The organism is Companilactobacillus zhongbaensis, assembly GCF_003946515.1.
GTDB classification, from domain to species: domain Bacteria; phylum Bacillota; class Bacilli; order Lactobacillales; family Lactobacillaceae; genus Companilactobacillus; species Companilactobacillus zhongbaensis.
The window spans coordinates 1-54,068 of the sequence record NZ_RHOM01000017.1; the positions used below are offsets into that span (position 1 = coordinate 1).

The window sequence follows — 54,068 nt, forward strand, 5'->3', positions numbered from 1 at the left end:
GGCCATCGGTTTTTTGTACGGGTTTTAGAACGCCAATAAAGCAACGATGAACACTGGACCGCCTTCAATGAGAGTATAACTGGATTAGAGAAGTATTTCACTTATGGTTACGAGGGAGGAGCGAAGCGACCCCTCAGAGAGTTTTTTGTTGCTTTGCATTTTCCTTGAGGTGAGAAAGTTTTTGGCAGACGAGAAGCGTTTTGTTTGTTTGGTGTTTTGATGTTTGTTTGGTGGGATAGGTGTATTAGTTTGGTTTGAGGTTCACTGCCGACTCCGGGCCCCGGGGATACAGCCGCTGGAACGCAGCTGACACAATTTTGAGCTATCCGAGAAGATCGCTCGGACATCTCAAAACTTGGTCTTTTACTAGGCAATAAATTGCCAAGTAAAATTTAGCTGCTGAGGGCTGTATCCCCGGGGCCCTCCGTCTAGATAGTGCAACAATCCCCTTTTTTTAGGTGGGGACCGAGTTTTTTTGATCAAGTTGGCACTGTTTAAGCGTCCTAGATTTTGCGGTCTATCTCAGTTTCTATCCTTGTCGGTAAAATCTAATTCAAAACCTCAAACCCCAAATCTCAAACCCCAAGACCAAAAACTCTTGGACCCAATCTCTAACTTTCTGATTTATATCTTTGAGGATGTCTAGATAAAATGTTGTTACTAGATTGCTTAATTTACTTGTCCTTATTTTGAATTAAAAGTTGATTGTGGAATAGGGGATTGATCAATCTGGTACGATTTGTTTTGGTATTTGCTTCTTCATTTATTGAAAATTATCTCTCGGATTGTTTCTGTGGCAGGCTCTTGTTTTATTCTTGTATTATATTGTGATAAAATGAAAATCAGGTATAGCTCAAGTAGTCCGTGGAGGACTTAAAATAACGCAATTTACATTGTGATCTATGCTATTTTTATGAAATGAGAGATGAAAATATGAGCCAGAAAATTAAAATAATGATTCTTAGTGGTGTTCGTGAAACCGGTAAGAATATGTATGCCGTTGAAGTTAATGATGAGATCTTTATCTTGGATATTGGTTTGCAATATCCTGACAATGACTTGTATGGTATCGATGTTGTTGTTCCTGATATGACTTATCTTAAAGATAATATCGACAAAGTTGTTGGTATTTTCTTATCACATGGACATGCTGATGCCATCGGTGCTTTGCCTTATTTGGTCGGAGATTTTGACATTCCGGTTTTCGGAGCTAAGATGACTATCGAATTAGCTAAGATCGTTTGCTCAAACGATAAGCGCAGTAAGAAATTCAATAACTTCCACGTGATCGATGAAAAAACAGCTATTGACTTTAACGAAGCTACTGTTTCGTTTTTCAAGACTACGCATTCAGTGCCAGATTCACTAGGTACAGTTATTAAGACTCAAGAAGGAACAATTGTTTATACAGGTGACTTTAAGTTTGACCAAGCTGCTTTGCCTTTGTATAAGACAGATTTGGGTCGCATTGCTGAAGTCGGTAACGACAATGTTATCGCCTTGTTAAGTGACTCAGCCAATGCTGAATCTCCTTACGAAAACTCAAACGAAACTGACATTTATGACTATATTTTAGATACTTTTATGTATCATGATGGTCGGATCATTGTTGCTCAAGTTGCTTCTAATATTCAAAGAATGCAACAAATCTTGGACGCTGCTGACAGAACTAACCGTCGAGTTTACTTGTCTGGTATGGATGCTGAAAAGATTTTAAAGACAGCGATGAAGTTAGGTTATTTGGAGATTGAAAATAAAGAATTGATCGTAACTAACAAAGAGTTAGATAAAGTCGACCAAAAGGATCTCGTTATCATTGAAACAGGTAAGATGGGTGAACCTATCAAATTGCTTCAAAAGATGGCTAATCCTGCTGTTAAGACTAAATTCAACGTCGAAAAGGGCGACTTAGTCTTTATTGCTACGACACCATCACATTCTTTGGATACTACTTTTGCCAAGACACGTGACATGATCTACCGGACTGATGCTGAAGTCAAAGCACTAGGTGATGACATGCATCCATCAGGTAATGCTAATAAACGTGACTTGCAATTGATGATCAATTTGTTGAAACCTAAGAATTTGATCCCTGTTCAAGGGGAATATCGTCTTTTGGATTCACATGCACGAATTGCACATGAAACTGGTATCCCATATCAAAACATCTTCTTAACGAAAAAAGGAGATGTCTTGAATTATGAAAATGGTCAATTCTACATCGGTAAGGGTATCGATGCAGGTGACACTATGATCGACGGTATCGGTATTGGCGATATCGGTAGTATTGTTCTTCGTGACCGTGAATTATTGGCTGAAGATGGCGTCTTTATCGCCGTTGCTACGATCGATCGTAAGAAGAAAAAAGTCGTTGCTAAGCCTAAGATCACAGCACGTGGATTCGTCTACATGAGAACTAGTCGTGATTTATTAAGCGAAAGCTCAGACTTGATCGTAAATGAAATTACTGACTACTTACAAAATAGTAAAGACTTCGATTGGTCTGATTTGAAACAAGGTGTTCGTGATAAGTTGAACCATTTCTTATATGAACAAACTAATCGCCATCCAGTTATTTTGCCAGTGATCATGGAAGTTAATCAAAACAGACATCGTAAAGCAAAGAAATAGGCCGTCATTGAGCGGCCTTTTATTATAACGAGGTAGAACATGGATGATTCAAATAACTTAAAAAGGATTTTGGAACAAGCAGATGATGCTTATGACAAGGGCAACTGGGATGATGCCATTGACTTGTATTCACAAGCATATAGTATTAAACAGACCTTTGCGATAAACCAAGGTTTAGCTTCAGCATTACTAAACCAGAAGAACGCAGATCAAGCTGAAGCGGTCATCTTAGACTATTTCAATTATTATTTGAGTGATCCACAGGCTGCAAGATTAGCGGTCGATATTGTGGTCGAGAATAATGATTATTTGTTGGCCAATCAGATGCTTCATTTTTACGATGAAAACAAATTGTCAACTATCAAACAAGATTTTATCGATGATTTTAAAACTCGGGTGCAATTATCTGAGGAAAGACACAATCGTTCTTTTAAGCCCAAGATGGCTAAAATCATTAAACAATTAAATTCTATCGTCACGATGAGTGTCGTTGATCAAATTCAATTGATCCGCAGTTTAAGGGAATTTGATCGAGAGCATTATTTGCAGTGCGTCAAAATTTTATTAGAAAATCCACTATTACATCCACTGTTAAAAAGTGAAGTTTTGGAAAATGTATTTAAGTTAGGCACCACTGAAAAACTCAATATTTCATTTTACGGTGAAAATAAAGTGGTCGATCCAACCAAGTTAAAGCCCATCATGTCAACAGATGTCTACTTAAAAATGTGCGATGAGCTTGAAAATCTTTTAGCCGATACTGAAAATCAAATGCAGCTGGAAAACCTACGCAGTGAGCTTTCTTTGTATGCTGCTATGGTTTATCCGTTTGGATCAGAAATAATAAAAACACCAATACTATGGACAAAAGTATTCTTGTTGCGGTATGGTTTATTGGACGAATCGCAAGTAGGAGATAGTTTAGAACGTAAAGAAGTCGAGAACTGGATCGAACGATTTGATTCGTTGATAAACTCTTTTCAACAATAATTAAGAGTTTTTGCAAAATGGGTGTTTACAATTCAAAACTCGCCCAGTATAATCCAAAGAGTATATTTTTAGTTGGTGATTTGAGCTGAATACCTTTGCTTTCACCTCTGAAAGTAGTATAATTTTTCAGTAAAGAGCCGTCTAGAGAACATTTTCTTTGGATAATCTTATGAAATGAAATTTTAGGAGGATTCTTTGTAATGGCAGAAAAAGAACATTATGAGAGAACTAAGCCCCATGTAAATATTGGGACAATTGGTCACGTTGACCACGGTAAGACAACACTTACAGCCGCAATTACAAAGGTTTTAGCTGACAAAGGTTTAGCTAAAGCTGAAGATTACGCTGATATTGATAAGGCCCCAGAAGAAAAGGAACGTGGGATCACAATCAATACTGCTCACGTTGAGTATGAAACTGAAAAGCGTCACTATGCACATATTGATGCTCCAGGACATGCTGACTACGTTAAGAATATGATCACTGGTGCTGCTCAAATGGATGGTGCTATCCTTGTTGTTGCTGCTACTGATGGTCCTATGCCACAAACACGTGAACATATCTTGCTTGCTCACCAAGTTGGTGTTGAATACATCGTTGTCTTCTTAAACAAGACTGACCTTGTTGATGACCCTGAATTGGTTGACTTAGTTGAGATGGAAGTTCGTGAATTACTTTCAGAATACGATTACCCAGGGGATGACATTCCTGTAGTCCGTGGTTCAGCTTTGAAAGCTCTTGAAGGTGATGCAGAACAAATCAAGAATATCGAAGAATTACTTGATATCATTGATGAATACATCCCAACACCAAAACGTGAAAACGACAAGCCATTCTTGATGCCTGTTGAAGACGTATTTACAATCACTGGACGTGGTACTGTTGCTTCTGGTCGTATCGACCGTGGTGAAGTTAAAGTCGGTGACGAAGTTGAAATCGTTGGTTTGAAAGAAGCTATCGAAAAGACAACTGTTACAGGTCTTGAAATGTTCCGTAAGACATTGGATCTTGGTGAAGCCGGAGACAACGTTGGTGCACTTCTACGTGGTGTTAACCGTGACCAAATCGAACGTGGACAAGTTCTTGCTAAACCAGGTTCAATCCAAACACATACAAAATTCAAGGGTGAAGTTTATATCTTGACAAAAGAAGAAGGTGGACGTCATACTCCATTCTTCTCAAACTATCGTCCTCAATTCTACTTCCATACAACTGATGTTACAGGTGTTATCGAATTGCCAGATGGCGTTGAAATGGTTATGCCTGGTGACCAAGTTACATTTGAAGTTGACTTGATTGCTCCAGTTGCTATTGAAGAAGGAACAAGATTTACTGTTCGTGAAGGTGGCCGTACTGTTGGTGCCGGAGTTGTTACAGAAATCTTGGACTAATCTGAGATTAAACTTGTATTTAAAAAGTCGAGACTTTAGTCTCGTCTTTTTTTTATGATTAAATTTCAAAAAATGACCCAAAACTCACGAATATACCCGAAAATATTTACAAGACTGGCTTTTTAGGGTAACATTACAAAGTATGAGATCGTGAAATACCGGAGGGATAAAATGTCTGCTAAGGCTAAATTTACAAAAAAAGAAAAAAATACAGGTGAATTAAAATTTGAAATTGACCAAGACACAATCAAGCAAGGACTAGACACAGCTTTTAACCGTGTTAAGAAGAGCTTGAACGTTCCTGGTTTCAGAAAAGGAAAAGTTCCTCGTCAAATTTTTAACCGTATGTATGGTGAAGAAGCACTTTATGAAGATGCTCTTAATGCCGTATTGCCAACAGCTTACGAAAAAGCTGTTAACGAAACAAAAGTTGATCCTGTTGATCAACCACAAATTTCTGTTGAATCAATGGAAAAAGGTCAACCATGGGCAATTTCAGCTACAATTACTGTTAAGCCAGAAGTTGAACTAGGTGACTACACAGGAATCGCTGTTAAGAAACAAAAACGTAACGTTCTAAAAGCTGACACTGAAAAGAGACTCGAAGAACTTCAAAAGCAACAAGCTGAATTAGTTCTTAAAGATGGTAAAGCTGAAGAAGGCGACACTGTTGTTATCGATTATGTAGGTACTGTTGACGGAGAAGAATTCGAAGGCGGCAGCGCACAAAACTACTCACTTGAATTGGGTTCAAAGACATTTATTCCTGGCTTTGAAGACGGTTTAATCGGTGCAAGCAAGGGTGACGTTGTTGACGTTAAAGTTACATTCCCTGAAGACTACCAAGCTAAAGAATTAGCTGGTAAGGATGCTATCTTCAAGACAACTGTACATGAAATCAAGTCAAAAGAACTTCCAGAGTTAGATGATGACTTTGCTAAAGACGTTGACGAAAACGTTGATACACTTGATGACTTGAAGAAGAAGATCCACGACGAAATCAAGGAACAAAAGAAAGAAACTGCTGAAGAAAACATTCAAGAAGAAGCTATTTCTGGTGCAGTTAAGAATGCTAAGATCGATGAGATTCCTCAAGCAATGATCGACACAGAAGTTAACAACCAAATGAACCAATACTTGGCTAACTTACGTCGTCAAGGAATCGATCCTAAGTTGTACTATCAAATGACAGGTACAAACGAAGAAGATCTTAAGAAACAATTTGCTAAAGATGCTGAAGAACGTGTTAAGACTGACTTAGTTATCGAAGCAATCGTTGCTAAAGAAAACATCAAGCCAACAGAAGATGAAATCAAAGACGAAATCAAGTCATTAGCTGATGAATACAACATGGATGAAAAAGCAGTTCGCGGTGCATTAACTGATGAAATGCTTGCTCATGATATTGCTGCTAAGAAGGCTATTGAATTGATCGTAGACTCAGCTGTTGAAAAATAATTATTAAAAAATAAGAAGCGATTTTGCTTCTTATTTTTTTGTGGAGATTAGTTTTGGAGGCGGTTTTTGGGTTATTACTTAGGATGCTGGGATGAGTTTTCGGGAGTATGGTTGTTGGGTTGATTATTGTCAGCCAGTTAGCTATGTAGGAAACAAATGGAGCAATTGCTTTCTTGCCGACTAAACTTGCAGCAATTGGATAGTGCTATCCAGTTTTTCTTGTTAAACTTGCAGCAATTGGAAAGTGTTTTGTAGCTTTATCCTCAAGGATGCGAAAACGAGCTCCGCGAGGTAGCGGCCTCCGGTTAACACATGTAGTCGCGGTATGGCTTCGCCGCACCTTGTGCGACTACACGCGTTAATCCTCAGCAGCTGACCAACCTCGTTGCGCTCTCTGTGCTTTTTGCTTTACTCTTATCGCTGTCAATGCTAAGCTTTTCAGAGTATTGGAACTACTTAAGGAGAAATGAATAAATGTTTGATAGTACAGAAACTACAGGTACAATAAGTTGTTCTTTCTGCGGAAAGACACAAGATCAAGTTAAGAAGATCGTGGCTGGACCTGGTGTGTACATCTGCAACGAATGTATCGATTTATGTAAGGAAATTATCGATGAAGAACTTGGAGAAGATACTCCATTAGATCTTGAAAACATTCCCACACCTATTGAGATCAAAAAGATTCTTGATGAATATGTTATCGGTCAATACAATGCGAAGAGATCATTGTCTGTGGCCGTTTATAACCACTATAAGCGAATTAATAAGATGGAACACTCTAAAGATGGCGAGACTGAGCTTCAAAAGAGTAATATTGCTTTGATCGGTCCTACTGGTTCAGGTAAGACTTTCTTGGCTCAAACTTTGGCTCGTATTTTGAAGGTGCCATTTGCTATTGCTGATGCAACTACTTTGACTGAAGCAGGTTACGTTGGTGAAGACGTTGAGAACATCTTGCTGAAATTATTGCAAAATGCTGACTTTGACGTGGAAAAAGCCGAACACGGTATCGTCTATATCGATGAGATCGATAAGATCGCTAAGAAGAGTGAAAATGTTTCGATCACACGTGACGTTTCTGGTGAAGGTGTTCAACAAGCCTTGTTGAAGATCCTTGAAGGAACAGTTGCTAGTGTCCCACCACAGGGTGGAAGAAAACATCCTCAACAAGAATTGATCCAGATTGACACAACTAATATTCTCTTTATTGTTGGTGGTGCTTTTGATGGTATTGAAACAATCGTGAAGAATCGTTTAGGCGACAAGACGATCGGTTTCGGTGCTGAACAACAAGAAACTGCTGACGAGCAAAAGAGCTTGATGCAACAGATCATTCCAGAAGACTTGATGAAGTTTGGTATCATTCCAGAATTTATCGGTCGTATTCCGATCGTGACAGCCTTAGACAAGTTAACTGAAGATGACCTAGTCAACATCTTAACTAAGCCTAAGAACGCCTTGATCAAGCAATATAAGGAATTGATGAACATCGATGACGTTGATCTTGAATTCACTGCAGGTGCACTTCAAGAAATCGCTAAGATGTCGATCGAACGAAATACTGGTGCTCGTGGATTGCGTTCCATCGTTGAAGAGACAATGTTGGATACGATGTATGAAGTTCCAGGTCGTGATGACGTGAAAGGTGTCAAAGTTACTAAAGACGCGGTTCGTAAGGTCAAAAAACCAGATTTGATTTTGAAAGACGGAAAGGTTGCCTAATGGCAGCCTTTTTTTATTGCTCTAGTGATGATAAAATGATTGCACTGAGGTGAATTATGCAAGTAAATAACGTATCGATGAATTTAAGCGCAGTTAGCTCCAAACAATATCCAGATGAGGGCTACCCAGAGATCGCCTTATTAGGTCGTTCTAATGTTGGGAAGTCATCTTTGATCAACGCTTTGATCAATCGTAAGAGTTTCGCTAGAACGTCCAGTACGCCTGGAAAGACACAAACTCTTAATTTTTATAATATTGAAGACTTGTTGTACTTAGTCGATGTTCCGGGTTACGGCTTTGCAAAAGTTTCGAAGAAACAACGTGAAGAATTCGGTGTGATGATCGAAGAGTATCTTACTACTCGTAAACCTTTGAAGGGTGTAATCATTTTAGTTGATGGCCGTCATGCACCTAGTGACGATGACATTTCGATGTATCAATTCGTCAGCTACTATCATTTACCAACCTTGATCGTTGCTACTAAGATGGACAAGGTCAAGAAGAATCAATGGAACAAAACGACTAGTCAAGTCAACAAAGCAATGAACATTAACCAAACTGATCAATTGCAGTTATTTAGTGCTGAGACTAAGGCTGGTAAGGAACAAGTTTGGGATTGGATCGAAGAACATATGAAATAAAAAAGTCAGAACGCTTAATGTTCTGGCTTTTTTGTTATAAAATGTAAGTAATTTCATTTTTACAATAGATATAATTTTTGAATATAGGATATTTAATGAAAGAATATAAAATATATTCAATTGTTATTTTTACAAATGAAAGCGCATAATGAAACCATAACTATTTATTTATTAGTAACGGAGGGAAAATGATGTCAACATTAGAAGTGAAAGATTTACATGTTTCAGTCGTTGAAGAGGATGAAACAAAAGGACAAGAAATTCTCAAAGGTGTCAATTTGAAGATGAGCACTGGTGAGATTCATGCGATCATGGGTCCCAATGGTACTGGTAAATCAACTTTGTCACAAGCAATCATGGGAAATTCAGCTTATAAAGTCACTCAAGGGGATGTATTGTTAGATGGTAAGAGCATCTTGGATATGCCTGTTGATGAAAGAGCTCGTGCTGGTTTATTTTTAGCCATGCAATATCCTGCTGAAATTGCCGGTGTAACTAATATTGAATTCATGCGCGCTGCCATTAATGCACGTCGCGATGAAAATGATCAGATTCCAGTAATGGAATTCATGAAGAAACTCGATGAAAAACAAGGAATTTTGGATATGACTGACGAAATGTCAGAAAGATATTTGAATGAAGGTTTTTCTGGTGGTGAAAAGAAACGTAACGAGATTTTACAACTATTGATGATCGAACCTAAATTTGCCATTTTGGATGAAATCGACTCTGGTCTTGATATCGATGCTTTGAAGGTTGTTTCTCGTGGTGTCAACTCCATGCGTGGAGATAATTTTGGCTCACTTATCATTACTCACTATCAAAGACTATTGAACTACATCATTCCTGATCAAGTTCACGTCATGATGGACGGAAGAATCGTTAAGAGTGGTGGTCCTGAACTAGCTAAGAAGCTAGAAGATGAAGGATATGCCGGCTTACGTGATGATTTAGGCTTAGATGTTAAATTAACGGACGAAATTTAAGGGGGATTATTATGCGATCAAGTATAAAAGATGATTTTATGGATGATACGATTGCTTTTTCAAAAAATCATGAAGAACCCTTATGGTTTCAAAAAATGCGTGAAGAAGCATTAAATCATGCCACAGAATTACAATTACCTATATTCGAAAAGATCAGCTATCGAGGTTGGAGATTGGATCATCCCAAGGCTCCATTTGCTGAAGCAAATACCGACAATAGTTTTGATCTACCAGAAACAAATAACTTATTAGTTCAAAATGGTGACCAAACTTTAGTTAACAAGCTTGATCCAAAATTGAGCGAGCAAGGTGTCATTTTTACGGATATTTGGACGGCTCTAAAAGACTATCCAGAATTAGTCCAAAAATACTTTTTAGCAACGGCCTTGAAGCCTGCCGAAAATAAATTAGTCGCCTTGAACTTAGCGTTGATGAATGGTGGTGCCTTTTTATACGTACCAAAGAACGTCAAAGTTGACCAGTCAATTCAGTCGATCTACTTACAAGACAATAGTCAGCAAAAGGACTACGTCCATCACGTGTTAGTCGTAGCCGATCAAGGTAGCGAGGTCACTTACTTGGAAAACTTTTTGAGTCAAGGAGACCAAGCCGATAATATTGCTAATATCGTTGTTGAAGTTGTCGCTGCAGCCAATAGTCGGGTCCACTTCTCAGCCCTGGATCAATTTGGCCAACACGTTTCAACTTATATTAATCGCCACGGTTACGTTGGTGACAATGCTCGGCTAGACTGGGCTATCGGATTGATGAACGACAGCCAAGTAGTTGGCGATTTTGGAACGGACTTGCGTGGCGAAGGTGGTCACTCTGAAGCTAAAGTTGTTGCCATCACTACCGGTGAACAAGTGAGCGGAATCGACACTAAGATCACCAATTACGGTCAACATACCATTGGTCATATTTTGCAACACGGTGTTATTTTACAATCTTCATCGTTGACCTTTAATGGTGTTGGTCACATTGTCAAGGGCGCACGTGGTTCAGATGCACAACAAGAGAGTCGTGTTTTGATGCTTTCGAGAACTGCACGTGGTGATGCCAATCCGATCTTATTGATCGATGAGAATGACGTTACTGCCGGTCACGCTGCCAGTGTTGGCCGAGTAAATGAAGAACAAATGTATTACTTAATGAGTCGTGGTATTGATCAAGAAACCGCTCAACGTTTGGTCATTCGTGGTTTCTTAAGTTCAGTGATCACCGAGATCCCTGAAAAAGAAGTTCGTGTCAGATTAACCGATATGATCGAGAGGAAATTGATCAATGGACAACAAAAGTAATCCTTGGAAAAAAGATTTTCCGATCCTTGATCAAGTTGTCAACGATGAACAATTAGTTTATCTCGACAATGCTGCCACGACCCAAAAACCACAACAGATTATTGATGATATTACGGCTTTTTATCAGCAGGACAATGCTAACGTTCACCGTGGAGTTCATACTTTGGCGGAACGTTCGACCGAAAAATTTGAAGCCGCTCGTGAGAAGATCCAAAAATTTATTAAAGCTAAACATAGCGATGAGATTATTTACACTAAAGGCACGACTGATGCATTAAATATTATTGCAAGAAGTTATGGTGAAGCAAATATTCAAGCAGGGGATGAAATCGTCATTTCTTACTTAGAACATCACAGTAACTTGATCCCTTGGCAACAACTAGCTTTGAAGAAACATGCGACATTGAAATATATTGAATTAGATGATGATGGCTTTGTTGATCTAGAAGATGCTAAGAAAAAAATCACTGATAAGACTAAAATCGTTTCAATAGCTCACGTTTCTAACGTGCTTGGTGTTGTGAATCCAGTTAAGAAATTAGCTGCCTTAGCTCATCAACACGGAGCAGTCATGGTAGTTGATGGGGCTCAATCAGTTCCACATATGCCTGTTGACGTGCAAGACTTAGATTGTGACTTTTTAGCTTTTTCAGGTCATAAGATGTTAGGCCCCACCGGTATTGGCGTTTTGTATGGAAAAGAAGACTTGCTTAATGCTATGCCACCAGTTGACTTCGGTGGTGAAATGATCAGTTTCGTTCACTTATACGACACTAGTTGGAATGACTTGCCTTGGAAGTTTGAAGCGGGAACGCCTAATATTGCTGGTGCGATTGCCTTAGGACATGCAGTCGATTATTTAACTAACATCGGTATGGACAATATCTTAAATTATGAAAATCAATTAGTAGATTACGTCTTACCTAAGTTATTAGATATTGAAGATCTGACTGTTTACGGGCCACACGATCCTAAAAAGCACAGCAGTGTGATCTCATTTAATTTAAAGGATCTACATCCACACGATCTCGCTACCGGATTAGACATGGAAGGTGTCGCTGTTAGAGCTGGGCACCACTGTGCGCAACCACTCATGGAATATTTGGGAGTTTCAGCCACAGCTAGAGCTAGTTTTTATTTTTATAATACTAAAGAAGATGCTGATACTTTAGTTAATTCAATTGTCGCAACAAAGGAGTTCTTTCAAAATGGCACTATCTAAAATGGACAATTTATATCGGCAAGTAATTTTGGATCACTCGGCTCATCCGCATCATCATGGGGAATTGAGCGATTCAACTAATCAAATCGAATTAAAAAATCCAACTTGTGGGGATGTTCTCCAATTGGATGTTAAAGTACAAGACAACAAGATAGTCGATATTGCTTTTAGTGGCTACGGATGTACTATTAGTCAAGCCTCGGCCAGCATGATGACTGATGCCGTGATGAATAAAGACATTTCCGTCGCAGAAGACATGGTCGAAGATTTTTCCGACATGATCTTAGGTGAAAAGTCAGATACCGACATTTTACAAGATGCTGCTATTTTAAAAGGCGTTTCGCAATTTCCTGCCCGGATCAAATGCGCAACACTTGCTTGGAAAGCACTACACAAAGCTTTAAATAATAAACAATAGTGGGAGGGTTAATTATGCCAGAAACAGAAAACACGAAAAATAATGAAGAAGCTGCTTCATCTGTTCAAGCACTTGACTTGGATAAAGATTATGATTTCGGCTTTCATGATGATGTCAAACCGGTTTTTTCAACCGGTAGAGGTTTAACCGAAGATGTTGTTCGTTCAATTTCTAAAGAAAAAGGCGAGCCACAATGGATGCTTGACTTCCGTTTGAAGTGTTACGAAACATACAAACGAATGCCTATGCCTGATTTTGGACCTGACCTTTCCGGATTAGACTTAAAGAACATGCTTTACTATCAAAAACCAACCGATAAGAAATATCGTGATTGGGAAGATGTTCCTGAAGATATCAAGAATACCTTTGATCGTTTAGGCGTCCCGGAAGCTGAAAGAAAATATTTGGCTGGATCATCAGCTCAATATGAATCAGAAGTGGTTTACCACAATATGAAAAATGAGTTTGATAAATTAGGGATTATTTTTACCGATACCGATTCAGCATTGAAGGAATATCCTGAATTGTTCAAGAAATGGTTCGGAAAATTAGTTCATCCTAATGACAATAAATTTGCAGCCTTGAACGGTGCGGTTTGGTCCGGTGGATCATTCATTTATGTTCCTAAGGGTGTTAAGTTGGATATCCCAATTCAGTCATACTTCAGACTTAATGCGGAAAACACTGGTCAATTCGAAAGAACTTTGATCATCGTTGATGAAGGGGCAAGTATCCAATACGTTGAGGGATGTACTGCTCCAAATTATTCATCAGACAGTTTGCACGCCGCAGTTGTTGAAGTATATGCTCAAAAAGACGCATACGTGCGCTACACGACGATTCAAAACTGGTCGAACAATGTTTATAGTCTTGAGACAAAACGTGCTCAGGCAATGGAAAATGCCACAATGGAGTGGGTCGATGGAAACTTAGGTTCCAAGATCACGATGAAGTACCCTAGTGTTTACCTTGATGGTGAAGGTGCACGAGGAACAATGCTTTCGATTGCTGTTGCTGGACATAACGTTGATCAAGACGCCGGTGCCAGAATGATCCACAATGCTAAAAACACTTCTTCGTCGATCGTTTCTAAATCAATCTCCAAAGATGGGGGAGCCGTTGACTACCGTGGAACAGTGCGTTTCGAAAGAAATTCTGACGGATCTAAAGCTCACGTTGAGTGCGATACGATCATTATGGATGAGGAATCTAGTTCCGATACGATTCCTTACAACCAAATTTTGAATGGTAATGTTTCGATGGAACACGAAGCAAAAGTTTCGAAAGTTTCTGAAGAACAGCTTTATTACTTGATGAGTCGTGGCTTGAGTGAAGCAAAAGCTACAGAAATGATCATCATGGGATTTGTTGAACCATTCACGAAGGAACTTCCAATGGAATACGCTGTCGAACTTAACCGTTTGATCAGTTACGAAATGGAAGGTACAGTTGGATAAAATTTTTAAAAACGATCTAGCCTTAATCGACTGGATCGTTTTTTTACTGGTTTATTAAGTTTATGTAACACGCCTTAATTGACTTGTGCTATGAGTGATTTACCTCTAGAATTGTTGATGAATTGAGAATGTATGAGGGAATATTTATGAATAAAAAATTGATCGCTTTAATTTCAGTTAGTGCAGGAGCTTTGACATCACTAGCTTTTAATCAAGTTGCTGATGCTGCTAATGTCACTAATATTAAAAGTGTTATTACGACTAAAGACTTGTCAAAATTATACGATGACAATGGAAAATTAGTTTCCAATCGTGCTTTAGCTAAGAATTCTGACTGGTATACTGATCAATACGTTCAAATGGACAACGTTGGCCCAGTTTATCGTGTTTCGACACATGAATTCGTTAAGGCTAGTGACGTTACTGTTAAACAAGATAAGGTTTATGACGGCGTGACTGTTGCTAATACTGGAGTGGCTCACATTACTTATGCTTCTAGCTATGGTGCAGATGTTTTTGATGCTCCAAACGGTAATGCAACTGGTGATAAGTTGTCCAATGGTACTAGTTGGAAATTTACTCAAAAAGTAGTCGATCCTAATGGTGATGCTTGGTATCAAGTAGGCCAAGATCAATGGCTCAATGGCGCTACATCGAAGATCTCAAATGAATCATTTGATGAAAATGCTGCTTCAGTTTGGGATCCTAATTATGCTGCTGTTCGTGTGAATAGTAGTACACCGGTTTATTCGGATAGTAATTTTAATACCGCTACTAGCCAGAGCTTGCCTTCAGGTAAGTTAGTGCAAGTGGTTTCTACTGTTTTGACTGGCAATACTATTTGGTATGAGATCAGTGATGGTGGTTGGTTGCCTTCGACTGATGTTAGTGAGGTTTCTGTTAAACGGAATCAAGTTAGTTTGAATGGTAAATCGAAGGATCAAGTTGTTAATGAACTGATTTTGGTGGCTAAGGAACAGCTTGGTAAGCCTTATGTTTGGAATGGTAAGGGTCCTGATAATTTTGATTGCTCTGGTTTGATGCAGTATGTGTTTAGACAGGTTACTGGTCAAAATATTGGTGGCTGGACTGTTCCTCAGGAATCTATTGGTTCTCATGTTGCTATTAGTGATTTGCAGCCTGGTGATCTTGTGTTCTGGGGTGATCCTGGTGCTACTTATCATGTTGGTTTGTATATTGGAGATAATCAGTATTTGAATGCTTTGCGTCCTGGGACTAATGTTAAGATCGATGGTATTTCTTCGTCGTTTGCTCCTTCGTTTGGTGTTCGGGTTTTTGGATAGTATTTTTGATTGCGGTGTTCCTTTTGGGACATCGCTTTTTTTCTTGAGGTGAGAGAGTTTTTGGCTGACGAGAAGCGTTTTGCTTGGCTGGACGTTGGTGATTTTTGGTGGTTGGGGATAGAGGTGGTTGTTTGGTGTGGTGGTTCACTGCCGGCTCCGGGGCCCGGGGATACAGCCACTGGAACGCTGCCGACTCGATTTGAGCTCCTCGAAGAAGTACACTTCGACGATCTCAAATACGAGTCTTTTACTAGGCAATAAATTGCCAAGTAAAATTTGGCGGCTGAGGGCTGTATCCCCGGGCCCCTCCGCCTAGGGTAGGGCAATCCCCCCTTTGTTTGGTGGGGAAATAGGTGCTTCCTAGGTTTATGCGCAAGATTTTCTTTGGTTGATTACCGTGCTGCTTCTCGGTGCGCGGGACTAAAGCTCCGCTTATTTTGTTTCCTGACGTATACTGCTGTTGCAATCTTTTCTTTCTTTTTTCGTTGGATAAGTTTTGATATTATTTTTGATCTCTTGCTTTCGCTTTCTTGCTCGATTGCTCGTTTCTCGCAATCTTGCCTCGATTTTTGGTTTTTATTTGGATCTTGCTTGCTGCTCGATTCTCTCGCACTCTCGCAGTACCTTTGAGGTTTGTTTTTATTTTCCAAACTTTTTTATTTTTTTACCAAACGTTGCCCTTTTTTTTACGGAAATGCGTTCTAGGGCACAGCGCCTCCGGTTTAGAAACTCTCAGCAGGCACGGCTTCGCCGCACCTTTTTTGCTGACAGTTCCTAAATCTTCAGCAGCTGAACGTGCCCTGGAGCGCTCTGTTTTTCTTGCATTTTTATTTTTTTTTGCTATTATTAATTTATTAAATGATTTTAATCTTTGACGAAGTAATGATTCATCTGGGTGTTAAGAGAATTGGCGGTTGGTGCGAGCCATTCAGGGTGGATTTATGAAATACTAGGTTGAAATCTCGTGTCCTACGTTATGGGAGTAAAGAGCGAATGATTTTTTTCATTCGAATTTTGGGTGGTACCGCGCATGAGCGTCCCTGCATTTTTGCAGGGGCGCTCTTTTTTATCCGCGTTTTCTTTACTTTTGTTTCGGGACGATTATTTTAGGAGGATTTTTTGATGAACATTATTGATGAACTTAAATGGCGTGGTTTGGTTAACCAGACTTCTGATGAGGAAGGGTTGAAGGAGCTTACTGATAAGGAGGATATTTCTCTTTATTGTGGTATGGATCCTACTGGTGATTCGATGCATATTGGTCACTTGTTGCCATTTATGACATTACAACGTTTTGCTAAGGCTGGTAATCATCCTTATATCGTTATCGGTGGTGCTACTGGTTCTATCGGTGATCCTAGTGGTAAGAAGGCTGAACGTCCTATGCAGACTATGGAGCAAGTTCAACACAATGTTGATGCTTTGAGTGCTCAAGCTAAACGGATTTTCCCTAGTTTTACGATGGTGAATAATTACGACTGGACTGCTCAAATTGGTATTTTGGACTTTCTTCGTGATTACGGAAAGCTTTTTAATGTTAATACTATGCTCAATAAGGAAATTGTTTCTAGCCGTTTGGAAACTGGTATTTCCTTTACTGAATTTACTTATCAAATTTTACAATCACTTGATTTCTTAACACTTTATCGTAAGCATAATGTGAAATTACAAGTTGGTGGTGGTGATCAATGGGGTAACTTGACTGCTGGTCTTGATCTGATCCATAAGGCAGAGGGTCAGGATGCTGGTGTTTATGCTTTGACTATTCCATTGTTGCTTAAAGCTGACGGAACTAAGTTTGGTAAGACTGCTGGTGGGGCTGTTTGGCTTGATGCTGAGAAGACTTCACCTTATGAATTTTATCAATTCTGGTTCAACCAAGATGATAAAGATGTTATCAACCTGCTTAAGAAATTTACTTTCTTGTCAAAAGATGAAATTGATGAGTTAGCTGAAAAGGTCAAGACTCAACCTGAAAAACGTGAGGCACAAAGAAAATTAGCTGAAGAGGTTACTACCTTTGTTCACGGAAAAGAAGCTCTGGCAGTAGCTCAAAAAATCACCGAAGTATTGTTCTCTGGTGAGATCCAAGAATTGACTACTGAAGAAGTTGCTCAGGCTTTCAATGGTGTTCCAAGTGCTGAGATCGAAAATGAAAAGATCAACTTGGTCGACTTATTGATTGCTGCAAATGTAGACAAATCAAAACGTCAAGCACGTGAAGATATCCAAAATGGTGCTATTCGGATCAACGGTGAAAGACTCACTGATACTACTGAAGAAATTGATCCAAGCACTTCATTTGATGGTAAATATATCGTCATTCGACGCGGTAAGAAGAAGTACTTCCTAGCTAAAATTAAATAGATATAGGCGATGGCAGATATGAAAAAAGAAAGTCGATTAACTTTTTGGGAAAGTTTAATAATTATGTTGGTAATGTTTGGTCTTCTCGGGACGATGATGATCAAATTTAAAATGACTCCCCAAATTCCAATTTTATTAACATTTACTTTGCTTCTGTTTTACGGTAAATTCCGAGGCTTTTCTTGGAATGAGCTACAACAAGGGATCATTGATGGTGTCAAACCAGGGATCGTTCCGATGATTATTTTTATTATGATCGGTGTGTTAGTTTCATCCTGGTTGATGTCGGGAGTAATTCCGACGATCATGGTCTACGGATTGGAATTGTTAAACGTCCGCTTCTTTCTTTTTACAGTCTTTGTTTCTTGCTGTTTAGTAGGGGTGATCGTTGGTAGTTCATTTACCACGATCAGTACTTTAGGGATCGTCTTCATGGGTATCGGTCAAGTGATGGATATTAATACTGCTTTGACTGCCGGTTCGATCGTGTCTGGATCGTTGTTTGGTAATAACATGTCACCATTGTCAGGAACGACCAATTTATCGACTGGTATTGCTGGCGTTGATAATGTTTTTGACCACATCAGAACCATTTCACATACAGCTTTACCATCTGCTGTGATCGCTGCCGTGATTTTTCTCGTGGCTGGTCACACTGGTGCTAATCCAGACATGTCTTCAGTGCATCACATTATTAATGCATTGCAAAGTAACTTTTTTGTCTCAGCCTGGATGTTGATCCCAATCGCAGTTTTGATTTTATGCGCTGCTTTGCAAGTTCCAGCTATTCCAACTTTGCTTGCAGGTTCGATCACGGCTATCGTGATGCATGTTTTTATCGATCATCCGAAGTTTTCCGAGATCAGTGATCAGATTATGCAAGGATACGTTTTGCATTCGCCTGATAAAAAAATCAATGCCATCGTTTCTGGCGGTGGAGTGTCGAGTATGCTTGATAGTATTTCATTGATCTTAGTAGCTTTGACATTGGGTGGCGTTTTGTTGAAACTCGGTGTCGTCGATAACTTGATCGGTAAGTTGCAGCAACAAGTCAATACACCTGGTAAGGTTATTTTGACTTCGATCCTTTCAGCTATCGGTGTTAACTTCCTAGTCGGTGAGCAATACATTTCCATTATTTTGCCCGGAACTACTTTTAGAAAGAATTTTGAAGAGCAAAATATTAAGGGTCAATACTTGTCTCGAGTTTTAGCTACCGGTGGTGCTGACATCAACGCCTTAGTTCCATGGGGCGTTAGTGGTATCTTTATTTCTGGAGTGCTAGGAGTCAGTCCCTTAGTCTTCATTCCATTTGCCTTTTATGTTTGGTTAAATCCATTATTGACGGTGATCTTTGGCTTTATTTTTGGCAAAAATTACCAGAAAGATGGGCAAGTAGTTTCTAGCGAAAAACTGGCAAAAAACCTTGACTAAAGAGCCAAAGTTTATTATATTATTTGCAACGAAAACTTTTAAGCAAGTCCTGTGAGGCTTGGAAGGTTAAATACATTTGTGCTAAAAGTGTAAACTTCCTAACCTTGTGGGATAGGAAGTTTTTTGTTTACTAAAAATAAAATAAAAGGAATTTTTAATCAGATCCAGTGAGGTCTCAAAGATTTTTGTAGGGGAAAACTCTACCTGAGGACGCTGGTGAAAACTAGGGTCCTTTTTATTTGGAGGAAAACAATGAAAAATATACTTTCTATGTCACAATTTTCGAATCAAGAAGTCTACGATCTGATCGATCGCGCAATCGCTTTTAAAGAGGGCGAACAATCAACAGTAGGTACTAACAAGTACGCCATCAATCTGTTTTTTGAAAATAGTACTCGCACTAAATCAAGTTTCCAAGTAGCAGAAATGAACTTAGGAATGCGAGAAATTATGTTTGATGCCGGAACTTCCTCTACAACTAAGGGTGAATCGTTGTATGATACAGTTAGAACTGTTGAAAGCATTGGTGCAAGTGTTGCGGTTATTCGTCACAGTCAAGATGAGTTTTACAACGAATTGTTGAACCGGAACATCAATATTCCGATCATTAATGCTGGAGATGGTGCTGGACAACATCCATCACAATCATTACTCGATTTGATGACCATTTCAGAACATTTTGGTCAATTCGAAGGCCTTAAGGTTGGTATTATCGGTGACTTATCACACTCACGAGTAGCTCACTCAAATGCTGAGATCTTAACTCGCTTAGGTGCAGAAGTTAGCTTTGGTGGTTTGGATTCTTGGTACACTCCTGAATTTGCCGAAATCGGTCCACACATGTCAGTCGATGATCTTTGCCGAGAAATGGATGTCGTAATGTTACTCCGTGTCCAACACGAACGTCTTTCAGCTGATGAAAATAAGAATTTTTCAAAGGAAAAATATTTTAAGGAATACGGATTAGATATGCGCCGTGTTGATATGATGAAAGAAGATGCTATGATCATGCATCCAGCTCCAGTTAATCGTGGCGTAGAAATTGCCGATGATGTCGTTGAGTGCGACAAGTCATTCATTTTCAGACAAATGCAAAATGGTGTCTTTATGAGAATGGCGATGATTGAAGCTGTACTTAGTGGGGAGAAAACTTCAAATGAGCTTATTAATAAAAAACGCCAAATTATTTTACGATAATCGGATCCAGAAAAAAGACCTCTTGATCAAGGATGGAAAATTCGATCAAGTTCAAGATAAATTAGAACCACTTGATTCTGACGTTTTCGATGCCGAAGGTAACTTAGTTTCACCAGGATTGGTCGATATTCACGTCCATTTTCGGGAACCAGGTCAGACACACAAAGAAACTATTCAAACTGGTTCCAAGGCATCTGCACATGGTGGTTTCACGACTGTGGGAGCAATGCCTAACGTCACTCCAGTGCCTGATACTGTAGAAAAATTTCAAGCACAAATGAAATTGAATCAAACAGAATCAGTTATCAACACTTTGCAATATGCACCTGTGACGAAAGAAGAAACTAGTTCTGAATTAGTGTCGATCACTGAGTTGGCCAAAAATGGCGCCTTTGCTTTTTCAAATGACGGTCATGGGATCAACAATGCTAAGTCGATGTTTGATGCCATGGAAGAAATTGCTTCGATCAATTCCACATTAGCTGCCCACGTTGAAGACCAAGATCTATTTGATCACGGTGTGATCAATCGTGGCAAAACTGCCACACGTTTGGGCTTACCAGCCATCAATCAAGCTGCTGAAACTTCTCAACTGGCACGTGACTTATTGCTAGCTAAAGACACTGGCGTTCATTATCACGTCTGTCACATTTCTACAGCTGACAGCGTTAATCTTGTCCGGTTAGCTAAAGATGCTGGGATCAACGTCACGGCAGAAATTACGCCACATCATTTACTATTGAGTGATGCTGATATTGTTGATGACGACGCTAATTTCAAGATGAATCCACCATTGCGGAGTCAAAAGGATCGGACGGCTTTGATCGAAGGCTTGCAAGATGGCACAATCGATATGATTGCCACTGATCATGCACCACATGCCGCTGATGAAAAGAATCAAGGCTTTTTGAAGAGTGCCTTTGGTATTACTGGGATCGAAACATCATTCCCACTAATGTATACCAACTTAGTCGAACAAGGCATTATGACCTTGGAAGGTCTCTTGCAAGTTATGTGCATTAAACCAGCAAAGATCTTCGGTTTAGAAAACGCTGGAGAGATCGAGTTTAATAAGCCAGCAGATTTTACGATCATTGATTTGAACCAACCATACGAAATTGCTAAAAATGACTTTATTTCTAAAGGAACTAACAGTCCATTCATGGGTGATCTAGTCCGTGGAAAGATTTTGAAGACTTTTGTTTCAGGGGAACAAGTTTACTAGAAGACGGGGGAACATATGAATAAACCAGTAATAGTAGCGTTAGATTTTGCAGATGATTTTGAATGTATTCAATTTTTAAGTCAGTTTCCAAAGGATACCGACTTATTTTTGAAGATCGGCTTAGAAATGTTTTGTCAGTTTGGATATCCATTTGTCCGAAGTTTGAGAAATCGTGGCTATAAGATTTTCTTGGACTTAAAACTACATGATATTCCTAATACCGTTCGCAGAACTTGCGAAATGATCGCTAAATGGGATGTTCAAATGTTGACCGTGCATGCTAGTGGTGGTTCAGAAATGATTGCTGCTGCTAAACAAGGCTTAGCTTCAAGTAACACTAAATTACTAGCAGTAACTCAACTGACTTCATTAGGTCAAACAGAATTAAAGGATGAGTTGCAAATTCCTTTAAAATCACAAGATTATGTTACGCATTTAGCTAAGTTAGCTTTTGATAACGGAGCTGACGGTGTAATTTCTTCAGCTTTGGAAGTTCCGATGATCAAGGAAATCACATCACCAGAATTTCTCTGTGTGACACCAGGTATTCGTCCTAAATCAGCTCAGATCGGTGATCAAAAACGTGTGGCAACACCTAGTCAAGCGCGTGAATTAGGTAGTGACGCCATTGTCGTCGGTCGTCCGATCACTCAAGCCTCAGACGGATTTTTTGCATATAAAGATATATATCAGGAGTGGAAATAATGGAAAATACACAAGTTGCTGAAAACATTGCTAGTCATTTATTAAAAATCAAAGCGGTTAAACTTAGCCCCAAAGAACCTTTTACTTGGATCAGTGGTATCAAATCACCAATTTATACTGATAATCGCATGACGATCGCTTATCCAGATTTTCGCCAACAAATTGCCACAGACTTGGCAGATTTGATCAAAGAAAATTATCCGGAAGCTAATGTGATCAGTGGCGTTGCCACAGCAGGTATCCCTCACGCTGCAGGTGTCGCTAACATTTTGAACCTACCGATGAACTATGTTCGTTCAAAGCCAAAAGGGCATGGAACTAAGCGTCAAATTGAAGGCCGCTTGCAACCAGGTGACAAAGTTGTTGTTATCGATGATTTGATCTCAACTGGTGGTAGTGTGCTGGAAGCAGTAGATGTCGTAAGAAAAGCCGATGCCGAAGTTGTTGGAACAGCAGCTATTTTTACTTACAATTTGCCAGAAGCTGATGAAAATGTGGCTAAACACCAAACAACTTTGAAGACCTTGACTAATTATCCGGTCATGATCGAACAAGCTCAGAAACTGGGCTACGTTGAAGCAGAAGATATGGAATTACTCCATCAATGGTATAAGGATCCAGAAAGCTGGTGCAAATAGTGGACTGGTATCAACTAGCTCGTCCCATGATCTTTGCCATTGATCCTGAAATTGACCATCACATTGTGGCAAACGGCTTAAAGATCTTCAATCAAACACCGAAGATTTTGCAAAAAATGTTTTATGCCAAAAAACGCAACAACTTGAAGACGACCGTCAAAGGAATCACTTTCGACTCTCCAATTGGCATCGCGGCCGGTTTCGATAAAAATGCTGAATTTTACAACAGTTTAGGTGGACTAGGTGCCGGATTCGTTGAAGTGGGTAGCATTACCAAGGAACCTCAAGCAGGGAATCCCAAGAAAAGAGTTTTTCGGTTACTAGAAGATCAAGCAATCATTAACCGAATGGGTTTGAACAATGTCGGCTTAAAAAAAGCTGTTCAAAATCTACAAGGTAAGCATCAAACTAAAATTGGCTTGAGTTTAGCTCCTAGCCACGGATTAAATACGCAAGAAATGATCGATGAATTAGTCGAAGACGTCAAGTTTGCTCACGACAGTGCTGATTATTTAGCTTTAAACTTGAGTTGCCCTAATCAAGCCGGTGTCGTTTCCCTCCAAAAAACATCCGTCTTACTAGAACTATTGGCTAAAATTGACGAACTTCAAATTGACGAGCCGATTTTTTGTAAATTCAGTTCGGATTTAGCCGCTGAAGATTTAGATCAAATTTTAACAGAAACAGCATCCTTGATGGATGGTGTGATCTTGTGCAATACCTCCACTAGTCGTGAAGGCTTAAAGTCTACTAACCAGCAAGAAAAAGGTGGCTTAAGTGGTAAACCACTATTCAATAAATCATTAGCGTTGACTAAAATGGTTTATTCAAAATATGGCGAGTCGTTGCCAATTATTTTTTCTGGTGGAGTATTCGATCATCAAGACGCGCAAACAGCGCTGGATGCCGGAGCCAGTTTAGTCCAAGTTTACACTGGATTTATATACAACGGACCAAGCCAGATCGAACACATCAACCGTCATTTGTCGGAGAACCAAGTAATTTCTCAATTATAATCGATCAAAAACTTCCTTCGTGGGAAGTTTTTTTCGTTTGCATATTTTTTTGAATTATAAAAAATATGATATATTAGCAGAGAGCACAGCGAGGTGGTCAGCTGCTGAGGATTTAGGGACTGTCAGCACCCAAGGTGCGGCGAAGCCGTGCCTGCTGACAGTTTCTAAACCGGAGGCCGCTACCTCGCGGAGCTCGTTTCAGCATCCTTGAGGATAAAGTTAAACATCACTATCCAAATTGCAGCAAGTTTAGCGAATCAAAATGGATAGCACTACAACATACATACAAAACAGTATTGTGACTACCCATGTTAATCAGAGGCAGCTCTGTGCAGGAGCTAGATTTCGAATCCTTGAGGATAAATCCAAACAGCACAATCAAATCTGTGGCCAGTTTAACCAATAAAAATAGCAATCTCCATTTCAACAAACAAATCACTACCGCAACTAAATGCGATACCAGACACCACAATCATCACTTTTATTACAAAAAAAAGAGGATTAAATCATGAACATAACAAATCTACTAAGCATCAAGTACCCACTAATACAAGGTTCAATGGCAAGGATTTCCCGTCACGAACTAGTATCAGCAGTTTCCAACGCAGGAGGATTAGGAGTCCTAACTTCAGTCGGAATGGACGCTGGAGAACTGAGTCGTCAGATCGATTTAGTCAGATCAGAAACAGACAAACCTTTTGCAGTGAATTTAATGCTACAGCAACAAAATATTCCAGAACTAGTCGATGTCATCGCAGATAAATACGTAGCAGCCGTAACTACTGGTGCCGGAACACCCAAGCCATATTTTGAACAATTACACGCTGCTCAAGTTAAAGTTATTCCAGTCATCCCAAATGTATCGATTGCGAAGAAGATGGAGCAATTAGGCGTTGATGCCGTTGTTGCCGAAGGCATGGAGTCTGGTGGACACATCGGTCAAACGACGACAATGAGTTTAGTTCCTCAAGTAGTGGATGCCGTCAACATTCCAGTGATCGCCGCTGGAGGAATTGCAGACAAGCGTTCAGTTGCGGCTGCTTTAGTTCTCGGGGCCAGTGGCGTACAAATGGGGACTGCCTTTTTAGCCGCCAAAGAAACGCCAATATCTGCTGAATACAAAAATATGGTCTTGAGTGCTAGTGACACTGATACAGTCATCACTGGCATGTCATTGAAAGATCCGGTCAGAAGTTTGAAGAATCCGTTGGTCACCAAGATACTGGAGATGGAAGCAAACGGATCTGATCGAGATGAAATTAGGACCTTGTTAGACGGTTCATTACAAAAAGCCGTTTATGATGGTGACGTCGATCGTGGTTCTTTCATGGCTGGTCAAATCGCTGGTCAAATTAAAGCAATCAAACCAGTGGCAAATATTATAGAAGAAATTTTTCAAAAGGGGTAAATTCATGAAACAGATAGACTGTGAACAAACGGCTGCTATCAGCGAAAGATTGGTCTTCGATGGAGATCTCAATGATAAAGGAATTTTATTCGGCGGCAAGATTTTAAGCTTGTTGGATGAAAATGCTGGATTAGCAGCTTTTAAATACGTCAATGTTAAGTTCGCAACAGCAAACTATGATCATATGAATTTTTGGAATCCAATCACAACTAAAGATGCTATCAAGATAAAATCTATCGTGACTGGGGCATCGAGTCGCTCAATCGAAGTGTTTACTAAGATTTTAAAAACTGATTTAAAGACTAAAGAAACTAAACTAGCTTTTACAAGTTTTTGTACGTTGGTAACTTTGAAACAATTTGGACAAGTCGAATTCCCACAACTAACTGCAAATAATGACGAGGATGTTTTTTTGCTAGCTGGCTATCAGGATCGTTTGTTACAGCGACAAGATGAGTTAACGGAAACTAAGGATTTTATTAGCCATTTATCAAATGATTAATAAATGGTTTTTTCTTCGAGATTCATTGAAACTACGGTAATCGTTCTGCTAAGATGTAATAACCATTAGCATCCTGTTAAGGATACTTACTTTTATTAGAAATAATCTAATATTATTGTTGTATTTTAGGGTGATAACTCGTATTATGGAAACATTGTAGAACAGGGGATTTGCTTATGCTTAATTTAAACAATAGGTTGCGGATGCCTTCAGCATTCACGATTTTATTCATATTGATCATCCTAGTTGCAATTTTGACTTGGACAATTCCTGCAGGTCAGTATGAAACAACTAAGGCAGGAAACGTAATTGCTGGTACTTATCAAAGTCGAGCTAGTTCACCACAAGGGTTGTGGAATATCTTTGAGGCTCCGATCAACGGTATGATCGGTACTAAATCGACTGATGGTGCCATCTCAGTCTCATTATTCATCATGGTCATCGGTGGCTTTTTAGGAGTTACTACTAAGACTAAGATGCTTGATAACGGAATCGGATCAGTCGTTAAAAAATATGCTGGTCGTGAAAAAATATTAATTCCATTTTTAATGACATTATTCGCAATTGGTGGAACTACTTTCGGTATGGGTGAAGAAACAATTGCCTTTGTACCGATCTTAGTTCCGATCATGATCAGGGTAGGGTATGACAGTATCACCGCCATATCGATCTCCTTGATCGGTTCACAAGTCGGTTGTATTGCGTCAACGGTTAACCCCTTCGCTACAGGGGTAGCTTCGGAAACGATTGGGATTTCTCCTGGTGACGGGATCATCCCACGTTTAGTTTTTTTCGTTATGATCTTAATTATTTCCATTATTTACGTGATGCATTATGCAGTTAAGGTTAAAAAAGATCCCAAAACTTCGTATGTTTTCGAGCGTCGTCAACGTGACCTCGAAGAGTTTATGAGTGGCGAGCAAGAAATCGTCGAGGGACTTTCGAAAAAGCAAAAAAGAGTTTTTGTGGCATTCATTTTGATTTTTGTTGTGATGATCTTCAGTTTGATCCCTTGGACGAGCTTAAACAAAAACTTTACTTTCTTCGTAGACTTTACTCATTGGTTGACCCACATCCCATTTGTTGGATCATTTGTGGGTACTAGCTTGTTGCCATTAGGAAACTGGTATTTTACAGAAATTACGACGTTGTTCTTGATCGGTTCGATCTTGATCAAGTTCATTTACAAAATGAGTGAAACAGACTTTATCAATAGTTTTATGGGTGGTATGAGTGATCTACTTAATGTGGCGATCATCGTGGCCGTTGCCCGTGGTATTCAAGTAGTTATGAATGATGGTAATATTACTGCTACCGTTCTTCACGCTGGTGAAGTTGGTTTACACGGACTATCATCTGCAGTCTTTATTGTTTTGACATATATTTTCTATATCCCAATGTCATTTTTGATTCCTTCAAGTTCTGGTTTAGCAGCTGCGACAATGGGTATTATGGGACCTCTTGGACATTTTTCTGGTGTAAGTGGGTCTTTGATTGTTACTGCTTATCAATCGGCTTCAGGGTTCGTTAATTTGGTTACACCTACTTCTGCTATTGTTATGGGTTCTTTAGCGGTGGGACATGTTTCTATCGTTACTTGGTTTAAGTATATGTGGAAGCTGTTAGCGATTGTGTTTGTGTTTACGATTTTGTTTTTGATTGTTTGTTCTTATTTGAAGCTTTAATTGTTTTAGCCTGCAGGGATGCGGGCTTTTTTTGTGTTTGGTTTTTGTTTTTGTTTGTTTTGATTTGTTTGGTGGTGGTTCACTGCCGGTTCTGCGGAGGGTTCCGAGAATTGCGCTGTGGCTTCCTTAGTCGTTCGGTGGCGTAGCCACCACCAAAAACCAGTTGCGCAAGTGCGTTAGCACTTACGTTCCTTTATTTCACACCTGACAGCGAATTCTCTCCACCCTCCGCAGAACCTAGGGTAGTGCAAACTAAATTTTTTTGTGGGGTACGGTGTCTATCTTTTTTGTACAAATTTGTTTGGGGTGAGTTAGTCGTATCTATGTTTTTTCACTCTTACGATTTTGTTTTGTTTTTTCTATCTCATTTATTTTTTCTTTTCGATATCATCGGTTGCTATTCAATCTTCTTTCTTTTTGGCTCTTTCACTTCGCTCCTTCGTCGCTCGTGAAAATTGCAATGATATTCTATGTTTTGTTTTTTTCCCTTTCTTCATTTCCTTTGCTCCATTTACTTTGATTAACCTTCTATTTTTCATTAAAATATTACTTATCTATACAGTTGGGTGGTTGTGTTTATGATTGATTTTATTTCTGATTCTGTTTTTGCTTCAGCGGTTGCTTCTTTGAAGCGATTGATTGCTGTCCCTTCTTTTAATTCTGAGGATTCTGCTGTTGATGGTGCTCCTTTTGGAGTTGGTCCTCGGGCTGCTTTGGATGAGGTTTTGGCTATTGCTGATGATTTGGGCTTTGATTGTTTTTGTGATCCTGATGGTTATTATGGTTATGCCGATGTTGGTTCTGGGGATTCTTGTTTTGGGATTGTTTGCCACGTTGATACTGTTCCCGCTGGTGATGTTTCTGCATGGGATTTTCCTCCTTTTGAATTGAATTGTGCGGATGGAGTTTTGTATGGTCGTGGGGTGCAGGATGATAAGGGGCCGACTGTGGCTGCTTTGTTTGCTGTTAAGGCTATTTTGGATGCTGGTTTTTGTTTTGATCGGAAGATCCGGTTTATTTTTGGTACTGATGAGGAGATTTTGTGGCGTTGTTTGGCTGAGTACAATAAGAAGGAGGATCCAATTGATTTGGGGATCGCGCCTGATGCTGAATTTCCTTTGATTTATGCTGAGAAGGGGTTGCAACAGTCTTATTTGGTTGGAGCCGGTTCTGATGAATTGATGGTTGATGTTGTCGATTCGTTCAATGCTGTTCCTAGTGCTGCTTTTTATGGTGGTGCACGGCTCGATGATGTTAAAAAAGCTTTGCTGGCTCGTGATTTTGCTTTTTCTGAATCTGACGACGGTATTACTGTTTTAGGCAAGTCAGTCCATGCAATGAATGCTCCTGAAGGGATTAATGCGGTCAGTCGTTTAGCAATCGCTTTGGCTGACGTTTTTCCAAATGTCGGGGTTTTACAATTCTTTAAACAATTTGATCAAGAGGCTCATGGGGCTAATCTTTTAGGAAATGTTTTTGATGAAGCTTCAGGTCAGTTGACGTTTAATATTTCTAGTTTGCAGATCAATGCGGATGAATCTCGGGTCCAGATCGATCTGCGGATCCCGGTGACGGTTGATCATGATCAGCTGATCCAACAACTTTCTCAAGCCGTGGAAAAATTTGATTTGAAGTATGTTGATTTTGATTATTTAAAACCTTTATACGTGCCCACCGACAGTGATCTAGTGAAAACGTTGATGGCTAGTTATCAAGATGTTTCAGGCGACCGCGAGTCGAAACCGCAGATTTCTGGTGGGGCTACTTTTGCTCGCACGATGCCGAATACCGTAGCATTTGGTGCGATGCTGCCAACGACACCGGATTTTATGCACCAGGCAAATGAGCGTTGGAGTAAGGCTGATATGAGGCTTTCTATGAAAATTTTTGCTGAAGCGATATATCGCCTTTGTGTTAAATAGGTATCTGTTATACACTTAACGTTATAAAGATATGAAACTAGGTCTAAACCTAGTTTTTTTTGAGGAGTTAATTAAATAAATGAGTTATGTAATGGGCGTCGATCTTGGAACTAGTTCTGTTAAAGTTTCTGTTGTAGACAAAGCTGGACAGATAGTATCACAAGAAAGCGCAAGTCTTTCATTGATCCAAGAACAACCGGGTTATAGTGAACAAAACCCTGAAGACTGGGTGACAGCTACTACGGTAGCTATCGTCAATCTAGCATTAAAGGACCATGTTGATCTTAATCAAGTAGAGGGGATCAGCTATTCAGGTCAAATGCACGGTCTCGTACTATTAGGGTCTGAAAATCAAGTGCTTCGCCCAGCAATTTTATGGGACGATACACGGACGACCAAACAATGCCAAGAGATCATGGATATTTTTGGTGATGAGTTCATTAAGATCACCAAGAACCGACCTCTAGAAGGATTTACTTTACCTAAGATCTTGTGGGTCAAAGAAAATGAGCCAGAGATTTTTAAACAAGCGAAGACCTTCTTATTACCAAAGGATTATTTACGTTATCGGATGACCGGTGTGATCAACATGGAATACTCTGACGCAGCTGGTACCGTTTTATTAGACGTTGTTAACAAGAAATGGAGTCAAGAGATCTGTGACAAACTTGGTTTAGATATCGATTTCTGTCCACCATTGGTCAACTCGATCGATGAAGTTGGGACGATTAGTAGTCGCTACGCTGAATATTCAGGGATGTCCGAAAATACTAAAGTCTTTGCTGGTGCTGCTGACAATGCTGCTGGTGCAATTGGTGCTGGAATTTTGGATGAAGATCAAGTGATGATCAGTACCGGAACTTCTGGTGTCGTTTTGAAGTTTGAAAATGATACTAAGGGCTATGAAGGCAGATTACACTTTTTCAATCATGCAATCCCTGATAAGTATTATTCGATGGGTGTAACTTTGGCTGCTGGACACAGTTTGAAGTGGCTTTATTATACTTTTGGAGAAGATGAACCACTACAAGATTTTGTTAAACGCGCAAATGACGCACCAGTCGGTGCTCACGGATTGATCTTTACACCATATATTGTGGGTGAAAGAACGCCTTATGCCGATAGCAAGATCCGTGGTAGTTTTATCGGTGTCTCGAGTTTGAACACTAAGGCTGACTTTGTACGGGCAGTATTAGAGGGAGTAATTTTCTCATATGCCGACATTTTGAAGATCTATCACGAATATGGACAACATTTCGACACTATTTATTCGATCGGTGGTGGCGCAAAGAGTCCTGAATGGCTACAGATCCAAGCTAATATTTTTAATACCAAAGTTTCAACTATCAAGAATGACCAAGAAACTGGTATCGGTGCTGCTATGATCGCCGCTATCGGTGTTAAATGGTTCGACGATTTCAAGAGCTGTGCCGATCAATTTATCCAAAAGGGTAAGAGCTACTGGCCAGAACCTGAAAAAGTCGAGCAATATCAAAAATTGTATAATATTTATGCTAAAGTTTATGGCCAAACTAAAGAAATAAACCATGAATTGATCGATTTTAGAAATGATAATTAAAGCTGGAATCAGAGCTTAGTTATACTCAAAGACCGACAAACTCACGCAGTGAATTTGCCGGTTTTTAGTTGACCAAATTAGTTTGTAATCAAATGGAGTGGGATCAATGTTAAATGTGCGTCAAATTAAGACAACTTTCAACGATGAACGAATCGAATCCTTATTGAAGGTCGCATTAAAACAAGAGATATTCAGCTTTTTTGAATCGGCAGATGGTTCGACGCAGTGGGTCGGCATCGGGAGCACCGATAAAATTACGCCTTCTGCGGGAGCAGATCGATTCAATCAGGTGGAAACTTGGTTCAACCAGATCAAGAAGAAATTACCGCAAAAAACTGACATGGATTCAGTGGCGATACTCGGTGGTTTTTCCTTCGACGAGGTAACCAAAGATCGCCTATTTGCCGATTGGACCAATGGCATTTTCATCTTGCCACGACTGATTTTTAAGATCGAGGGTAATCAAGTTTCGATCACTGAGATCAAGAAACATAGTTTCACAGATGTTTCACTATCGGAAACTATCGAGCAATTGATCAGTTTGTCAGTTGAGCACACTGGTTTGACTAAAGTATCGTTGACCGATCTAGATCCAGATTGGGCCAAACAAGTCGATCGATTAGCCAAGAAGATCCGTGATTCTCAGACACTGCAAAAAGTAGTTTTGGGCAGATTCAAAAAAGGCTTGATTACAGGAACCATTGATCCAGTATTAGCTTTAAAAGCCTTACGCTCACTGAATAAAACGACGTATCACTTCTTTATTAAATTTCGTGAGCAAATGTTTATCAGTTCCACTCCAGAAAGACTTTTTAAATTGACTGGTAAACAACTTTCGACTGCAGCTGTTGCCGGAACGATCAGGCGGGGCAGTGATAATAATGAAGATAACCAACTAGCCTTAGAGCTGTTTAAAGATTCCAAGAATCGCCAAGAACATGAGATCGTGGTCAAACAAATTACCGATAAGATCACACCGTTAGCTGAAGACATTCATCAAGATGACATGCCAATGATTTTAAAAAATCAAACGGTTCAACATTTATACACGCCGATCACGGCAACGTTAAAAAATACTGTTGACGTCTTTTCTCTGATCGAACAGATGCATCCAACGCCAGCGTTAGGTGGCTTACCCAAAGAAGCAGCAATGTCGATTATTCAAGAAGAAGAGTCGCAATCCCGTGGACTCTTCGGTGCACCGATCGGCTATATTAGTTTTGATGGTGATAGTGAAATGATCGTGGGTATCCGTTCGCTTTATTTAAATCAAGCGACAGTCTTGATGTTTGCTGGTGCCGGCATTATGCCAGATTCGATCGGCAAGTCCGAGCAGGAGGAGACGGAATTGAAGTTTCAGCCGATGATACAATTATTGAAATATTTGGAGGATAAGTAATGTCAGATGTGATGACTAAAAACATCAAATTGTTTTTGTTGGGATTAATACAACAAGGAGTGCAAAATTTCGTGATCTCACCAGGATCCCGTTCCACTCCAGTCGTTTTATTATTAGCTGAAATTGCTCAAAATAGATCTGATATTAACTTATACATCGATGTCGATGAACGCAGCGCTAGCTTTTTTGGCGTTGGATTGGCGAAAGACTTACATCAGCCGATAGCCTTGATCTGTACATCAGGAACGGCAGCGACAGAATATAGTTCGGCCGTTGCGGAAGCGAAATTGTCTAACTTGCCATTGATCGTTATTACAACCGATCGGCCAATGGAATTAACTAATATTGGTGCTCCACAAGCCATCGATCAAGTGAACTTATATGGTGCTAATCCCAAATATTTCACCCAATTACAAGTTCAAGATGAAGCTAGCTCGGTTCCAGAATTCATTAGTTATGAAACTCAACGAGCTGTGATTTTGGCCAACAAAACGCCAATGGCACCAGTCCAAATAAATATTCCTCTAAGAAAACCGTTGATGCCGGATTTTGCGACTGCTGATCCCGATTTTCAAGCTATTGAAGAACTATTGAGTAAAGAAATGATCGACTTTTCATGGCTTGATAAATTCAAAAATAAAAAAGTATTGATCATTGCTGGACCGACTAATACGACCATTGGTCAACAATTGATAAATTTAAGTACTGACAAAAAGTGGCCCTTAGTCAGTGATGTTTTGTCAAACACTCGAGGATCGATAGGGCTAGATAATTTTGACCTGGCTACGAAATTGCTTGATGAAGATTCTTTAACTGACTATCGACCCGAGCTGATTTTTAAATTTGGTGGGACTTTGGTATCAGCAAATATTTCGAATTGGCTCAAGAATGTATCCTCACAAACGACTATAGTAAACTGCGGTGCAAATGATCTAGCAGATCACACTCTGAGTTCCAATAAGGTCTTGCTTCAAGAGCCGACAGATATTGTTTCTGGGTTATTCAAATCAAAAGTGACTGGTTCAACTATCTATTTTGAAAAAATGCAACGCTTAGACCAAGCTGTTGAACAAATTAAAGATAACTATTTTGCTAATGATTTCTCCGAAATGGCGTTACCTAGGATCATTGGTGTACAAAGTAGTCCCTCGGCCAACTTCTTTTTAAGTAATAGTATGCCGGTGCGCGATTTTGAGAACTTTTTCGTTGCCAAGTCAGGCCAAACTATTTATTGTAACAGAGGTGCAAATGGCATTGATGGCGTGGTTTCGAGTGCTTTAGGAACAGCCAAAGGACATCAAGAAAACTATTTGTTAATAGGGGATTTAGCCTTGTTCCACGACATGAATGGTCTAATGATGGCCAAAAGATATCGGATCCCAATGACGATAGTAGTCGTTAACAATAACGGCGGTGGGATATTCTCATTTTTACCACAAGCTGCTGCTAAAGATTACTTTGAAATGTTATTTGGAACACCCCAAGATTTGGATATTGAAAAAGTGGCATCGCTATATGATTTTGAATATTTCGATGGCTCAAACAAAGTAGACTTTGAAACAGCGTTGAAAAATGATTCCGGTCAGAAGATTATTGAGGTTAAGAGTGATCGGCAAAGGAATCTTGATGATCATAAGCGCTTTGAAAAAACACTTCAAAAGGAATTGACGGATTTTGTCAGAAATAATCGTTAATCAAAATAAATATCATTACATTGCTTCGATCAAAGATCATGATCAGCCAGTCTACGTTTTTTTACACGGCTTTTTGGGTAGTAAAAATGATTTTCAAAAATTATTGAACGATTTCCCCAAACAATATTTAGCACTAGATTTATTAGGCTTTGGCGAGAATCGTTTTGAAGAAGTTCCTGCTGAAAAATTCGTCCAGTCTAGTCAAATTGGAGATCTAGAGCAAATTTTTCAACGATTAAATTTAACTAAAATCATTTTGGTAGGCTACTCCATGGGTGGTCGAATCGCAATTGCTTATGCCTTGAAATATCCAAAACGGCTAGTTAAATTAGTTTTAGAAAGCACTACTGCTGGAATAGACGATGCAGAAAAAAGATTAGCACGACAGTCTCATGACCAATTGCTGGCTGAGAAATTGCGTCGATCAGGTATGGAAGAATTCGTTGCCAACTGGGAAAAAATGCCACTGTTTGCTTCACAAAAAGCAGTAACTCCCGAAAAATTTACGTTCATGCATCAACAAAGGCTCGAGCAGAATCCACAAAATGCCGCTAACTCACTATTAATGATGGGGACCGGAAAACAACCCAATTATTGGGATGATATCAAATGTCTGGCAGACTTGTCTGTTTCGATCGTCGTTGGTTCCGAAGACGGTAAGTTTGTTAAGATCGGTCAGAAGATGCAGCAAAGGATCAGTGATAGTATTTTGAAAATTGTTCCTAACGTTGGACACAATATTCATTTTGAAGAGCCAAAGATTTTTAAAAATATTTTGCTAAATATTGAGTAATTTGTATTAAAATATAAATTAAATAGTATAATTTGCCGCTTGCGGACATGAAGAATAGAGGAACTAAAATGATCAGCTTTATTGGAACTGATTTAGATGGCACTTTATTGAATAGTCACCAAGAAATTTCCGTAGAAAATATTCGTGCAATTCGCATGGCTGTATCAGAAGGGATCAACTTTGGGATTTGTTCGGGGAGATCATTACGATCAGTCATGAATTATTTAGACAATATTTTGCAAGTACCAGGCTTTAAGATGATCCTAAACGGAGCCGTAGTTTTGGATCAAAATAATCAAAAAATAAGTGACCGCCCCTTAGCAAAAGTGACGATCGATCAAATGCTCCAACAAGTTGAAAATAGTGATTTTAAAGTAGTCTTAGACAGCTTGAATGAGACTTATGTATATGACCAACAACAATCTGGTTCAACTTACTACGCGGGATTTGACCCGGAAAACATCGTCGTGACTTCACTTTCGGAATTGCGTAAGATCAATGATGACCCTCAAAATATTTTTTATAAAGTAAGTTTTAGTTCAGAAGATAATGCGAAGTTGATGAAAAAAATCGAAACTTTCACTTCTCTGCCGGTTGTCATCAGTCGATCGGGTGAGAATTATTATGAAGTGAATGCTTTAGATTGTACTAAATTGTCAGCTTTACAACGAATTTCTGCCGTAACGAAGCTGTCGTTGACCAATTTCATGTGTTTTGGTGATTATGGTAATGACCTAGAAATGATCGATCGAGTCGGTTATGGTGTAGCCATGGACAACGCCCGCGAAGAAGTTAAAAATGTGGCAGATTACATTACTAAAACTAATAATCAAAATGGAGTAGCCCTAATGATCAATAAGGTGCTCAGTGGAGAAATTAATTAAAACTCAGGAAAACTCCTGAGTTTTTTTATTACCGTTAAAAAAATTAAAGCGTTTACGTTATAATGAAATTGTTTATTCGTATTTGAGGAGGATTGCATGAAAAAAATTATCAATGATGTAGACAATATTGTTCCAGAAATGATATCTGGTTTAGTAAGAACTAATGCCAATTTAGTAAGGCAAATTCCTAATACTACCGCAGTCGTCAGAAATGACGCTAAATTTAGTGAAGAAAAACAAGTCGGGATCGTTTCTGGCGGTGGTAGTGGTCACGAACCATTGCACGCTGGATTTGTTGGGGACGGCATGCTCAGTGCTGCTGTAGCGGGACAAATCTTTACTTCACCAACGCCGGACCAAATTTATGAGGCAATCAAGGCCGTTGACAGTGGGAAAGGTGTCTTATTGATCGTTAAAAATTATTCAGGGGATGTCATGAATTTCGACATGGCTAAAGAAATGGCCGAAGCAGACGATATCAATGTTAAATCGATAATTGTCGATGATGATATTTCTGTCGAAAATAGTGAATTTACCCAAGGCAAACGAGGAGTGGCCGGAACAGTCTTCATCGAAAAGATCCTTGGAGCAGCTGCACGAGAGGGTAAGAGCCTAGACGAATTAGTTGAATTAGGAAAGGCAGCCATTGCTAATACTAAAACGATCGGGATCTCACTAAGAGCAGCCACGGTACCAGCTGTCGGACATCCAGGATTCGAACTCAAAGATGATGAAATTGAATTTGGTATCGGTATCCACAACGAACGGGGCTATTCGATCGAAAAAATCGCTCCATCAAAAGATTTAGCACAGGAATTATCCGACAAGATCTTAGCTGATTTTTCTGATCAAGACGGTAAATTTGCTGTTTTAGTAAATGGTATGGGCAGTACACCATTGATGGAACAATACATTTTTGCCAATGATGTCTTGAATCATCTCCAAGAAAAGAATATTGAAGTTGACTTCAGTAAAGTTGGTAACTTAGTAACTTCCTTGGATATGCTCGGAGTATCGTTAACATTGATGAAAGTAGATGACGAATGGATCAAATGGCTCAACGAACCAGTTGAAACTATCGGATGGTAGGTGAAAAAATGACAATCAACTTAGAACAAGCAACTAAATGGATCGATTTGTTCGTCGATAAATTAGAAGAAAATCGTTCTACATTAAATGAATTGGATACGGCGATCGGTGATGGCGACCACGGGACCAACATGGATCGCGGAGCCAAAGCTATTAAAGAAGCACTAGCCAAAAAAGCTCCAGCAGATGTTTCAGAACTTTTTAAAACAGTAGCATTTGCCATCATCCAAAAAGTCGGTGGAGCATCAGGACCACTTTATGGAACAGCTTTTTTGGACATGTCAAAAGCAGCCAAAGAAGAAACTGACCTCGCGAAATTGATCAGTATCGGAAACGACGGCATCAAACGCCGTGGTCAATCAGACGTTAATATGAAAACTATGATCGATGTTTGGCAACCAGCTAGTGAAGCTTTGGCTAGCGGTGATCTGACCGCTGAAAAAGTAACAGAATTTTTAAACAACACGAAAGACATGGTCGCAACCAAAGGACGTGCCAGTTATTTAGAGGAAAAGTCAAAAGGTCACCTAGATCCAGGCTCACAATCAAGTGCCTACTTATTCGAATCATTATTAACGGCAATGGAGGGTTAACATGAAATACGGAATCGTGATCTTATCACACTCGCCTAAAATTGCTGAAGGAGTCAAAGACTTAATCAGCCAAGCTGCTCCCAGCATTTCCATAACATACGCCGGTGGAACAGATGAAAATGAAATAGGATCATCCTTAGAAAAAATCCAAACGGCGTGTGAACAAAATAAAGGCGAAGAAATTCTCGCCTTCTACGACCTAGGAAGTTCCAAAATGAACCTCGAAATGTACATGGAAATGACTGACTTAACTGTCCATAAGTACGATGTGGCTTTAGTTGAAGGAGCCTACACAGCGGCAACCTTAGCCGAAATAGAAGCACCACTAGAAAACATTGAAACCAGCTTAAAGAAGCTCTTGATCAAGTAAACAAATTAGATCACAACTGGGTTAAGAATTGGTCCAAAATAAGCAAACAAAAAGCCTCTAAAATGAGGCTTTTTTTGATGCTAAATATCTATGAAACATTTAGCGTAATTGTTTTAGAATTAACGTTGGTATGAAAACGGGGCAACTGAGATAGACAGTTAAAATGGAGAAAATGGTGAGTACTAATTTATGCAAGATAACGGTTAAACATATGATTCTCTCTGGCGTTAACAGAATAACGACCGCATTTTCGGGTTATAGTTTGTTGTCGAACCCGCATAAAATTGGTCGTACCAGTTAGCTAAAATTTTGACTCATAAAATATGAAATGCAATTTGTGGAACAATCGTTTAACCATCAAGTATCTGACTTTACTAAATAAGCTATCTATATTTTAAGGCCAAAAAATAATAAATATATTTTCTAAAATAGAAACAAAATATTTGTGAAACCTCTTGTAGAAATCGTTTTCATGCGGTATTCTTAGGTACATAGGGAAGGAGAGGATTTCACAATGAAAAAGAAATCAATAATCGCGTTATTATTTGGTCTGTTTTTTGCAATGATTGGTTTTGCAGGCATAACTAACACCAGTTTCGCATCAAACGACTATCCCGTCGTCTTCGTAAATGGTCTCACAGGTTGGGGTCGTGGTGAAGATGGCAACAATCTGTACTGGGGAGGTACAGAAACCGATATCGTCAGTGATTTCAACACGGAAGCTCCCGCAGATACTCCTAATGCGTTGGAAGGTACCGTCAGTCCTTTCAGTTCAAATTATGACCGTGCTGTTGAACTTTATTACTACATTAAAGGTGGTACTGTAGATTACGGTAAAGTTCACTCAGAGAAATATGGCCATGCACGTTACGGTAGAACATTCCCTGGTATTTATCCAAAATGGGATTCAACTAACAAGGTTCACTTATTAGGTCACTCTATGGGTGGACAAACTGTTCGTGAGTTGGATACATTATTACGTAACGGAAGTCCCGAGGAAGTTCAAGCTACTGGCTCAGATACTAGTTCATTGTTCCAAGGTGGCAAAGACTGGGTCAACTCAGTTGTAACTGTTGCCGCACCTTCAAACGGAACACCAACTGCTACTGACGTTGGTAACTTGAAAGTAGTCAGAAACTTACTATACACCGGTGCAATCATGGGTGTGAAAGTTCCTAAGATCGTCATCTCCAATGATTACAAACTTGATCAATGGGGTTTGACTCGTCAACAAGGACAATCAACTGTTAGTTATCTCAAATCAGCTGTTAATAGTAAGGTTTGGAAAACTACTGATAACTCATTGTATGATCTAACTACCAAGGGTGCTAATGCCATCAATGCCAGAACTGACTTAGCTCCTGACGAACACTACTTCACATATTCAGGACTAGCTTCAAAAGCTGATGGCTTAGGTCACTACAGACCTATTTCAACTATGAACTCAGTCGATGTCGTTGGTTCAGCCTTCATTGGATCACATGGAAACGATCCTAGATGGTGGCCAAATGATGGTGAGGTTCCAGTAATTTCTGCTCAATATCCATTGAATCAACAAGCAACACGTGATGATGCTGCTCCAGATAATCAAACAGGTATTTGGCAATACAATGATCCGCAACAAGGTTGGGATCATAAAGACTTCATCTTGGCAGACCCAGACCAAGCTGCAAGCCTCAAACAACCTATGATTTCATTCTACTCAGATATCATTCAAAAATTACATTCATTAGATTAATCACTTTAATACGTGTTTCAACACCAAAAATATACATTTATTATCCTATCGATGGACCACCCCCCATCGGTAGGATTTTTTGTTCGGTCAAATATGAATGATTGTGTTTGAGTTCAGTAAAATATGTTTAAATAAGCCTTACAAGTCAGGAATGATGTTTTATTCGTGGTAAAATAATGGTAATGATTTCAGAATAATAATTATTTAAATTAAAAAAACAATTGGAGTATTAATATGGTTGATGTCTTTTCTGAAGGATACAAAAAAACAGAAGCAGAAATAAAAAGTGGCAAGCAATCAGCCCTCGAGGAAGAAAATTATTTGATCGATGAGATCCCTGAAAACTGTTCATTGGTCAATATTACGATGCGTATTCCAGGTCAAATAAAAAACAATCGTTACATTAGTCGAACTTTCAATATCGTGGTTGATCGTTTCCGCAAAAAATACAAGATCCTTAAAGAGGTCTTATGGGATCTTTCCACAGGACCACAAGCTTTTTTGATCATCGAAAAGGATCCTGGTATTTTGAAACAGGAAACGATCGAATACGAAGCTAACGATCCACTAGGTGTCATTAGTGACGTCAATGTCTTTGCAGTCGAAAATGATCAAGTATCGCCGATCACTCGTGAAGAGCTAGAACTGCCTGATCGTAAATGTATTATGTGTGATAAATCTGCCAAGGAATGTAAGAAAAACCATAATCATTCTATGGAAGAAATGTATCAAAAAATCAATAAAATAATAAATGATAACGTGGATTTCTAAATAAAATGCTAGTGTGCTCACTAGTATTTTTTTTGCTTTAAAGTTATATCATGTTATTTAAAATAAAATGTACAATTAAGTCAATTTTGCAAGCATTTGATGATATCATTTATATAGCTGGAGGGGAAAAATAAAGGAGATTAAATATTATGAGTATGTATTTACTTGTCAACATTATCGGTCTCGTGGTCTTTTTAGCAATCGGTGTCTTGTTCTCTAAGAACCGTAAAAAGATCCAATGGAAATCGATTTTGATCATGGTTGTACTAAATTTAGTTCTAGCATGGTTCTTGACTAGCATGAGTATTGGTAGAGACATCGTTTCCGGTGCCGCTGCTGGATTCGATTGGCTAGTTCAAGTGGCTTATGTCGGAATCGAGTTTGCATTACCTAGTTGGGTCCACGTTAAGAGCATGGACTTTGTAACTAGTGCATTATTGCCAATTTTATTGATCGTTCCACTATTTGATATTTTGACTTATATCGGTGTATTGCCATTCATTATTAAATGGATCGGTAAAGGATTATCATTCATCACCGGTCAACCAAAGTTTGAATCTTTCTTCGCGGTTGAAATGATGTTTTTAGGAAACACAGAAGCTCTTGCAGTTTCAAGTTTGCAATTAAAGAAGATGAAAGCTGAACGTAATGTTACGCTTGCAATGATGTCGATGAGCTGTGTTACAGCTTCGATCATTGGTGCCTACATCCAAATGATGCCAGGGCAATTCATCTTAACAGCAATACCTATTAATATTATTAATGCCATTATCGTAACTAGCTTAATAAATCCCGTCACAGTAGAACCTGAAGAAGATACAGTTGCTACAATTAGCAGCACAGCAGACAATGGTAAAAAAGAACCATTCTTCTCATTCTTAGGAGATTCTATCCTAGGAGCTGGAAAGCTTATCTTGATCATTGCAGCTAACGTTATTGCTTTCGTTGCTTTAGCAGCATTGATCGACAAAGTATTACAACTAGTTAACCCTTGGTTAACACTAGAGCACATCTTAGGAATAATCATGTATCCATTCGCTTGGTTACTAGGCTTGAGTAGCCATGATTCATTCCAAATGGCTCAATACATGGGTACAAAATTAGTAACTAACGAATTTGTTGTAATGGGTAAGGTTACTGATATTATCAACAAATTCGATCCACACTTTAAGGCAGTTCTTACAGTCTTTGTTACATCATTTGCCAACTTCTCTACACTTGGTATGATCATTGGTTGTTTCAAAGGAATTGTTGATAAAGAAAAGAACGATATCATTTCTAAGAATGTAGGTTATATGCTACTTTCAGGGATCCTTGTATCACTCCTATCAGCGGGATTCGTTGGATTGTTCGTTTGGTAAGATTATTTTATGTATATAAAGCGATGCACATTTTGTGCATCGTTTTTTTCTTGAGGTGAGAGAGTAACGCGGACAGTGGCGTTTTGCTTTTATTGTGTTTGATTTGGTTTGTTGGTGGGATAGTGGTGGTAGTTTGTGTGGTGGTTCACTGCCGACTCCGGGGCCCTGGGATACAATGAAGGAACGTAAGTGCTGACGCACTTGCGCAACCGAATTTGGTGGTGGCTACGCCACCCAACAACCAAGGTCGGGAACGCAGCTGACACAATTTTGAGCTATCCGAGAAGTGCGCTCGGACATCTCAAAACTTGGTCTTTTACTAGGCAATAAATTGCCAAGTAAAATTTAGCTGCTGAGGTCTGTATCCCCGGGCCCCTCCGTCTAGATAGTGCAACAATACATATTTTTTGGGGGTGGGGACCGAGTTTTTTTGATCAAGTTGGCACTGTTTGATTGTCCTAGTTTTTTCGGTCTATCTCAGATTATATTTTTACAGTAAGTTCAAAAGATAGTTCAAGAGCAAGTTCAAGGGCAAAATAAAAGCCAAGAGCTTTTGTAAGTTCTTGGCCTGGTTAGTTCTTTTGGTTCTTTGATTTATAACCACTTGAAGATTTTTTCTACATTTTTTGTCCAAGTGTCCCAAGAGTGGTTGCCTGATACTTTGTCGAAGGTGTAGTTGTGGCTGAATTTTTTTGTCATGAAGTTTGCGAAGTCTATGTTGTCTTGGAACATGTAGTCGTCGTGTCCGCAGATTGTCATGAATTTTTGATTTTTGTTGTCTGGTGTTACTAGATTTGTTAGCTGGTTTTCTTTGATTTTTTCTGGGCTGTCAAAAATCGTGTCAAAGGTGTTGTGGGCCATTGGGGCGTCTGGATTGTTGCGGAAGTGGACTATGTCTGTTATTGGGGATAATGCTGCTACTTTGCTGAAGGTTTGGGGATTTTTTAATCCGATCTTCAATGCGCCATAGCCACCCATGCTCGAACCGGCGATGAATGTGTCTTCTGGTTTGTCGGAGATGGGGAACAATGAGCGGACTTTTGGTATTAATTCTTCTACAAAGTAAGTATAGTAGGGAATGAAGTCGGAGTCGGTGTAAAAAGCATTGCGGGCTTCTGGCATTATGACTGCAACATTGTATTCTCGTGCCAGTTTTTCGATGTTTTTGTGACGGATCCATGCTGAGTCGTCACCCGTATAGCCGTGTAAAAGCCAAAGATTTTTATAAGAAGTCTCATTTGTATCCGGAATAACGATGGTAGTTTTAAAATAAGTATGTAAATAATTTGTACGATAACTTAAGTTGATAAGTGACAATTGCAAAACCTCCAGAGATGTATTAATTCCAGTATAACAAAATTGGAGAACTGAAGGTGATTGTCAGCACCCAAGGTGATGCGAAGCAGTGTCTCGACCACTGTGAAATCTCGAGGTTACTGTCAATTAAAAAAATAGTTTCCGGAAATAGAAAACAAAATTTTATAATCACAACCATCAACTAATAACTGAGAGAAAATTATCCAGAAAGAGGGTAGACTAAAATGAATGACGACCAATATTTGACCTTTCCGTTTGAAATGGGAAAATTGAAAGAAATTAAAGTTAGAAAGATAATTCACGGAAATGAGATTTCTTTGACTGACGACGGTAAGGTCGTTAAGGAGCTCGTTTTAGCTGGGATTTCTCTGAATCAAATTCACGAGTGTGCTACTAAGTTTGATGTTGAATTTGATAATCAAGTTTTATCGATCACGGTGGAGTCTGGGCGCTTGAAAATGGCCAAAGATAAGATTTTGCAGACGATGTTACTGCTAGCTACTAGGTAATTCCAAAAATCATTCATATCGAAAAACGATAATTACATATTGATTATCGATATGCCAAATGCTACGATATCCATAATAAATATTTGGAGTGAAACATATGAAAATCAAAACTACTTTATTGAAATTAGTCACTGCAATTTTGGATTTGTTTATAGCTTTTTTTGTTTATGCTCTCTGTTGGGGAACGATTAGTTCAATAGTTGAAGATTCGGTCTTTAGCTTGCAGCTAATGTCATCGATCTTCTTATTCATTGGTGCATTAATTGCGTTTGGGATCAGTTTTTACTTATTTAAAATATTCAGATTGATGGATCGTCAGCAATTTTTTACCGAAGTATCATTACATGCGGTCAAGATGATCCGTAACTTGTTCGTGGTCGAATTTTTAGCATTATTAGGGATCATGCCTTTTGTTTATTATTCAGCTGACCAAGGTGACTCACCCGGTATGATCATCATCGTGGGTGCTATCGTCTTTTTACCGTTGGCTATTTCGGCCTTTATTTCCGCTATGGAACAAATTTTGATCAAAGCAATCAATATGAAAACGGAGAATGACTTAACGATATGATCAAGATCAATTTAGATTTATTGCTCGTAAAGCGGAACATGACGGTGACAGAGCTGGCTGAAAAAGTCGGAATGACTCAAGCTAATATTTCCATTTTAAAAAATAATAAAGCGAAGGCAATTAGATTTTCCACGTTGGAAAAAATTTGTCGGGTTTTGGATTGTCAACCTGGGGATTTGATTGAATATGTTGAAAAATAGGTATAAAAAAACCAGCAACTCTGACTGAGGTTGCTGGTTTTTTGGTGAAAATAATTTGTGGGAGATATTGTCTCCGGTTGATACATGTGATTAGGTTTGTTTTTTATGGATGGAACGGTTCTATCCATTTTTGCTTTTTTCTCAAGAATGCGGAAACTAGCTTCGCGAGATAGCGGCTTCCAGTTAACACGATTGGTTGCTTCACTAGTTTACTGGCATGAAGTAGTGCTATCCATTCTTGTTTGCTAAACTTGCTGCAGTTTGGATAGTGGTTTTTTGCTTTATCCTCAAGGATGCTGAAACGAGCTCCGGCACACAGCGGCCTCCGGTTAACACAGGTGGTCGAGGCACGACTTCGTCGCACCTTGTTCGACCACCCGCGTTAATCCTCAGCAGCTACCCGTGTGCCTCCGCTCTCTGTGTTTAAATCCTCAGCAGCTTACCAACCTCGCTGCGCTCTCTGATCTTAAATAAAGTTAATCACTTGCATTAAGATAGGTACCACGACAACGAATAGGACGGTTGAGGTTGTTACTAAGTTTGTTGCGTAGTCGACGTCACCGTGCGATTGGTCTACTAAGATTGGTAAGACTGCTAGTCCTGGAGCAGCTGCTTGAATGATCAAGGTGCTGGCTTCTAGGTTTGGTAGTCCGTGTCCTGTTGATGAGCCTAGGGTGATCAAACCGATCATGATTGCTGGTGCAAAGATGAAACGTCCAACTAAGGCCCAAACTGTATCGCGGTCAAATCTGATAGATTTAAGTCCGGCATCGGCTAAGATGATACCGATGTAGATCAATGACATTGGTGTGACGATGCCACCGACCATGTCTAATGTTTTAGTGATCCAGTCGGGGATCGGAATGGCTAGTAGTAAGAATACTAGTGAAACTAAAAAGCCGACTAGTGGCGCTGGTAATAATTTTTTCCAGTTGAAATCTTTTTTCTCACTTTTATCAACGGTTGGGTCATCACTAGAAATGAAGAAGACACCAATTGCCCAATTGGAAATAGTATTCATAACGTAGTAAACCAAGAAGTAAGGTAAACTCTTAGTTCCGAATAAGGCCATGTTAAGTGGTAGACCAATGAAAATTGTATTGGCATTTGCGAACATGTTAATGAACGTACCACGGCGACCTTTGCGGATTTTCAAGATCTTAGTCATTAGCCAAGCTACAATGTAACTAAGGGCGAAGCTTCCGAAGGCAAAAACTAATCCTCCGGATAAGCTTGCTAAGGTGTCCCGAGTTAAGTATTTCAAAACTGAAACGAAGATCGAAGCTGGTAGGGCAATGTTCATAATGATAAAGGAAATGTTCCCCTTGAATTCATCGCCTAGACGGCCGGAATTACGAAGCCAAAATCCCAATGCGATAACGATCACAATTTCAGCAACACTTTCGACAGATGTAATAAAAGCACTCATAAATATCCCTCTTAATTATATATTAGTATGTTGGTTCCCATTTCATATTAGTAACTGCAGTGTGTGCATCAGTAGCATCACTCAATTTTTCTTGGATAGCTTGGTCAGCTACACCTTCGGCAACTGTCATACTAAATTTATCTAATTTAGTAACAGGTGGTAAGACAGCAGCACCTGGTTGGCTAGGATCGACGATTCCGCCTAATGAGTGAGCAGCACGATTGATCATGCCGTCTGACAATAACTTAGCATTAACGGCCAAGGCACCTAAGCCTAGTCCTGGATATACTAAAGCGTTGTTGGCTTGACCAATGTGGTATTCAACGCCGTTGTATTTAACAGGTTCTGCAGGAACACCTGTAGCAACTAAAGCTTTACCATCAGTCCATTCGATCAAGTCTTTAGCTGAAGCTTCAGCTAACTTAGTTGGATTTGAAAGTGGGAAGATGATTGGACGTTCAGTGTGAGCGGCCATTTCTTGAATAATTTCTTTGGTGAAACTATTAGGTTGGGTAGAAGTACCGACCATGATAGTTGGGTGAACAGCTTTCATGACGGCGTCCAAATTAGTCAACTCGTCAGCATTTGCAAATTCACTACGGTCACGAGCAAATGGTTTTTGTTCAGGTGTCAAACCTTCAGTATCTGTGAAGAGAAGACCTTGTTTGTCGACCATGTAAAAACGTTTTTTAGCTTCTTCGGGGCTAAGTCCATCTTCGACCATAGCGTCATAAATCCGCTTCAAAATACCAGCACCGGCAGTACCAGCACCAAATGATAAGTAAACTTGATCACTCAATTTTTGATGAGAAATGTTCAAGGCACCTAAAATACCAGCCAAAGTGATAATTCCTGTTCCTTGAATATCATCGTTAAATGTTAAAATCTTATCCTTGTACTTATTCAAAATATTAGCCGCGTTGTTTCTACCGAAATCTTCAAAATGTAAGTACATATTTGGGAACAATTCTTCAGCAGTGCCAACGAATTGGTCAACGAAGTCATAGTATTGATCACCAGAAACACGTTCTTGGTGATTTCCAAGATATAATTTGTCGGCTAATAAATCTTTGTTATTAGTACCGACATCTAAGACAACTGGTAATACGTTTTTAGGATCGATACCAGCAGCAGCTGTATAAACCATCAATTTACCAACGGAAATATCGACACCTTGAGTTCCCCAATCACCGATTCCGAGAATACCTTCACCGTCAGTAACAACGATCAATTTGATCTCGCGACCACCAGCAGCGTTTTCCAAGATGCTTCTGATCTCTTCTGGATGATTGATCGATAAGTAGGCAGCATTTTGGGGATCAACGAACAAACGACTATAGTTTTCGATCGTGTCAGCAATAGTTGGATCGTAAACTACTGGCATAAATTCGTTTACGTGTTTGCTAAATAACTTGTAAAACAATACGCGGTTTTCGTTAAAAATGTCCATCAAGAACAAACGTTTAGCTAAATCAGTATCTCTTTGTTGATATTGAGCATAAGCTTGTTCAACTTGTTCATCTAATGTTTGGACGAAAGGAGGTAATAATCCTTCCAATCCTAAATCAATTCTTTCTTGTTCTGTAAAAGCAGTTCCCTTATTTTCAAAGGGGTTGTTTAAAATGTTAAATCCTTTTTCAACCATCATTGATGCCTCCAATTAATTTACAAGGGTCACTATACACAGCTATAAAAAAGATAGTCAAATATGGTACAATTAATAAAAATAATTTATAGGTGAAAAAATGAATATTAAAGATGTTCAATATTTTGTCAAACTGACTGAGTTGAAAAGCTATTCCGACACGGCTCATTTTTTCTCGGTCAGTCAGCCAACGATAACGTATGCCATCAAACGTATGGAGTCTGAATTTGATGCCGAATTGATCATTCGCAAAAGTTATGCTAATTCGATCACTTTGACTCCAGCGGGTCAGCAATTTTTGATCCATGCCCGTAAGATCCTACGGGAAAATAATCTGATAAAAAAAGATCTTACTCGGATCAAAAACGATAAATTGAAAATGGGCTTTCCTCCTATTATTAGTGATTACTTGATTCCTCAAGTTTTTGATCAGTTTAAAGATAGAGGTTTATTGTCACGAATAAAACCAGTGAGATCCGGATCTAAAGAACTTTTACAACAGTTGTATGATGGTAAGATCGACATTTCTTTACTAGGAACGACCAGTTTCCCCAAAGCAGCTAATTTTGATTTTAAAATCATCAAAACGCATCATTTCAAAATAATCGCCAGCGACCAGCGCAAGTTTAATCAGCCGATGTCGATCAATGAATTGAAGAATGAAGACTTTTTGATTTTAGATAGTAGTTCTGTCCATCAATTGATCATCAACGGATTGATCGAGCGATATAATGTTTTTACCAACGTGATCTACCAAACTGGTGATTATAAGTTGTTGCTAGATTTGGTCAGACAAAACAAAGGTATCAGTTTTATAGCTGAAACAGCATTGCAAGGTGAAGATGGTATTCAAGAATTAGAAATATCCGATGTAGACTTCCCACCTTTTTATTTGATGCTAGTTTATCGGGCTTCCACTCGGAAAGGACCGGTATTACAAAAAGTCATTGATATCTTTGACTCTCTTGGAGATGAAACAGGGGACTAATTATTTGAAAAAGTACATTAATGCTTGTACTATACAGTTGTAATCAGAAATGATTACATAACAGATATAGAAAACAATACTAACTCCTATATAATCTATTTCATAATCAATATCAGATAACAGACCGTTTAGCCGCCATCGCAAGATGACGGTTTTTTTAGTTTTTCATAAAAAAATAAATAGTAAGATATTCCTTATCTGTACTATACAAAATACTTTATAAATAATATACTGGTATAGACCTAGTGATCATGAGTCTATTCGTACGACTATAAACTACACTTCGGGTATTATGATCATTTGGAATGACATCATTAGGGGTGGGGAGCCCCTGCATTTAATATTTATGAATGGGATAACTATTACAGATGACATTGGATGATGTCATACAAAAAGCCAGTATTCATTAACGTGAATACTGGCTTTTACGTGGTTCCTATAATAATGATTTTAGTTATTTACAGGTGTAGCGGAAGTTTCGTGATTTTTGAAAAAATCAACGAACCAATTTTTTGTATATTTAACAATATTACTTGAATACGTATTATTTAAATTACAAATATTAATGGTCCAAGGATAAACTGGATCAAGATCTTCGTGATCAATTTGTCCAGAATAGTTTTGCATGATCGGCGTTGGAACTATCCCAACAGCATTAGTCATTTCCTTACACATATTAAGAATCAAGTCCCAAGCGCTAGTTTGGAAATAAAAGTCCTTATTAATATGATGCTGTTGGAAAATGCTTTGTAATTCGTGTGCTAAAATGAACTCATTATTAAATGTCACGATGTTTTCCTTACTGATCTCGTCCAGAGGAATTGGAGAATGTAGCTGACTAAAGCGATGCTCCTTGTTGAACCAGACTGAAACAGAATCACGAAAAATCTCAACTGTCTCAACGGATGGATCGATGACTGGTGAAGGGATGATTGCTAAGTCTATCTCTTGACTAATCAACAGTTTCTTCAGTTCGTAGCCACCACGTTCGACTATTTGGAGATTAATATCGGGATTCACACGAATGAATTTCGGAATAGCCTCAGTAAAGACCGTCGAGATTATAATGGAAGGGATACCGATTTTCGCAGTTCCCCGTTTTAAATTAGAACTATCGCGCATGCTCTGCATCATCTTGTCGAAATCAGCACTAACTTGACGTCCATTTGCGATCAAGTCGTCACCTAAAGGAGTCAATCCAGTAATACGTCCTTTACCATGGGTAAATATTTGGATCTGTTCACTTTTTTCTACCTCATTGATGAGCTTACTCAAGGCCGGTTGAGATACCCCCAAGATTTTAGCACTTCTAGTTAAGTTAAAGTCGTTATTAACGATGGTAATTAAATATTTAATTTGATGGATATCCATGTATGACCCCTTCAATAATCAATCGGTTGTTTAAAAAAATATAATTTTATTCTTGTAATATAATCTCATTGTTGCAATTTAAGGACAAGGTTGATTTGTGGAATTTCATAAATAACATCAAAAATAAATGATAAAATGCAAATATAGATGTCGATAATGCTGTTCAAAGAGAAAAATGAATTTTAACGTATTACAATTAGTTATTATGTCCATAACTAGTTGATATACAAGGATTATACCGTAAAAAAATAATGAAACTTAATACAACCCCAATCATATTACAATTGACTATGTAGTGCAAATTTGATTGGAATAAATTTAAAAGTTCAGTTTATAGATCATCAACAGTTTGTGAAACAAGTATAAAAAAACGGGGTTTTTAGTGAACTGATACTTATTATTTTTTAAAAGATAAGCAGAATCCACAAGGCTATCATTTATTAATAATAAAAACGAAAAAATATTTTAAAATATTAAACCATAATAAATTATTCACAATTTATTAGAGATTTTGATAACCGTTTAACGAATAAATCGTATTTGCACGCATTTATTTATTATGTGGCTAAAATCTATTATCATATGTTCATGGTATTTGATTTCTAAACTAATTCGGTTTTTGGTTATGGTATAATTTTCAATACAAAGCAATTAGGAGCATTGATTAAATGAAATACACTACGGAACAACAACAAGAAATAGCTCAGTATGCAATTGATCACGAGCGTGATTTCAAGGCAACTGGTGCCAAATATGATATTTCCTACCAACAAGTTGCCGCCTGGGTCAGAAAGTATGATCCGGAAAATCAAGCTACTCAAACACCAAAGAAGAAAGAAACCAAGAAAGCCACAACGAAGAAAGCTGCAGCTAAGAAAACTGCATCAAAGAAAGCTTCAAAGAAGTTGCAGCAAAAGACTCCTGTTGAAGAAGTTGAAAAGTCAAAATCAACTACTAATAATGGTGAGAATGATTCAGAACAAACATCAACATTAGATATTTTAAGTCGACGCGATCCAGTTTTAGAAAAACAACTAGAAGATGTTAAACGTCGTCTAGGATTGATCAAATAAGGGATGGATAATATGAAGACTGTTATTTTTGTATGTCTAGGTAATATTTGTCGCTCACCAATGGCCGAAATGATGTTTAAAGACTTAGTCAAACAAGCAAACTTGGAAGATCAATTTGAGATCTCCTCCATGGCAACATCAACTTATGAAATTGGTAATCCGCCACATCCTGGTGCAATTGCTGAGTTAAACAAGCGAGAAGTCCCCGTGATCGAGCATTTCGGTGCGCAGATTTCCGATGAGGATTTCAAACGTGCCGATGTTGTTATTGGGATGGATGAACAAAACATTATCGATTTGAAGAATATGGCACCTGCAGGCTGTTCCGATAAGGTCAAAATGGCTTACGATGTTTTAGGTGTTCATAAAGTCATTCAAGACCCATGGTACGATCATAAATTTGATCGGACTTACTCTGAATTAGCAGAGGTTTTGCCAGCTTGGCTAAAAGAGCTGACTAAATAATTACGTTTAAATTCAATAGCAGAACTATTGAATTTTTTTATTGGAAATTTTCAAATTTTTATCATTAAAGAGGCGAGTTCAAATTGACTTTTCAATTGGACGCTGTAACAGTAATTGCTAGGCTTTTACTAGCAACGGTAATATCGGGGGTTATCGGGTATGATCGAGCTCAAAAGCATCGTCCCGCCGGGATCAGGACACATATTTTAGTGTGTTTAGGAGCTTGTATTATTGCTTTGATCCAAAAAGAAATCGGCTTCAATGCTTTGGAGATAGCTAGACAATACCCACAATATAAAGGAATAGTTCGTGCAGATGATGCTCGATTAATTGCTCAAGTAGTTAGTGGTATCGGCTTTTTAGGTGCAGGAACGATCATCGTAGAGCACCATTCGATCAAGGGATTAACTACTGCCGCCAGTTTATGGGTCGTAGCTTGTTTAGGACTAGCTGTAGGCATGGGCAATTACATAATTGCCATTGCTAGTTTTGTTGTTGTCTACGGCGTGATTGCTTTTTTAAAGCGTTTCGTTCGGGTGAGCCCGGTCCGCAACTTAGAAATTCAATATTTAGACAAAGCAGAATTTAAGCAATTTATAAAAACATATTTTGCTGATGAAAACATTGTCGTCAATAATGTTAGTTTTAAAGCAAATAAGAATGACGGTAATTACTTATATACCAGCACTTTTGAAGTGAAATTGCCACGTAAATTAACTTATGTTAAAGTAGTTGAAGATTTGTCAATGAACAACAATATTACGATGGTAAACGCAGTAACACCTGGTTAAATATTTTTAGACTTTTAGATTAGGGGATTTTATGATACTCACGGTTTTATTCGGGGAATTGATAGTAATATTGATATTAGCGCTTTTGGCACTCGTCATAAAGATCAAATGGGTCCAAGTGCTAGCCTGTAGCTTATTAATAATCAGCTTTTTCTTCGTTGCGTACTACGCAATCAATCCAACAATGATCCAATTCACCTCAACTTTTCCATATGTTGAGACGATCGATACCGTACAGGCTGATCTAAACGATCGAAAAGCGCAACAAACGGTGGATGAATTCAAGGAAAGCGCTCAAGACTACGATTACGTAACATACGCTGAATTGAGCCAAAACAATTCCTTATATCAAGGAAAAATGATCAACCAATGGGGCAGAGTTAAAAAAGTTATCGCCAACAACAAAGTTGGTCGAGAACTAGTCCTAGATTTAGATGAGGCAAATACGTCAAGTTTAATAGTGGTTGATTATCATTTAAGCGATTTGGCCAAAGGTATTCCAAACGTCAAGGTCAACGACCGAGTTAAGGTCTTTGGCGAAGGTTCATCTTCAGAAAATGGAGATGGAAAGCCAGTGATCAACGCTCATTTTATAAAATACGAGTAAAAAAAGACCGCAATTTGCGGTCTTTTTTTTGTTTTTGTGTTTGAATTTTTTTGAGGATGTAGTTTGTGTAGGTGGTTCACTGCCGGTTCTGCGGAGGGTTCCGAGAATTGCGCTGTGGAACGGTGTGGGCGTCGATTGAAGCTATCCGAGGAAGTGCACCTCGGACATCTCCAATACGAGCCTTCTTCTAAGCTCCTTCGTCGCTAAGAAGAATTTCACACCTGACAGCGAATTCTCTCCACCCTCCACAGAACCTAATTTTAAACAAAAATATTTTTTGTGTGGGATACGGTACTTATTTTTATGGAGGAATGTTGTTTGGAATTGATAGTGATTCTTAGCATTTTTCGTTCCTAGGATATTTGATTGATTACTGATCTGGTCGATCTTTGTTAGTTGATATCATCGTCTCGATGAATGGAAAATTATAACAAGGTGTCCCGAATTATTGTTGTAAAAACATGTTAATCTAAATAAAGGAATAAGGAAAAGAAGGGCGTGGTGTTATGGCTGAATTTAGGCGGAAGGCTCGGAAGTTTGATTTTGAGCAACGGGTTGAAATTGTTGAGTGGGTTATTCAACATGATAAGGATTATCGGGCTGCTGCAGAGAAATTCAAGGCTTCTTATCAGCAGGTTAATAATTGGACGCGGAAGTATTTGAAAGATGGCGTTGATGGATTGAAAGATCGGCGGGGACAAAATAAACCTGTAGATCCTAATGATGAAGAACAAGCGCTGAAAATTGAAAGAAAGAAATACAAAGAACTTAGTTATCATGTAGAAATTTCCAATAGATTTTTAGAAAAGTTTAGAAACTCAGTATCAACAGACTTGAGTCATCATCGCAATCAAGGAGAATACATTGCCATTAAACAAATAAAAGATGAAGATCCACAAGTTCCAATCGATTTATTAGTGAAAATTGCCGGAGTAAGTAGCTCAGCATATTATGATTGGCTAAAATGGCAGCCGAACGAAAACGACCGATTAAATATGAACATTTATAACTTGTTAAAACAAAACTTTGCGCAAGAAATTTGGGCAGATAATATACCGTATAAGAACGTGTTTAGAATCTTTTCAAGAGTATTCGCAGGAAGGCTAAGCTAATCATCATCTTACTGGTGTTCAGCTTTCGCTCACAATTGCGCCAGAGGCGCCGATATTTTCCTAGCCAGCTAAAACTGCGTTCGATAACCCAGCGTTGCG

The 54,068-nt window shown here is 38.9% G+C and carries 48 protein-coding genes; 43 read left to right on the forward strand and 5 right to left on the reverse strand.

Annotated elements, in window-relative coordinates; genetic code table 11:
• Positions 1-933 precede the first annotated feature (933 nt).
• The 34 genes from EKM69_RS08010 (at position 934) to EKM69_RS08175 (ending at position 41,891) form a co-directional block, all read left to right on the forward strand.
• Positions 934-2,631, forward strand: a complete 1,698-nt coding sequence (locus tag EKM69_RS08010) for a ribonuclease J (RefSeq protein WP_125709938.1) — start codon at positions 934-936, stop codon at positions 2,629-2,631.
• A gap of 39 nt (positions 2,632-2,670) precedes the next feature.
• Positions 2,671-3,621, forward strand: a complete 951-nt coding sequence (locus EKM69_RS08015) for a tetratricopeptide repeat protein (RefSeq protein WP_125709940.1) — start codon at positions 2,671-2,673, stop codon at positions 3,619-3,621.
• A 200-nt stretch (positions 3,622-3,821) separates the two neighbouring features.
• Positions 3,822-5,012, forward strand: a complete 1,191-nt coding sequence (tuf, locus tag EKM69_RS08020) for an elongation factor Tu (RefSeq protein WP_125709942.1) — start codon at positions 3,822-3,824, stop codon at positions 5,010-5,012.
• Positions 5,013-5,183: 171 nt separating this feature from the next.
• A complete protein-coding gene (tig, locus tag EKM69_RS08025; protein ID WP_125709944.1) occupies positions 5,184-6,470 on the forward strand; it encodes a trigger factor in 1,287 nt (428 codons plus the stop codon).
• Positions 6,471-6,944: 474 nt separating this feature from the next.
• Positions 6,945-8,192 carry an ATP-dependent Clp protease ATP-binding subunit ClpX gene (gene clpX, locus EKM69_RS08030; protein ID WP_125709946.1) on the forward strand — a complete coding sequence of 416 codons (1,248 nt, stop codon included), beginning with the start codon at positions 6,945-6,947 and terminating at the stop codon, positions 8,190-8,192.
• Between the two features lie 56 nt (positions 8,193-8,248).
• Positions 8,249-8,833 carry a ribosome biogenesis GTP-binding protein YihA/YsxC gene (gene yihA / locus EKM69_RS08035; protein WP_125709950.1) on the forward strand — a complete coding sequence of 195 codons (585 nt, stop codon included), beginning with the start codon at positions 8,249-8,251 and terminating at the stop codon, positions 8,831-8,833.
• Between the two features lie 191 nt (positions 8,834-9,024).
• Positions 9,025-9,819 carry a Fe-S cluster assembly ATPase SufC gene (gene sufC / locus EKM69_RS08040; RefSeq protein WP_125709952.1) on the forward strand — a complete coding sequence of 265 codons (795 nt, stop codon included), beginning with the start codon at positions 9,025-9,027 and terminating at the stop codon, positions 9,817-9,819.
• Positions 9,820-9,830: 11 nt separating this feature from the next.
• Entirely contained in the window at positions 9,831-11,120 is a 1,290-nt protein-coding gene (gene sufD / locus EKM69_RS08045; protein ID WP_125709954.1) for a Fe-S cluster assembly protein SufD, read from the forward strand.
• On the forward strand, positions 11,104-12,342 hold the full coding sequence (locus tag EKM69_RS08050; protein WP_125709956.1) for a cysteine desulfurase: 1,239 nt from the start codon (positions 11,104-11,106) through the stop codon (positions 12,340-12,342). The genes sufD and EKM69_RS08050 overlap by 17 nt, the downstream gene beginning before the upstream one ends.
• Positions 12,329-12,760, forward strand: coding sequence for a Fe-S cluster assembly sulfur transfer protein SufU (gene sufU / locus EKM69_RS08055; protein WP_125709959.1), 432 nt, complete (start codon positions 12,329-12,331; stop codon positions 12,758-12,760). The genes EKM69_RS08050 and sufU overlap by 14 nt, the downstream gene beginning before the upstream one ends.
• A 14-nt stretch (positions 12,761-12,774) precedes the next feature.
• Positions 12,775-14,217, forward strand: a complete 1,443-nt coding sequence (gene sufB, locus EKM69_RS08060) for a Fe-S cluster assembly protein SufB (protein ID WP_125709960.1) — start codon at positions 12,775-12,777, stop codon at positions 14,215-14,217.
• A gap of 146 nt (positions 14,218-14,363) precedes the next feature.
• The gene (locus EKM69_RS12635) at positions 14,364-15,521 is read left to right on the forward strand and encodes a C40 family peptidase (RefSeq protein ID WP_125709962.1); all 1,158 of its coding nucleotides are present in this window, start codon (positions 14,364-14,366) and stop codon (positions 15,519-15,521) included.
• Between the two features lie 1,122 nt (positions 15,522-16,643).
• Complete coding sequence (gene tyrS / locus EKM69_RS08070) at positions 16,644-17,888, forward strand: tyrosine--tRNA ligase (protein WP_125709964.1); 1,245 nt, start codon at positions 16,644-16,646, stop codon at positions 17,886-17,888.
• A gap of 18 nt (positions 17,889-17,906) precedes the next feature.
• Entirely contained in the window at positions 17,907-19,322 is a 1,416-nt protein-coding gene (gene nhaC, locus EKM69_RS08075; RefSeq protein ID WP_125709966.1) for a Na+/H+ antiporter NhaC, read from the forward strand.
• 252 nt (positions 19,323-19,574) lie between these two features.
• Positions 19,575-20,519 carry an aspartate carbamoyltransferase catalytic subunit gene (locus EKM69_RS08080; protein WP_125709968.1) on the forward strand — a complete coding sequence of 315 codons (945 nt, stop codon included), beginning with the start codon at positions 19,575-19,577 and terminating at the stop codon, positions 20,517-20,519.
• Positions 20,479-21,744, forward strand: a complete 1,266-nt coding sequence (locus EKM69_RS08085; RefSeq protein ID WP_125709970.1) for a dihydroorotase — start codon at positions 20,479-20,481, stop codon at positions 21,742-21,744. Before EKM69_RS08080 ends, EKM69_RS08085 begins: the two co-directional genes overlap by 41 nt.
• A gap of 15 nt (positions 21,745-21,759) precedes the next feature.
• On the forward strand, positions 21,760-22,449 hold the full coding sequence (gene pyrF, locus EKM69_RS08090; RefSeq protein ID WP_125709972.1) for an orotidine-5'-phosphate decarboxylase: 690 nt from the start codon (positions 21,760-21,762) through the stop codon (positions 22,447-22,449).
• Positions 22,449-23,087 (forward strand): orotate phosphoribosyltransferase, encoded by a 639-nt coding sequence (gene pyrE, locus EKM69_RS08095; RefSeq protein WP_125709974.1) that lies wholly within the window; start codon positions 22,449-22,451, stop codon positions 23,085-23,087. The genes pyrF and pyrE overlap by 1 nt, the downstream gene beginning before the upstream one ends.
• Positions 23,087-24,103, forward strand: a complete 1,017-nt coding sequence (locus tag EKM69_RS08100) for a quinone-dependent dihydroorotate dehydrogenase (protein ID WP_125709976.1) — start codon at positions 23,087-23,089, stop codon at positions 24,101-24,103. The genes pyrE and EKM69_RS08100 overlap by 1 nt, the downstream gene beginning before the upstream one ends.
• Positions 24,104-24,611: 508 nt before the next feature.
• Complete coding sequence (locus EKM69_RS08105) at positions 24,612-25,511, forward strand: DUF561 domain-containing protein (protein ID WP_125709978.1); 900 nt, start codon at positions 24,612-24,614, stop codon at positions 25,509-25,511.
• A gap of 4 nt (positions 25,512-25,515) precedes the next feature.
• Positions 25,516-26,013: an acyl-CoA thioesterase gene (locus tag EKM69_RS08110; protein ID WP_125709980.1), complete on the forward strand. Its 498-nt coding sequence runs from the start codon at positions 25,516-25,518 to the stop codon at positions 26,011-26,013.
• Positions 26,014-26,189: 176 nt separating this feature from the next.
• The gene (locus EKM69_RS08115) at positions 26,190-27,698 is read left to right on the forward strand and encodes a YfcC family protein (RefSeq protein ID WP_125709982.1); all 1,509 of its coding nucleotides are present in this window, start codon (positions 26,190-26,192) and stop codon (positions 27,696-27,698) included.
• 578 nt (positions 27,699-28,276) lie between these two features.
• The gene (locus tag EKM69_RS08120) at positions 28,277-29,620 is read left to right on the forward strand and encodes a M20 family metallopeptidase (RefSeq protein WP_125709984.1); all 1,344 of its coding nucleotides are present in this window, start codon (positions 28,277-28,279) and stop codon (positions 29,618-29,620) included.
• Positions 29,621-29,699: 79 nt separating this feature from the next.
• Complete coding sequence (gene xylB / locus EKM69_RS08125) at positions 29,700-31,199, forward strand: xylulokinase (RefSeq protein WP_125709986.1); 1,500 nt, start codon at positions 29,700-29,702, stop codon at positions 31,197-31,199.
• 106 nt (positions 31,200-31,305) lie between these two features.
• Positions 31,306-32,598 (forward strand): isochorismate synthase, encoded by a 1,293-nt coding sequence (locus tag EKM69_RS08130; protein ID WP_125709988.1) that lies wholly within the window; start codon positions 31,306-31,308, stop codon positions 32,596-32,598.
• Positions 32,598-34,292, forward strand: a complete 1,695-nt coding sequence (menD, locus tag EKM69_RS08135) for a 2-succinyl-5-enolpyruvyl-6-hydroxy-3-cyclohexene-1-carboxylic-acid synthase (RefSeq protein ID WP_125709990.1) — start codon at positions 32,598-32,600, stop codon at positions 34,290-34,292. Before EKM69_RS08130 ends, menD begins: the two co-directional genes overlap by 1 nt.
• Entirely contained in the window at positions 34,273-35,085 is an 813-nt protein-coding gene (menH, locus tag EKM69_RS08140) for a 2-succinyl-6-hydroxy-2,4-cyclohexadiene-1-carboxylate synthase (RefSeq protein WP_164505898.1), read from the forward strand. The genes menD and menH overlap by 20 nt, the downstream gene beginning before the upstream one ends.
• 68 nt (positions 35,086-35,153) lie before the next feature.
• Positions 35,154-35,969: a Cof-type HAD-IIB family hydrolase gene (locus EKM69_RS08145; RefSeq protein WP_125709995.1), complete on the forward strand. Its 816-nt coding sequence runs from the start codon at positions 35,154-35,156 to the stop codon at positions 35,967-35,969.
• A 96-nt stretch (positions 35,970-36,065) separates the two neighbouring features.
• The gene (dhaK, locus tag EKM69_RS08150) at positions 36,066-37,058 is read left to right on the forward strand and encodes a dihydroxyacetone kinase subunit DhaK (protein ID WP_125709997.1); all 993 of its coding nucleotides are present in this window, start codon (positions 36,066-36,068) and stop codon (positions 37,056-37,058) included.
• Positions 37,059-37,066: 8 nt separating this feature from the next.
• Positions 37,067-37,651 (forward strand): dihydroxyacetone kinase subunit DhaL, encoded by a 585-nt coding sequence (gene dhaL / locus EKM69_RS08155; protein ID WP_125709999.1) that lies wholly within the window; start codon positions 37,067-37,069, stop codon positions 37,649-37,651.
• Position 37,652: 1 nt separating this feature from the next.
• Positions 37,653-38,021 (forward strand): dihydroxyacetone kinase phosphoryl donor subunit DhaM, encoded by a 369-nt coding sequence (dhaM, locus tag EKM69_RS08160; protein WP_125710000.1) that lies wholly within the window; start codon positions 37,653-37,655, stop codon positions 38,019-38,021.
• A gap of 514 nt (positions 38,022-38,535) precedes the next feature.
• Positions 38,536-39,759: a lipase-like domain-containing protein gene (locus tag EKM69_RS08165; RefSeq protein WP_125710002.1), complete on the forward strand. Its 1,224-nt coding sequence runs from the start codon at positions 38,536-38,538 to the stop codon at positions 39,757-39,759.
• A 234-nt stretch (positions 39,760-39,993) separates the two neighbouring features.
• Positions 39,994-40,530, forward strand: a complete 537-nt coding sequence (gene citX, locus EKM69_RS08170; protein WP_125710004.1) for a citrate lyase holo-[acyl-carrier protein] synthase — start codon at positions 39,994-39,996, stop codon at positions 40,528-40,530.
• Positions 40,531-40,685: 155 nt separating this feature from the next.
• Entirely contained in the window at positions 40,686-41,891 is a 1,206-nt protein-coding gene (locus tag EKM69_RS08175; RefSeq protein WP_125710028.1) for a NupC/NupG family nucleoside CNT transporter, read from the forward strand.
• A 594-nt stretch (positions 41,892-42,485) separates the two neighbouring features.
• Here the strand turns inward: EKM69_RS08175 and EKM69_RS08180 are convergent.
• The gene (locus EKM69_RS08180; protein ID WP_125710006.1) at positions 42,486-43,208 is read right to left on the reverse strand and encodes an alpha/beta hydrolase; all 723 of its coding nucleotides are present in this window, start codon (positions 43,206-43,208) and stop codon (positions 42,486-42,488) included.
• 224 nt (positions 43,209-43,432) lie between these two features.
• Here EKM69_RS08180 and EKM69_RS08185 point away from each other — a divergent pair, with 224 nt between their 5' ends.
• The 3 genes from EKM69_RS08185 (at position 43,433) to EKM69_RS08195 (ending at position 44,488) form a co-directional block, all read left to right on the forward strand.
• Positions 43,433-43,717 (forward strand): DUF1828 domain-containing protein, encoded by a 285-nt coding sequence (locus EKM69_RS08185; RefSeq protein WP_125710008.1) that lies wholly within the window; start codon positions 43,433-43,435, stop codon positions 43,715-43,717.
• A 97-nt stretch (positions 43,718-43,814) separates the two neighbouring features.
• Entirely contained in the window at positions 43,815-44,288 is a 474-nt protein-coding gene (locus tag EKM69_RS08190; RefSeq protein ID WP_125710010.1) for a DUF2975 domain-containing protein, read from the forward strand.
• Complete coding sequence (locus tag EKM69_RS08195; protein WP_125710012.1) at positions 44,285-44,488, forward strand: helix-turn-helix domain-containing protein; 204 nt, start codon at positions 44,285-44,287, stop codon at positions 44,486-44,488. Before EKM69_RS08190 ends, EKM69_RS08195 begins: the two co-directional genes overlap by 4 nt.
• A 466-nt stretch (positions 44,489-44,954) precedes the next feature.
• Here EKM69_RS08195 and EKM69_RS08200 read toward each other — a convergent pair whose 3' ends face one another.
• Positions 44,955-45,917, reverse strand: coding sequence for an AEC family transporter (locus tag EKM69_RS08200; protein WP_125710014.1), 963 nt, complete (start codon positions 45,915-45,917; stop codon positions 44,955-44,957).
• A gap of 22 nt (positions 45,918-45,939) precedes the next feature.
• On the reverse strand, positions 45,940-47,562 hold the full coding sequence (locus EKM69_RS08205; RefSeq protein ID WP_125710030.1) for a malolactic enzyme: 1,623 nt from the start codon (positions 47,560-47,562) through the stop codon (positions 45,940-45,942).
• A gap of 100 nt (positions 47,563-47,662) precedes the next feature.
• On the opposite strand from EKM69_RS08205, the gene EKM69_RS08210 reads away from it, so the two are divergent.
• Positions 47,663-48,550, forward strand: coding sequence for a LysR family transcriptional regulator (locus EKM69_RS08210; RefSeq protein ID WP_125710016.1), 888 nt, complete (start codon positions 47,663-47,665; stop codon positions 48,548-48,550).
• Between the two features lie 450 nt (positions 48,551-49,000).
• Here EKM69_RS08210 and EKM69_RS08215 read toward each other — a convergent pair whose 3' ends face one another.
• Positions 49,001-49,921, reverse strand: coding sequence for a LysR family transcriptional regulator (locus EKM69_RS08215; protein ID WP_125710018.1), 921 nt, complete (start codon positions 49,919-49,921; stop codon positions 49,001-49,003).
• A gap of 668 nt (positions 49,922-50,589) precedes the next feature.
• Here EKM69_RS08215 and EKM69_RS08220 point away from each other — a divergent pair.
• The 5 genes from EKM69_RS08220 (at position 50,590) to EKM69_RS08240 (ending at position 53,969) form a co-directional block, all read left to right on the forward strand.
• Complete coding sequence (locus EKM69_RS08220; RefSeq protein WP_125710020.1) at positions 50,590-50,994, forward strand: helix-turn-helix domain-containing protein; 405 nt, start codon at positions 50,590-50,592, stop codon at positions 50,992-50,994.
• Positions 50,995-51,006: 12 nt separating this feature from the next.
• Positions 51,007-51,459: a low molecular weight protein-tyrosine-phosphatase gene (locus tag EKM69_RS08225; RefSeq protein ID WP_125710032.1), complete on the forward strand. Its 453-nt coding sequence runs from the start codon at positions 51,007-51,009 to the stop codon at positions 51,457-51,459.
• 95 nt (positions 51,460-51,554) lie between these two features.
• Entirely contained in the window at positions 51,555-52,250 is a 696-nt protein-coding gene (locus EKM69_RS08230) for an MgtC/SapB family protein (protein WP_404825412.1), read from the forward strand.
• A gap of 85 nt (positions 52,251-52,335) precedes the next feature.
• Positions 52,336-52,857 carry a hypothetical protein gene (locus EKM69_RS08235; protein ID WP_125710024.1) on the forward strand — a complete coding sequence of 174 codons (522 nt, stop codon included), beginning with the start codon at positions 52,336-52,338 and terminating at the stop codon, positions 52,855-52,857.
• Between the two features lie 506 nt (positions 52,858-53,363).
• Entirely contained in the window at positions 53,364-53,969 is a 606-nt protein-coding gene (locus EKM69_RS08240; protein ID WP_125710026.1) for a helix-turn-helix domain-containing protein, read from the forward strand.
• Here EKM69_RS08240 and EKM69_RS08245 read toward each other — a convergent pair.
• A partial coding sequence (locus tag EKM69_RS08245; protein WP_152989498.1) for a transposase occupies positions 53,929-54,068 on the reverse strand: 140 nt, incomplete at its 5' end. The two genes, EKM69_RS08240 and EKM69_RS08245, sit on opposite strands and share 41 nt — an antisense overlap.

Coding starts and splice junctions, on each gene's coding strand:
- nhaC (WP_125709966.1), top strand. CDS start 17,907: ATGAAAAAAGAAAGTCGATTAACTTTTTGGGAAAGTTTAATAATTATG.
- EKM69_RS08225 (WP_125710032.1), top strand. CDS start 51,007: ATGAAGACTGTTATTTTTGTATGTCTAGGTAATATTTGTCGCTCACCA.
- dhaM (WP_125710000.1), top strand. CDS start 37,653: ATGAAATACGGAATCGTGATCTTATCACACTCGCCTAAAATTGCTGAA.
- dhaK (WP_125709997.1), top strand. CDS start 36,066: ATGAAAAAAATTATCAATGATGTAGACAATATTGTTCCAGAAATGATA.
- EKM69_RS08130 (WP_125709988.1), top strand. CDS start 31,306: ATGTTAAATGTGCGTCAAATTAAGACAACTTTCAACGATGAACGAATC.
- EKM69_RS08220 (WP_125710020.1), top strand. CDS start 50,590: ATGAAATACACTACGGAACAACAACAAGAAATAGCTCAGTATGCAATT.
- EKM69_RS08085 (WP_125709970.1), top strand. CDS start 20,479: ATGAGCTTATTAATAAAAAACGCCAAATTATTTTACGATAATCGGATC.
- tuf (WP_125709942.1), top strand. CDS start 3,822: ATGGCAGAAAAAGAACATTATGAGAGAACTAAGCCCCATGTAAATATT.
- yihA (WP_125709950.1), top strand. CDS start 8,249: ATGCAAGTAAATAACGTATCGATGAATTTAAGCGCAGTTAGCTCCAAA.
- citX (WP_125710004.1), top strand. CDS start 39,994: ATGGTTGATGTCTTTTCTGAAGGATACAAAAAAACAGAAGCAGAAATA.
- pyrE (WP_125709974.1), top strand. CDS start 22,449: ATGGAAAATACACAAGTTGCTGAAAACATTGCTAGTCATTTATTAAAA.
- EKM69_RS08105 (WP_125709978.1), top strand. CDS start 24,612: ATGAACATAACAAATCTACTAAGCATCAAGTACCCACTAATACAAGGT.
- EKM69_RS08195 (WP_125710012.1), top strand. CDS start 44,285: ATGATCAAGATCAATTTAGATTTATTGCTCGTAAAGCGGAACATGACG.
- sufD (WP_125709954.1), top strand. CDS start 9,831: ATGCGATCAAGTATAAAAGATGATTTTATGGATGATACGATTGCTTTT.
- EKM69_RS08200 (WP_125710014.1), bottom strand. CDS start 45,917: ATGAGTGCTTTTATTACATCTGTCGAAAGTGTTGCTGAAATTGTGATC.
- sufU (WP_125709959.1), top strand. CDS start 12,329: ATGGCACTATCTAAAATGGACAATTTATATCGGCAAGTAATTTTGGAT.
- EKM69_RS08115 (WP_125709982.1), top strand. CDS start 26,190: ATGCTTAATTTAAACAATAGGTTGCGGATGCCTTCAGCATTCACGATT.
- EKM69_RS12635 (WP_125709962.1), top strand. CDS start 14,364: ATGAATAAAAAATTGATCGCTTTAATTTCAGTTAGTGCAGGAGCTTTG.
- tig (WP_125709944.1), top strand. CDS start 5,184: ATGTCTGCTAAGGCTAAATTTACAAAAAAAGAAAAAAATACAGGTGAA.
- EKM69_RS08165 (WP_125710002.1), top strand. CDS start 38,536: ATGAAAAAGAAATCAATAATCGCGTTATTATTTGGTCTGTTTTTTGCA.
- EKM69_RS08185 (WP_125710008.1), top strand. CDS start 43,433: ATGAATGACGACCAATATTTGACCTTTCCGTTTGAAATGGGAAAATTG.
- EKM69_RS08050 (WP_125709956.1), top strand. CDS start 11,104: ATGGACAACAAAAGTAATCCTTGGAAAAAAGATTTTCCGATCCTTGAT.
- EKM69_RS08010 (WP_125709938.1), top strand. CDS start 934: ATGAGCCAGAAAATTAAAATAATGATTCTTAGTGGTGTTCGTGAAACC.
- EKM69_RS08210 (WP_125710016.1), top strand. CDS start 47,663: ATGAATATTAAAGATGTTCAATATTTTGTCAAACTGACTGAGTTGAAA.
- EKM69_RS08240 (WP_125710026.1), top strand. CDS start 53,364: ATGGCTGAATTTAGGCGGAAGGCTCGGAAGTTTGATTTTGAGCAACGG.
- EKM69_RS08215 (WP_125710018.1), bottom strand. CDS start 49,921: ATGGATATCCATCAAATTAAATATTTAATTACCATCGTTAATAACGAC.
- tyrS (WP_125709964.1), top strand. CDS start 16,644: ATGAACATTATTGATGAACTTAAATGGCGTGGTTTGGTTAACCAGACT.
- sufB (WP_125709960.1), top strand. CDS start 12,775: ATGCCAGAAACAGAAAACACGAAAAATAATGAAGAAGCTGCTTCATCT.
- EKM69_RS08080 (WP_125709968.1), top strand. CDS start 19,575: ATGAAAAATATACTTTCTATGTCACAATTTTCGAATCAAGAAGTCTAC.
- EKM69_RS08190 (WP_125710010.1), top strand. CDS start 43,815: ATGAAAATCAAAACTACTTTATTGAAATTAGTCACTGCAATTTTGGAT.
- sufC (WP_125709952.1), top strand. CDS start 9,025: ATGTCAACATTAGAAGTGAAAGATTTACATGTTTCAGTCGTTGAAGAG.
- pyrF (WP_125709972.1), top strand. CDS start 21,760: ATGAATAAACCAGTAATAGTAGCGTTAGATTTTGCAGATGATTTTGAA.
- dhaL (WP_125709999.1), top strand. CDS start 37,067: ATGACAATCAACTTAGAACAAGCAACTAAATGGATCGATTTGTTCGTC.
- EKM69_RS08145 (WP_125709995.1), top strand. CDS start 35,154: ATGATCAGCTTTATTGGAACTGATTTAGATGGCACTTTATTGAATAGT.
- EKM69_RS08205 (WP_125710030.1), bottom strand. CDS start 47,562: ATGGTTGAAAAAGGATTTAACATTTTAAACAACCCCTTTGAAAATAAG.
- xylB (WP_125709986.1), top strand. CDS start 29,700: ATGAGTTATGTAATGGGCGTCGATCTTGGAACTAGTTCTGTTAAAGTT.
- EKM69_RS08015 (WP_125709940.1), top strand. CDS start 2,671: ATGGATGATTCAAATAACTTAAAAAGGATTTTGGAACAAGCAGATGAT.
- EKM69_RS08110 (WP_125709980.1), top strand. CDS start 25,516: ATGAAACAGATAGACTGTGAACAAACGGCTGCTATCAGCGAAAGATTG.
- clpX (WP_125709946.1), top strand. CDS start 6,945: ATGTTTGATAGTACAGAAACTACAGGTACAATAAGTTGTTCTTTCTGC.
- menD (WP_125709990.1), top strand. CDS start 32,598: ATGTCAGATGTGATGACTAAAAACATCAAATTGTTTTTGTTGGGATTA.
- EKM69_RS08175 (WP_125710028.1), top strand. CDS start 40,686: ATGTATTTACTTGTCAACATTATCGGTCTCGTGGTCTTTTTAGCAATC.
- EKM69_RS08120 (WP_125709984.1), top strand. CDS start 28,277: ATGATTGATTTTATTTCTGATTCTGTTTTTGCTTCAGCGGTTGCTTCT.